The organism is Cupriavidus sp. SK-3 (assembly GCF_000611145.1).
Lineage (GTDB): Bacteria > Pseudomonadota > Gammaproteobacteria > Burkholderiales > Burkholderiaceae > Cupriavidus.
In genome coordinates this window covers 1-45493 of record NZ_JFJV02000243.1, presented here as the reverse complement: position 1 = coordinate 45493, position 45493 = coordinate 1, and the positions used below count along the sequence as shown (strand labels likewise).

Sequence of the window (45493 nt, the reverse complement as noted above, 5' to 3'; positions counted from 1 at the left end):
CCCTCGGCCATGGCAAGCGTTTTCTGAAATGAACCCTGCAGTAACAAATAAGATACTTATGAGCCACCTTTTCCACAGACAACTTCCATTGGTGCAATGCCACGCGCGGTCGACATGCAATCATTCCCCGCCCTTCCGATATGGCGCGACTGACTTAGTCCTGCTCGTACGCCCGCCTCAACACGGCGATGTCTAGCTTACGCATCTTGAGCATCGCCTCCATGACTCGGGCCGACTATCCCCGCGGCGGCAAATTCCTCGGCAGGACAATCTACATCCGTGGCGCGCTGTCCGATGTCAATCTCTTCGCGCCGATGCAATGCAGTCGTGACACCTCCATGCTAGAGCGCGGTGGAGTGCGAACAAAGCGCGTAGAACGCGCAGCGTCTCACCCCACCGCAGCCATACGCACCACCATGCGTCACACCTTGACTTAATTCTGACTTAGAAAAATCTCAGTTGGATTAGGTGCAGTTTGCGCTATTTTCACAACATCCTAGACATGTGCCCATGCGCCGTTCCATCAGGCGAAGGCGCTTTCAATCCAAGTGGAAAGAACCGCGATGCGGACCTCAAGCACCAAACTCACCCTTAAGCTGGTTGCCACGCTTTGCCTCGTCGTGCTGTTGCTCGGCAGCGCATATGGACTCTTCGGCCAGCCTGGTGGCAGCGAATTGCCGCAAGCCGCTAGTGGCGGCCAGCCCGACACCCTGTTGTCCTTGCTGATACATATCCTTGGCCCAGTGGCCGCGATCCCAGCCCTGATCGGCATGTGGTCACAGCGATTCCCGGCTCTGGGTGGCCTGGTCCTGGCCTGCCCCGCCATTGCCGCATTGCTGCTGCACAGATTTGTCGTAGGTTGAGCGAGGCGTCCTACCGTGCCAGGCCCACCCTTCTTCCAGCCTGCGCGTCACCCTCCCCCGCCGGCTTCTCCACGCGCCCTGCTCCTCGCCTGCCGACAACCGCAACAGGCTGCAAAGGAACCAAAACTGATGCCAGGCACCCAATAATGACCGCCGGTTCCACGGCCATATTGGAAGGGAGCATGAAGAAAACCTTGTGGGGACTACTGACAAGCTGCACGCTGCTGGCAATTCTGGGCGGATGCGCCAGTCAGAGCAATGAAGGCCGGGAATCAAGCATTACCGCCTACGGCGTCGTTGACGTCGGCATCTCACGCACCAGTGAGAAATAGCGCGACGCGCGCGACCGCTCCGGAGCGAGGGCGGACAGACAAAAAAAGAGCCCGCTGCGCGGGCTCTTAAATTAGCGATCTCAATTGCCCTGAAGGCCTCGGTAATCTATCTGTCATTTGCTATTCGTACTATCCGGGTAAACCGAAGCAAATCTACAAAATCAGGCTCTTGTACGCAGGGCGGCATACAAACCCGCGTCGCAGCCATGGTAAAAAAAAGCCCGCACAAGGCGGGCTTAACAATCAGTTGAAGAAAACCCTGTATTCGAGGGCAGGCACAGTGTAAGAAGTTGCGGCCGCTTGACTAATTAGGGGAATCCCTTTGCCATGGCGGGAAATCTGTCCGTTGCGGCGATCAAGTGCGCGTAGCGGCCCCTCTTAGTACACGAGCATAAAAAGGGGATTCGAAGTTAGAGGAATCGCTCCAATCTGCGCAGGGCCAGCCGCCCGAAAGCCGCATTACCCAGGGCATCCAGGCAACTGACCTGGATAGGCTGCGCAAACTCATGCCACTTCGCGGGATAGCTCGCTGCCCTTCCCCAGATGCGCGCGCGCCTCCTCAAACAACGCATCGACTGCAGCGCGCGTACGCACTGCATGCATGCGGCGAGCATCCGACAAGACCCGCCGCCAGCCACGGCCACCGTGGATACCCCTATGCAAGCCCAGCATATGACGCGTAACCGCTCCCATATAGCCGCCCTGTTCGACCAGATCGCCGATGTAGCGCTGCATTGCCAGCTCAACCTCCAGTCGTGACGGCACGGGCGTCTGTGCGCCGTAGAAACGGGTATCCATCTCTGCCAGTACATACGGCTGGTGGTAAGCCTCGCGCCCGATCATGACGCCGTCCACATGCGCCAGATGCTCGTCCATCTCATCATGCGTGACGATGCCGCCATTAATCAGGATTTCCAGTTGCGGGAACTCCCGCTTGAGCTGGTAAGCGACCTCATAACGCAGCGGCGGGATCTCGCGATTCTCCTTTGGGCTCAACCCTTTCAGGATCGCATTACGCGCATGCACGATAAAGGTCTGGCATCCCGCATCGGCCACGCTACCGACGAAGTCTCGGACGAAATCGTAGTGCTCGATCGTGTCAATACCAATACGATGCTTGACGGTCACCGGGATCGATACTGCGTCGCGCATCGCCTTCACGCAATCCGCCACCAGTTCCGGCTCCGCCATCAGGCACGCGCCGAACGCGCCCCTCTGGACGCGCTCGGAAGGGCATCCGCAGTTGAGATTGACTTCGACATAGCCCCACTGCTCGCCCAGCTTCGCCGCTGCGGCGAGATCGGCGGGCTCGCTACCCCCGAGTTGCAGCGCAACAGGCTGCTCGGTGGCGTTGAAGTCCAGGTGGCGAGCTACATCGCCATGCAGCAGCGCACCTGTGGTCACCATCTCCGTGTACAGCCAGGTACGGCGGCTCAGCTGCCGGTGAAACATGCGGCAGTGACGATCCGTCCAATCCATCATCGGTGCAACCGATATTCTGCGGCCCGTTGATTTTTCTGGGGATCCGCTTCCAGCTTCGGTTTGCGGGGAGTTCTGAACGTGTACCATTACCTGCCGTTACTGCCTATTTAGGCTCATTTTTGAGCTTGGGTGTTACAATGTTGCACCGAAAAAAACCATGTTGCACCGGGGATTATGGGCACAATTCTTCAGCGCGAACGCAAGGACAAGAGTATAGGTTACACCGCCGTGATCCGCCTGAAGCAAGGCGGCAAGGTGGTGCTCACCGAAACCAAGACGTTTGATCGCCGCCAAGCGGCCGCGACCTGGATGGAAAAGCGCGAGCGCGAACTGGCGCAGCCCGGCGCGCTCGAAACCGCGCAGCGGGATGACCCACTGCTGAGTGCCGTAATCGACCGCTATATAAGAGAGTCTCGCAAAGACATAGGCCGCACAAAGACACAGGTGCTCGGCGCCATCAAGGCGGCACCGATTGGCTCGATGCACTGCTCAAAGATCCGAAGCCAAGAGATCACACAGTTTGCGCAAAGCCTCGGCGTACTGCCGCAAACGGTCGGCAACTACCTCGCCCACCTCGCATCGATCTTTGCGATAGCCCGCCCGGCTTGGGGCTACCCGCTCGATCAAACGGCGATCGATGACGCTCGCAAGGTGGCGAAGAAGCTCGGCGTGACGAGCCGCTCCGTAGCCCGCAACCGCCGGCCGACCCTGGCCGAGCTCGACTTGCTCATGGAGCACTTTGGCAAAATCCGCGCAAAACGGGTGGACAGCACTCCTATGCAGGCGCTCACTGCCTTCGCCATCTTCTCCACGCGTCGACTGGAGGAAATGTGCCGAATCACATGGAACGATCTTGACCAGGCAGGCAGCCGTGTCATGGTGCATGACCTAAAGCACCCAGGAGAGAAGATCGGCAACAATGTCTGGTGTGATCTCCCGCCGGAGGCAATGCGCATAATCCTGGCCCAACCGAAGCGAGAGGCCAGAATATTTCCGGTCAGCAGTGATGCAGTAAGCGCTGCCTTCACCAGAGCGGCGAAGTTCCTTGAGATTGACGATCTGCACCTGCATGACATGCGGCACGAGGGCGCCAGCAGACTATTCGAGATGGGGCTGAGTATCCCGCGCGTGGCTGCTGTTACCGGGCATAGGAGCTGGCAGAGCCTGAAACGGTACACCCACCTGAGGCATGTCGGTGACCGCTTTGTCGGTTGGAAATGGCTCGATGTAATTGCCCCGCTGGAACTGTCGGCACAGAACTCGAACCCCCGCAACTCGGTATAAACACAGGCTTAGATGGAAGATGCTGGCAAAATGCTGGCAAATCGGGCCGCCGATGACTGGGCGCATGGAAGCCTTCGCGTGCACAGCTATACTGTACATCCATACAGGTATGCTTGACTGCCATGCTCCCACCCAACACCCCAGAGGCCTGGACCCGCGCCTTGCGTCATGCCGTGCGCGGCGGCACGCCGGACCTCTACGGCGACCCATTCCATATGGGCCTGTACATCCTGGATCCCAATGGCCAGCCGCGCCAGGAGATGGACTCCCGCGCTCACCATGAGTTTTTAAGAGGCTGGTTCAAGCGCTTCATCCTGCGCACTGACTTGCCAGAGCAGAACGCCCGTGTCTGGACATGCTTTTGCCCCTGGACGCAATCCACACAGGATCCCCCGGTATTCCTGACCCACCTTATCGCGCCCAGCGTCGACAAGATTTTCACCTCGACAACGTGGCAAGATGCGCAGGACAAGCACCGGCGCGTTGCCGAGAAGGCCCGTCGGGTGCTGCCACTCACACCCCTGCCAGGAGATGAGGATGTGCAATAACTACGCACCAGTCCAGCGCCAGCTTCTGCGCGACGTCTACGGCGTCGAGCCGCCACCGCTTGACTACCCGCCCGAGACCTGGCCGGACTATGCCGCGCCGATCATTGTGAGCAACGGAGGCGGCTGGGAGGCGCTGGTGGGCACGTTCGGCATGGTGCCAAAGACCCGGATCCCGCCCGGAGTGGCCAAATTCGACACCACCAACGCGCGATCGGAGACGGTCGGTGAGAAGCGGTCGTTCTCCGGCCCCTGGAAGAAAGGGCAACTCTGCCTAGTGCCGGCAACCGGTTTCTACGAGCCGAACTACGAGAGCGGCCCAAAGTCCGTGCGCTGGCGGATCTGGCTGAAGGACGAGCCCGAGTTCGCCATCGCGGGCCTGTGGCGAGATTGGTCGGATGGCGCCTTCTCGTTCACCATGCTGACCATCAACTCGGACAAGCATCAGCTGATGAACCGCTTCCACGCCCCGGGCAAAGAGAAGCGGATGATCGTGATCGTGCCGCGGGCGGAATGGGATGACTGGCTGACTTGCCGCAATCCCGAGCGAGCACGCAGCTTCATGCGGCCCTACCCGCCCGAGCTGATGGATGCTGAGCCGGCGCCGCACGCACCTCGAGCAAAGGCTGCCGAGTAGCGTCCCATGACAACCTGCGGTGATTCACTCTCGGCCATCATCGGCTGCTGAGCAGTCGCGCGCAAAGGTCCGCTACCAGTTGGCCGGTGTTCTCCGGCTAGCCGGACTCAGCTGGATTCGCAGTGACGACTTGCAGCTGATCGCACTGCCACCGGGCGCGCGGAACATCACTACTTAGGAGTGATGTCGACAACTCCTGCACCGATTCCACCGTCACCTGTCTGAGCTATTTGAACCGTTATTTTCGACAAAAACTTGGAGGGAGAAGCCATCCACTTCATTACTGCGATCTTTTCATCACCACCCTGGATTTCTTCGCCGGTCCGATTTGCTTGCAACAGATCTTGAACTACGCCTGCGGCGAGATCGGGAATGCTCAATAGATCGTCCAGATGACTCTTCGTATCAAAGGACTTTCCAAATCCAATGACATCAAATCCGTGCTGCATGTACATTGGGATAACACGCTGAAATATCGTCTGTGTATCCGAGAATTTTCGGTTCGAACCTTCGTCATTGATCGTATCTTTGTCGCTGTACCAAAGGAGCCTGTGCCTGTCGACCGTAAGGAGGGACATGAACGCGGCCAGTATATGGCAGACACGAAACACCTTTTCCGCTGCAGGGCCGTGCCAAGTCCCGAGGCCCTCAGTCATTAACTGTTCGACCATGACCGGATGCGCTTGTTTTTTCTTCACACCGAAAACCGTTTCTATTCTTTTTTCGATCGCTACCGTAATGATCGCGCCATGAATTAAGTTATCGACTAGTCGGAGATATTCGGGGAGTGCACGACTCCTAGGGCCGCTTTTTAGTTTCTTGTACGCGAATTCACTGTAGGGTGCGAGCAGGTCATGCTTTTCCCTCAGTTCCTGCACCTGCTTGGCAAAAGGTCCGACTTTGTCGTACGCGACAAATAAGAACGAGTAAGTGTAAAAGTGCGCTGTAGGATGCTCACCTCCAAAGTCGGACATCACCGCGATCTTCTTGTCATCCGAGAAGTCTGGCAGTTCCTTGATCTGCCGCACTAGATCGGCTAACAGATGTGAGAAGTATGGATACTCAGCAGTAACCATCGGCATATCAAACGGGCCGCTCTTCAGAATTTTTTGCGAGGGTGGACGCAACAAAACGATCTTTGGCGAATCGTGAAAAATACCCATGCCCTGCTCGCTCGCCGCGGCGACAATCGCCTTTTTAAATGGTGGTTTCATTGCTTTGTCGAGAGGTGCTGGTTAGGATCGGGCATCGATTGGCGGAGGCCCCCATGTGGTTCGAATTTCGCAAGCTCGTTAGTGTACAACCGGATCATTTCGGAGCCGCCGATGACGAATTGTTCAACGTTCTTGAGCGAGTGACGCTAATACCTTGAAAGCAGTCATAGAACCCACCTCAGCCGAACGGCTGAAGCGGGTCGGAAACGATTGGTCGCCCAAGCCCGGCGTTACGCCGGCTTTCCATCTCGACTGCCTGGCAGCTAGAACAGCCCGGCTGGCTCAGCCTGGCGATCCCAGCTGTAGATGATCACCTCCCGCCGCGCGGCCAGCTTGTCGCCGCCACCCACCTGGTAGTTGATGTCGAGCGTCTCCATCTGGAAGCCAGCAAAGATCCGCCGGATCTCCGGGTGGTCGTTCAAGCTCACAATCGCCTTGCCCTTGAGCCGGCGCATCACCTCCGCCATGCGCTCGTATTGCTCGAGCGGGAAGTCGACGCCATAGCCCTCGGTTTCCCAATAGGGCGGATCCAGGTAGAACAGCGTGTGCGGTCGGTCGTAGCGCGCGATGCACGCTGCCCAATCCAGCTGCTCGATGTAGGCGCTGGCCAGGCGCAGATGGGCGGCAGACAGGCTCTCCTCCAACCGCAGGAGATTCAATCCCGGCGGCGTGGTGGTGGCGGTGCCAAACGTCTGCCCCGCCACCTTTCCACCGAAACAGGCCTGCTGCAGGTAGTAGAAGCGCGCGGCTCGCTGAATGTCGGTCAATGTCTCCGGCCGCGTGTCCTTGAGCCACTGGAACACCGTGCGGCTGGTGAGCGCCCATTTGAATTGCCGCACGAACTCCTCCAGGTGGTGCTGCACGACGCGATAGAGATTGACCAGCTCGCCGTTGACGTCATTGATGACTTCCACCGCCGCCGGCGGCCGCATGAAGAACAGCGCGGCGCCGCCGGCGAACACCTCCACATAGCACTCATGGGCCGGGAAGCGGGAAAGCAGGGTATCGGCCAGGCGGCGCTTGCCACCGAGCCAGGGAATGATGGGTGTTGCCATTGTGTGGTGAGCCTTTCACATTTTGATATGATTTGCCCGCCTCCTAGGAAGGTGGCAGGGCCTTGGCTGGGCTCACTGGGTCGTTCAGTGTGTTCGGTGGCCACCGCCGGTGCTCCAACACCGACAGTGGCCGCCCTGTCTTTACTGCTGCGCCTGGTTCAACGTGTCGCGGACGGCGTTGTAGGCGTCGATACAGGCGTTGGCGTCGCGGATCCCGCGGTCGCCGTCTCTGGCGATGCCGTCGAGAGCTGCTGCAGTCTCCGGAGCAAGTTCGGCTCGCGCTTCACCAGCTCCGCCGGCAGCGCCGGGATCTGCGGTGGCGCCACCGGCGCCGGCCTGACAGGAACTGACGGCGAGGGACAGCCGGCGAGTGCCAGACAGGTACTCAGCGCGAGCAGTAGCTTTTGCGATGTCTTCACGATCTCTCTCCTCTTTGGCGTGTTTCACCACGGCCGCGATTGCCTCTCCGGCCGCGCGCTCCAGCCCGCGGTACTTCGTGACCTGGTCGGCCTCCGCTCGCGCGGCAGCCTCCCGCTCGCCGGCGATCTGCTCGCGCAGCTCGGCCAGCGCCCGCTCATAACGATTGCCCTGCAGCCACCAGGCGGCAGAGCCGCCCAGCGCCACGCCGGCGGCCACCATCAGAAAAGCCGCCAGCAGGCGGCTCTTCCAGGCGGCTAGAAACTCAAGCGCCGTTGCCATGCCGGCCCTCGCTCTGGCGCAGCCTGCGCTTGAAGTAGCCCTCCAGGGCCTGCGAGCCACCGATGCCCAGCATGCTCCCCATGCCGACAAGCGCCACCGGGTCTAGCCCAGGGAACTGGATCAGTGCCATGCCGGCCACCATGGACGTGGCCGCCCCCATCACCGTCCGCCCGATCGCCAGGCGCACGGTGAGCCTTTCGTCGCTGGCCAGCAGCTTGCCCAGGCCGATCATGGCGCCCAGCAGCGCCAACATAAACAGACTCTTCTCAGGTTCTTGCATGGGGCTCCTTTACCCTTGAATGCATTGCGTGGCGTGCACGTAGCGCTGCATGCGGTCGTCCAGCCCGTTGTAGCCGCCGTTGATGCGCTTGGTCAGTGCGCGCTGGTCGCCGGCGTCGGCCAGCTGGTTGCAGCCGTTGGCGAACCAGAACCACCCGGCCGAGCGCGCGGCCAGTCGGTCGTCGGTGGCGAGCAGCTCGGGCTGCCTGACCAGGTCGACGCCGAGGGCATGGCTGCAGGCCATGTAGTTGTCGTGGAACGTGATCTGCTTGAGACCGCGGCCGCGGTACCGCCAGCCATCCCCGGTGCTAGCATCGCCGTTGCCGTAGCGGCCGGCGTAGACGATGCTGGCGATGCGCTGCTGGTGCTCGAGCGGCACCATGCGCTCGCCGGCCTGGCGGCCGAGGGTCTTGGCCAGCGCCGGCGAGAGCCGCTTGTCGAAGGTATCCAGTAGCCCACCCACCGAGTAATCGAAGGACTCCGCCAAGGTGGAGAAGCCCTTCGATTCATGGCCGACCTGTGCAATCCAGGCCGCCACCCGGTGAGGGAGCAGGATGCCGAACTCGAACAGCGCGGCGTCGACGTGCGGCCACCAGCGATCGGCCAGCGCATCGTTGATGCCGGCCGCCTTCTGAAAGGTTGTTTTATCCATGACCTCGAATTGAAAAAGCCCGCACGCGGCGGGCAAGAAAAAGCCACCCCGCAGGGTGGCCGGTGGTGGTGCGGCTGGCGTGCTAGGCCGTGAGCAGGCGGTAGGCCTCCTCCTGCGTGATGTCCAGGTCGTACTTGCTGGACAGTGAGGCCGACAGCTGCAGCGCCGCCGGCGATCCGGCCACCGCCAGTTGCGCGCGATAGGCCTCCAGCTCGAGGCGCAAGCGCCAGCGGCGGCTGACCTGGTACAGCAGGCCATTGAAGCCCAGCCAGCGCCAGAATTGCCGCGCATGGGTCTGCTCATGCGCCAGCAGTGCGGCACTGGTACCGGGCCGCACCAGCACCACCGGACCGACCGTGTAGCCATCGAAGCGGGCCGGGATGAGGTGACGCGTCTGCACCACCAGGCAGAGAGGGCGCAGGCAGAGCTTCATTATGCAAACACCCGGAAAGGTGTTTCCGGTGGCGCAATCAGGTACGTCGACAGCTCACCCGGCTCCAGCTCGCGGGCAAGGCGCAGGTTGGCGAAGTACCCCGGCTGGTAGGTCAACGGCACGCCGTCCGCATCGTAGGTCTCCGGAATTTTGCCGATGTAGTCGAATGCCTCGCCGGGATTGGCAAAGTCATCGGCTAGCGTTTTCAACTCTGCTTCGTCGATTGAATGCAAGAAGTAGTCGTAGAAGTCCATTATTGCACCATCGAAAGGGGCGCCAATTCCGCATTGGCCTTGCGAACCGGAATGTAATTGAAGTGTTGAATCGAACCGTTGAAATAGTCGCCACCTGCGTGGATTGCTGCGCCCAAGCGGAAACGGTCGACAACCGGAACATTGCCCGCAAGCGAGTTGAAGACAGCTGCCGCGCCATTGACACTCATTGCCAAGTCGTCTTTGCCCCAAGCAAAAGCGGCACGTACCACAGTGCCAGGGGTTAGCGTCGGACCCGCAAGACTTCGGCTACCGGCGTTGTTAATCAAAAACGTAAGAGTACCAACGGTATTAACGTATGGCGTAATCCTGCTAGTCGTACCGCCGTCACTAAAGTTGAACAAACCAGCATTCATCCCAGGTTGAGGAACGACAAACTGTACAACTACCGTTCCACCATTCGGATTAAACGCCAGCTTGGTAAGGTCGGTAATCAAAGCCGAATCAGCCGAACGTGTAACTTGCGCCGCGCTTGTAATGATTGGGGAAGTCGGTACTAGGCCGGTTTCAATCTGATTATGTGAAACTAGAATACCGGACGTACCGTCGCCCGCATAGCTTGAACCATTGGCGTCATTGGCGACGAGATTTACAAGGGTCGCAGCTACGCCACCAAAAGCCGCTTGCCCGCCAACATAGCAGAGATACCAGCCGCCACCAAGATCAATCATCCCTCGCGTTTTAACAACTGCCGTTCCGGAGGCATAGTCGATAATGGTTTTATCAATTAGGTTGAATTTGCCCCCCATGTTATCGGCATTTACGCCGTATAGCCAAAAGTTCTTATATCCGTTGACTTTGACGATAGCCGATAAACAAACATCGGTATTGGCCGGAACCGAGTTGCCTCGCCCAAGATAATGGTTGCCGGTTGTGGTATCAGGCACGATGTTTTGCGCATTCCACCCGGATATTCTACCGACTCCGGCATCTAAATTGCTAACAAACGCCTTATTCCAAACACCAGCTTTTGTGTCGGTAGAATAGGTTAGCGTATTTGTAGCCGACCCGTTTGTCGTCAACCCAGACGGATTTCCCACAATGTCATACTGCATCGACGGAACATTAATCGCATCTTGGATGTACAAGCCATCGCTACCGCGTCGGTAGCGCGTAGTGGCTCGCGTAAAGCTCAGGATTTGATCGAGTGTTTTCTGTGCAAGCATTATGCTTTTACCTTGAAAATGCCGAGTAGCCCATAAGGCCAAGCCGGATCGTCGTCCCAGCTCAGATAGTCCTGCCCGACGAAATTGAGCTGCAGCGTCGGCTCATTGACGGCGACGAAGTTGAGCGACATCGTGCCTTGGGCCAAGTCCAACACGTCGTACCGCCCCCTGCCTGCCATCGTTACGCTGTAACTGATGCCGAGCCGCATCACAGCACCACAAAGTCGCTAGCCGTGGTCCCCGTTGCGTTGATGCGGATGCAACGAATCGGCAGGATGCCGCCGGGCCAGTTCTTGAAGGGCACTGCGACCCCGTCGTCTCGCACCGCCACCACATCGCCGGGTGTACCGACATAAACCGAACGGGAGAAAGTTGCGAAGTCGACGGTGTCACTCTTGATCGCCGTGTAGTAATCGCGAGACGGCGAATCGAGCCCCTGCTGGTGAAACTTGAATTTGTCCTCTGCGGGCATGCAGACCTCCAAAAATGAAAAAAGCCACCCGAAGGTGGCGAGATGGAAACGGTGCGCGAAGCGCTACAGCTTGATCAGGTCGAGTTGGAAGGACCCGGTGCCGGTGAATAGGGTGGCTGCCGGCGACCCGGCCGCAAGTTCTGGGGTACGCCAGTTTCCTGTGCCGGAGTAGTAGCTTAGGGTCACCTCACGGATGAACCCAAAATCGTTGTCGAGCAGCCGCGCCTTGATGTCATTGCGGAAGCCGGGGTCAGAGGCAAAGACCAAAGTCGTCTGTACCAGGCCACCGTACGTGGACGTCATGAACTGCCGGATCTGCACATTGCCGAGGTACGCGTCAATCTGTGGAACGAGGGCCCCGACGAACGCTACGCCGGAGAATCCATAGTCAGCGCCGAGGACTCCTGCATCCACAGCCCCCCAGTAGGGTCGCGTCTTGCCCAGCAGTTGCGACATCGACACCGAGGTGGCAAGCCGCGAGACTCCCGCCAGGCGCTTGACGCCTTCATAGGCCATATCAAGGCCGGCGCCGGCACGCAGCTCGGCGGCGACCTCCGAGAGCGAGAGTGGCGGGACGGAAGGCAAGGTCATACCCGCCCTCCTTCGAGCTGGCGCACCCGCAGCGACAGCGCCTTGACCGCCTCGATCAGCACCGGCCCCAACGTGCCGTAGTCGACCGACAGCAGGCCGCCTGCGCCTTCAATGACCGCTTCCGGCAGCACCTCCCGCAGCTCCTGCGCGATCACGCCCACGTGCATGCGCCCGTCGTCCAGGTCAGTGCGGGTGTATCGCACACCGCGCATTCGCTCCACCAGGCCCAGCCCGCCCTCGATCGTCACGATGTCCCGCTTCACCCGGGCATCCGAGGTCCAGGTCACGTTCGAGGAGGCTTTGAAGTAGCCGGTGACCATCAGGTCGCCCTGGAACTGGAACTTGTCGGCATTGTTGTCGACGCCCCCACCGAACAGGTGTCGGCCCGCACTGTTGACCATGTGCTCGGCGACATTCGTGCTGAAATCCCGCGCTGCCGCCGTGTTGCGCAGCAGGGAATAGGCACCGCCCTCGACTTGCGTCTGGAATACACCCACCGCGCCGGCCTGATCGGTTTCCATGTAGCGCACCAGCGGTTGCGTATGGCTCATCGTCAGGGTCGGGAGCGACTGCGACCAGGCCACGCCATTGGCCGCGGCATTGACCGCCAGGAACTTGTTCGCATTGCCGGCCAAGGCGGGGATGCCAGCCGATGCTTGCGCCGCTGCGGCATAGGTCTGCGCCTGGCCGGCCGAGGTGGCCGCCGCATCCCGATAGCCGAGCACCGTCTGCGCGGTGGCTTTGACCCAGACCACCACTTTCATCCATTGCGCCAGCGCGATCATGAAGCGCGTGCGGTGGCCACCGTTGCCGAGTCCGGTGGTGGCGCTGTCGCTGTCGTCAATGGTGATGTTGTCGCCGCCGACGTCCGGCGTAAAAGTCACGCTGGTCATTTAGAGTTCCTCGATTTCAAAAGCGTTGCTGTGATTGCCGACCATGACGCGCGCGATCGGGCTGAGTTGACGCAGGCGCCCCAGGTAGGACTGGCGCAGCAGGTTGATAGCATCATCCTTGTCCCAAACCAGCAGGAGCTCGCCATCGATGCCGGCCTTGCGCTGGATCTCGAAGACGCGCCCCAGGGCCTCATCCTTCGACAGGTAGCCCAGCTCGAAGCGCGTGACGCGCCGGCCGGCCTTGCGATCGAAGTACGGTGCGCCGGACATGGCCCGCTGCATGCCGGTATCGGTCTCCCAGCCGATCGAAGCGCCCCAGTTGGCGTTGTAGATCGGCTGCCAGGCACTCCCCACGAACATGCGTCCGAACTCGACATAGCCATCCGGATTGGTCTCGTCGTCGACCTCCACCCGGATGTAGCGGCCGGCCACTGGCTTCGGCAACACCGCCAGCAACAGAGACGGATATTCCTTGCGCTCCTCCTCGGTGATGCTGCCCGCCCAGAAGTTGTCATCCTCCCATTCCAGGACGCTGGTGGGGAACAGCGTCGGCCACGCCAGCTGCCAGTCCGGATCCCATGCCAGGTAGGTCTGCGTGGCGAAGTCCATCAGCACGGTGGGCCCGCCGTCCGGCGGTACCGTGACCGCGTTGTCGTAGACCGTGCTGGTGAAGCCCGGATTGTTGGCCACGCGCACCCGCCACTTTGCCGCGGTGGACAGGTTGTGTCGGACGACGGCCACCACCGACACCAGGCGACTGCGGCCGAGATCCAGCGTGAATTGCGTGTCGGCCTTGCTCGCCGTTGCCGTACGGGCCACGCGCGAGAGCTGGCGATCCTTGAGGTTGTCGCGCGAGATCTGCCAATTGCCACCGCTCAGCGTGCCGGTGTCGGTGATATTGGGATGCGCCAGGAGAACGTTCGCCACCCTACCCCCACAAAGTCAGTTTCACGGTGTCGGAATCGACACCGGCATCCAATCCGATCACCCGCAGCAGCCGGCCGGCGAGCCCATAGCGCGGATGGTCCAGGGCCACCACCACACCCAGGTCGACCTGGTCGCCCAGCTCGGACAGGGGCACCTCGACGTCGACCAGGATGCGCCGCACGCTGTACAGCGCGCTGCGCCGGGTCGCCTCCGCTGCGGCATCCGCCTCGGCGACCAGTGCCGCATCGAATGTCACGGCTTCCGAGGAAGGCCACGCCGTTTTGACCGCCACCACCTCGACGGCCGTCTGCCGGTACTCCTGCGCGAGAAAGGCCTTGCGCGCTTGCGCCACGCTGCCGGCTGGCTGTGCCTGCACCGTGTAGTTACGGCCAAAGCGCACCACCGCGCGCCAGTTCGGCACGCCGGCGGAACGCAACACCAGGCTGGTCACCGCGTCGACGGACCACTGCGCCACCGGCACGCCGGTCGGTGCCGTCAGCCGGCCCATGCGCAGGCGGTTGAGGCGATCGAAGCCGTACCATGCGCCGATGGCGTTGGCCAGCTCATCCATCACCGTCTGCGTGTTGGCCTCGCCGTCCACCCACACCCCCACCGGCGCACTGTTGGCGGCGTTGAGCGCTGTCACGTCGGCATCCACGATGTCGCCGGCCGGGATCTCCCCATCGAGCGCGAGCTGCTTGAGCAGCGCCCCGGCGCGCTGCTCCGCGGTGCCGGCATCCGCCGTCACCTGGCCGATCGGCATGGATCCCAACCGGAACAGGCCGAGCCAGCAACGGAAGGTGCCGGCCGCTGGCGCAGTGGCCAGCAGGTCGGCCTGGCTGGCATAGTCAGCACCACGCACCCAGGCGACGCCGTTGTCATAGACCACAGTCACGGTGCAGGCCTGGTCGGACACCTGGTAGACCAGCTTGGAGGTGTTGACGGCCTTAGCCGGCACATTGAACACGCCGCCATAGACGCGCGGCTTGTACTGGTCCTTGAGATCGTCCTTGGTGCCCTCCACGCCATCCGGGAGCATGTTGCTGCCGGCATACTTGGGCCGCGCCAAGGGCCGCCCCAGGAAGGCCAGGCGATCGCGCACCTGCAGGCTCATGGCGCCGTCATCCGCGCTCACGTCATCGAGCAGCCCCGACATCACCGTCGCCCAGCCGGACACCGGCGTGCCCGGCTGCCCCACCTTGACGGTGAAGGGCCGGCCATCGAACGCATAGTCGGCGACCAGGTTGTCCAGGCCACCATCGGTATTCAGCAGCCGGATCTTGCCCGCCGACGCGCGCGAGGCGCCGTAGGTGGTGGCCCGGTCGAACAGCGTGCGCGACAGCCGCGGCTGCTCCTGCAGGCGCCCCTCGAAATACGCATTGGCCGGCGTATCGGTCGGCTGCGTGGTGAAGCCTGCGCTGGCGAAGCGCAGCACCTCCACCGCCGCAGCCGAGATCCGCCAGGCGCTTACCTCTATCGCTATCGTCATGGTTTGATGTTGTTGGCAATGTCATCGAGCAGCAGGCGTTGTCGGCCGGCGGCATCGATCGTCTCTTGGTGGTTTTCCTCGGCCTGCTGCATCCGCGCAGCGGCCTGCCGGCGGCCATCGTCACGCAGCGCCCGCACCTCGGCCCGTAGCGCCTTGACCTCCGCCGCCAGCGCCGCGCTGCCGCCCCGGCCAAACTCTGACCAGTTCGGAGCCTGCCGATACCTAGCGTTTTCAGCCCGGGTCAGCACCCCCTCCCCTTCGTGAAGCTCGGCGAGGTAGCCGTCGAACGGCACATAGTCTTTGCCGTTGGCGTGCGAGCCGTCCGGCTTGAAGCCCTTGACGCTGTTGTAGTCGGCGGCATACTGCCCACCGCTGGCGTAGTAGGCGCGGGAGGCCTCCAGGAAGGCCTGCGCGATCTGGGTCCACTTCGACTGGGCATCGGCATCGCCGCCCAGCGCCGCGGATGAGGTCTCCTCATAGCGCCGCCTGGCCTCCGCATACTGCTGCTCGGGTGTCAGCGTCGACAGGTTGCCCAGATCCAGCGAGGCCTGGAACTCCCGCACCTGCTTACCGAAGGCATCAAACGCCTCGGTCAGCTGCGCGAAGGCTGGCGCGATGCCCAGCAGCGTGGCGTACAGCTTGCGGCCGCTCTCGTCGTTAAGGTTGATCCCATCCATCAAGGCGCGGAATGCCGCCTTGCTCTCCGGCATCGCCAGGTTCAGTGCGGCGAACTGGGCGGCCAGTTGCTTCCTGGCAAAGGCTTGCTGCTCGCCCGCGCTGTAGTACGCCTGGAAATAGCTGTTGAGCCCAGAGGTCAGCGCCTCCATGCCGCCGGAGACCTTGGCCAGCTCCAGTGCAGCCGATGCCGACAGGTCCGCAAAGCCCTTGAACGGCAGCTTCTTGACCGCGTCAGCAAACTGGTAAAGGCTGTCGAGCGTGGCCAGCACCGCCTGGACATCATCCGCACTGAGCTTGGAGGCGTCGATGCTGTCGATGTACTCCTTGAACGGCCGATCCAGGTTCGCGCTCTGCAGGCCCTGGATGATGGAGCGCTGCAGCTGCACGTTCAGGGCATCGAGCACCTTGCCGGCATCCTTCTCGCCGGACAGGTCGACGCGGTTATCCTGCCCCAAGCCGGCGAACACAAAGCTGCGGCCCTTCTTGGGGCTGACTTCCCAGCCAGCCCGATAGCCGCCGGTGCCGTCGAGCGAACCGCCATAGCGCTCGGTGAGCGACTGCAGCGAGCCATAGGTGGTCTCGATCGCCTTGGTCACCTGGTCGGCCGCCGGATCGCCGCCGGACGGCCCACCGCCCTTGCTGGCCTTGCCGCCATTCACGTTATAGCCAGCGCCGTAGCGGGTTTCCCCGCCGCCTCCAATCAACGAGCCGATGGCGGCACCCAACACCGCGCCGGCGATCGTGCCCACCACAGGTAACGCCGATCCCAGGCTGGCCCCCATGGCGCTGGCGGCAGCCGCACTCGACCCTGCCACTGCCAGCCCGCCCACAGCCCCCAAGGACCCACCCAGCGAGGAGTAGCCCTTGTTATTGAACAGGGCACCGCCCACCAGCCCCCCGGCAATCCCAGCACCGGCACCCCACAAGCCGGAGGCGCCATTGACCCAGGCGCCCATGCCACCACTGGCGCCGGAGGCAAAGCCGCCCGAGCTGGCCGTCGCGCTCAAGCCGGCGAAACCGAACTCGCCCGTTTGCGCAGCCAGCATGGCGGCCTGCTGGCTGCCCACGGTCAGGCCGGGCACCATGGCGCCATAGGCAGCCGAGTTGCCCACCAGCAGACCACCCAGCATGCCGTTGACGCCGTAGGCATCGCCGACCAGGTTGGACATCTGCATCAGGTTGGAAGTGCCACCCATGCCCCCACCGCTGCCGTAGCCGCCGGCGACACTGCCCGGGCCGCCACTGAAGCCCAGCGCCCCATTCACCCCCGCCTGGACATACTGGAAGGGGATGCGCAGCACCGTGGTCTTGAACAGGTTTTTGAGCCCGTCCACGAAGGTCTGCCCCATGTCCTTGCCAGCCTCAAAAGCCCGGAAAAAGGAATCGGTGAGCCCCTGCCCGATCTCGTCATAGACGCGCTTCCATTCCTCCGCCGTTTTCTTCGCCTGGTCATAGCGCGATTCGGTGGCCTCCTTGGTGTAGAGCGCATCCCGCAGGCGCTGGCGTGCCTCGATCTCCGCGTCAATCGCCTTGAGCTGCTCGCTCATGGGATCCAGCATGGCGATCGCTTCCCGCCGCTCCTGCAGGCGCGCCACGGTCACCGCCTCGATCGCCGAAGGCAGACGCCCATACAGCTCCGTTTCCTGCGTCACGGCCACAATGCGCTGCTCCAGCCCCAGCAGCGTCTTCTGGTCGAGATCGGTCTGCTGGCGGTACAGCAGATCGGTCTGGTCCTGCAGCGCGTTGGCGCGCTCCTGACCGAGGCTCTTGAGCTCGGCCTCAATGCGCACGCGCTCGCCGCGGTATTTCTCGCGCGCCGCCAGTTCCTTCTTGCCGGCGGCCAGGTCCTCCAGCTGCTTCGACTGCTCCAGCTCGCCCTCCAGGGCGGTCTGCCGCGCGTCATAGCTGCGCGTGAGCGCCTCGGTTTCCGTGATCTGCCCGGTACGGCGCAGGCGCTCGACATTGGCAAGCTCACGCTTGAGCGCATCTTCGCGCAGCTTGCTCTGCTGCTCGATCGCGGCCATCTGCCCGCCCAGCGCGTTCTGGAAGGCCTTGTTGGCCTCTTCCGCGTCCTTGGCCCCGCCAGCCCACTTGTCATAGGCCACCTTGACGCGCGCGGTGTAGGTCGTCAGGTTGATGGCGCCCTCGGCCAGCAGCGCCTTCTGCGTGGTGACGTACTTCTCGTAGTTCTCGTTGACCCCCTTGAGCTGGTTCTCGAACTTCTGGTTTTCCGCTTCCAGCTTGCGCACGCGATCGGCGCGCATGGCGGCCTCGGCGGCGACCAGGGCGTTTTCGAGCCGCGCCTCATCCAGCAGGTTCGGGTTGTACGGATTGGCCGCCCGCTGCTCCGGCGTGAGGGCGGCATTCCTGGCCTTCAGGTCTGCCAGCGCCTTCTTCTGGTCGACCAGCCTGGCGCCGTCGCCCGCCGGCGTGCCGTCGCGGATCTCGTTGCGCTCCCGGTACTTGGCAATCTGCTTGTTCAGGTCGTCAATGATCTGCTGCGTCGACTGCCCGCTGACCGCGACCTGCTTGCCCGACGAATCGACCGCCTCGCGCGCCGCATCCCGCTGCCGCGCCGAGTAGATCTCCCAGGCCGTGACGCCCAGGCCCAGCACCGTGACCACCGCGCCCAGGGGGCCGCCCAGCAGGCCTAGCGCCCGGGTCGCCAGCCCGGCGCCCGCGCCGGCGGCGGTCTGCGCCGTCGCCAGCGCCCGCTGTGCCACCGCGTTGGCTTCGGTGGCTGCCGCAATCTCCAGGTTGACCCGGACTTGCTGCTGGCCGAGTACCGCCAGCTCGGCGATCGCGGCCGAGCGGGCCGCCGTCGCCGCGGTCGCCTGCAGCTCGGCCTCGCGCACCAGGCGCAGCGAACCGGACAGCGCGCCGGTGGCCGTCGCCGCCGCGATGGTCGCCTCCGCGCTCTGCAGCGAGGCATTGGCGCTGGCCAGGCGGGCCATCTGTTCCGCGCGTGCCACCCCGAGCGCCGCCGTGGTGGCGCCGGTGTCGGCCACGACGCTAGCGGTATGCGCCGCCTTGGCCTCGGCGTCCAGCAGGGTCGCGGTGGTGTCCTGCCGCGTGGCATTGGCGGACAGGAGCGCGGCATCGGCTTTGCGGGCGAACGACGAGGCCGCATTGAGCGCCCAATCGGCCGCCTTGGCCGCTACCAGGCCAGTCAGGGCCGCCGTGACATAGTCCAGGTTGGTCGCCAGGAACGACACGCCGTCCGCCAGCTGGCGGAACACACCCGAAGCCTCGTTCATGTCCGAGATGCGTTTCATCAGCGCATTCTGCAGCTGGGTGAACGACTGCTCGACCGTCATCGGCATCTGCGCAAACTCGGCGCTGAGTTGCTTGCCCGCCTTGTCCAGCGCGTCGAGCAGCTGCGCCGGCACCAGCTGGCCGGCTTCGCCGAGCTTGCGCAGCTCACCGATCGAGACGCCCAGGCCATCGGCCAGCGCCTGTGCCAGGCGTGGCGCCTGCTCCAGCACCGAGTTCAGTTCTTCGCCGCGCAGCGTGCCGCTGGCCAGGCCCTGCGAGAACTGCACCAGGGCGGCCTGCGTCGATTCCGCGGAACTGCCGCTCAGCGCGATCGCCTTCGACACGTTTTCCGTGACGCGCAGGATCTTGTCCTGGCTGGCGCCCATCTCCTGCCCGGCCTTGGCCAGGTAGGAGTACGTCTGCGCCACCCCGGCCCATTGCTGGCGCGTGCGCTGCGCCACGTCGTACAGCGCGCTTTGCGTCTGCGCCGCACCCTGCGCCGACGACGACACCAGGCCGATCCGCGCCGACAGGTTGGTCGCCGCATCCGACATGCTGACCATCTCCGCAATGGTGAGCCCCAGGCCGATGCCGCCAATCGTGCGCATGAGGCCGTCGAACCGGCGGTTCAGCGCGTCGGTGGACTCCACCACCCGCCCCATCGAGCCCGCCATCCGGTCCGCACTGCGGGCGACGGCGACCGCGCTTTGATCGGCCCGGGTCGCCGCGCCCTGCAGGGAACTCTCGACGTCCCGGCCGAACTTCTTGGCGGTCGCGGCGCCGGCCGCCATCCCCTGGTTGTATGGGGCTAGATCGGCGGTGTACCTGACCACCATGTTTCCGAGCTCGGACACAGGCTTCCTCCCCTCAAATGAATGCACCCGCCGCAGCGGGTGCGAAAGCTATTGGCGACGCGACTCCGCCTCGTCAAGAAACACCTGCAGCGCCGCCCCCTCCATCAGCTGCAGGTCGGCGAGCAGGGCCGCACAGCGCTTGCGGCGGATGCCCTTTAAGCGCATGAAACTCTCCACCCCCGGGTAGTTGAGGCCGGTACGCACCACGCCAGCCATCGTGCCGACGTAGTTCCACTGCCGATCGATATCAAAGAAAAAGAACAGGGATTCCTTGTTGTCGGCGTAGTAGAAAAAATCCTCGCCGGTCGGCCGCGCGCGCACTGCATCGAGCACCTCCTCGGGTGCGCCGAATGCCGCCAGTGCGTCAGCGACATCGGCGGCAGCCTCGAAGTCATCCTCCCGGAAGCCAGCCCAATGGCGCGCGGCCGCAATCAGTTTTTTGCGCGCGCCGTGACGATGTTGTCCCAGAAGGCCTGCTGCACCGCTGCAGCCGCCGGCGGGATGCTCAGCAGGAATGCCTTGTTCTCCTCGTTGAACTCGGCGACCGTGCCATCGTCGGCCACCAGTTCTTTCCAGCCCACCAGCACCTCGCGCGCGATCCAGACCGGATCATTCGACCCCTCGACAATCCAGCGGGCTTTGAGCGCTTCCAGCTCATCCACGGTGTAGCGGGTGAAGCTGGCCAGGAACTGCGATTTTTCGAGAATGCCTTTCTCGTTGAGGACCTCGACGTTGACGCGCGCGCCGAAGGTGGGTTTCATTGCCAGGCGGAATGCCATGGGGATCTCCTGAAAAGGCAAAAGGCCCGCACTGCGGCGGGCCTTGTCGGGTTTTGGTTGGTGCGACCAGGTCGCTTACTTGACGGTGATCACCAGCTCGTCGTTGCCGGCCGACGGGGCGACGATCAGGTTGGCGGTCATCATCGCCACCCCATCCTGGTCGGTATAGGCCGGATTCGACAGCTGCACCTGCGGCGCATCGAACTTGACGATGTTGCCGGCCACGATGCCGTGCGTGATCGACAGCGCGCCGGTCAGGGCGCTGCCTACCGTCGACCACCAGTCTTTCGCGGCGACGGTACCGAGCTCCATGTTGACGCTGCCCGCCACCTGGCGATCGGTCTGGGCCACGCCTTCGTAGCCGATCAGCGAGCGCCAGACCAGGGTGTTGGCCAGGTCCAGCTGCAGCGCCTGCAGCGGACCGCTGTAGGCATGCATCGACCAGGCGGCCGTGTTGGTCTTGTTGACCAGCACCGGGCGCTTGAACTTGGTGTAATCGACGCCCGCCGGGTTGCCCGCATCGGTCACCGGATTGAAGGCGCCCAGGAACTTGTAACGCATCACCGGAATGCCCTTGCTGGTGATGTCGAACGCCACCGTGCCCATGCAGCCGAGCAGCTTGTGCATCAACCCGTCGATGTAGGCATAGATCGACACCGTCTCGTTGCTGCCGGTGATCGGCGCATATTTGACGTCGGTGGCCGCGGTCACCGTCTCCGACATGCCGCAGGCACGCATCAGCGGGCCCCAGGCGGGGGCGGTACCGGCCGCGCCGGAACCGGCGAGCTCCACCTCGAAATCCATCTCGCTGTGGATGCCGGCCGGCAGCTGGTCGCTGTTGCCGAAATAGGCGCGGATCAGGTTGCGCGGCACATTCTCGGCCACCAGCGGCTGGATGTTGACCGACCGCACCAGGATGGCATTGGCGGCACCGGTGGGAATCGCATCCGTACCGGACACGGTCTCGATTTTCGCCAGAATGACGGTCCGTCGATTGAGCTTTGGCATGGCTTACTCCTTGGAAGGGTTGTCGGGCCGCGTGGCGATTTCCAGCGCGGGGCCAGCGGTCGGGGTGCGCCGGCCCGTGGCGGGATCGAACACGAACGAGCCACCGACGCCGGCATATTCATCGGTGCCGATGGCGATTTCCGAATCGAGCGGCACACCGGCCTGCGCGGCCGGCAGGCCCTCATCCGCCGACGCATCATCGCCGGCCGTGGTTGTCATCATGGGGATCTCCTAGGCACTCAGGCTGTCGCGACTGGTGCGGTAAAACAGGTCGTAGTGGACGGTGCGGGCGCCGACGATGCCGCCGAGGTTGTCGTAACTCGGGGTATCCGTGCCGAGCTCGGCGATATCGATCAGGGCGGGATCCGTGAAGGCCATCACCACCGGATGGACCAGCGCCAGCGTGGCCTCGGAAATCGCATCCGGGTCAGCATCACGCGATACCACCGTAATGAGCAGCTCGGCGTGGCGATCGATCTCCGCGGTGGACTCGGCGCCCATCTGTTCCTGGCCGTGGTGGACCACCAGGACCCGCTTGGTGGTGCGCATGTCCAGCGCGGCGAACAGGGAGCGCGAGAACACCAGGCCGAGCTGCTGCAGCGTGGGCGCAGCCTGCAGCGCTTGCAGCACGCCTTGCGCCATTGCCTCTCGTTTGGTTGTCATGTCGGTACCGGATTAAGGTCGATCCGCACAAACGCGCCATCGCCATGCTTGGCGGGCGGGCCGACTGGGTTATAGGAGCCGGCGCTGTTGCCCTCGGTCACGACCACCACGTCCGCGGCGGTCAGGACGCCAAACACGTCCGCGCGGCCGAGCAGCTGCACGCCGGCGCCACGCGAGAGGCCGTTTAGCGTCTCGCCGGGCACCTGGCTGAGCAGCGCCAGCTGGGAAATGCCCCGGCTGGCCACCGTCACCAGGTCGCCGAAGTCCTCGACAAAGCCGTCGAGATCCTCGCCGGGCAGCATCAGGCCGGCGGGCCGGAGCCATCGCCGCCCTGGCCGTCCTCATCCTCCTCATCGCCATCCTCGTTGCCGTCCTGGCCATCGTCACCCTGACCGCCTGCCTTGGTGCCGGCACCCGTGGGTTCGGCCGCCTTCTTGCGCTCCACGATCTCGACGGCGCCGGCTGCCTCGAGCGCCTTGGCATCGACCGGCGAGACATCGAACACCGCGCCGGCGGAATGCACCTTCTTGCCGGTGTCGACCGGCCAGTTTGCTTTGACTTTCATGCTGCTCCTGAAAATGGGAACGGCCCGCGCGTGGCGGACCGTTGTGGCAAATTTCCCTTCGGCGCGAGAGCGCTTAGGCGATCGCGTTCTGGAAGAAGTACGACAGGTCCGGAGCCGTCACCAGCTCCTTGACGCTCTCGCCGGCACGGACCCGGTAGCCGCCCTTCAGGCCACCGTGGTCCTTGCCGAAATCGGAATCGGCGACGCGCTCGCCCTGCTGCGCGGTGAAGCCCCAGGTGGTCGAGCGGCTGGTGTCCGAGGGCACCTCGCGGTAGGTGAAGGCCGCGTGCTTGCCCCAGGTGCGCTGCAGGGCCATGGGCTGCCCGCGGCGTGCGGTGTTGACGAAGGCATCGCCCACCAGGATCTCCTCGAGCTCCAGCGCATTGGCCAGCTGCTCGCGCGAGACGCCGCCCGAGGTGCCACCCTTGCCGTTGACGTAGTCGATCACCTTGGGGTGCAGCGCCAACTTGGTCCAGACGGCACGACCGAGGGTCAGGACGTTAGGGCGCATCACCGGCGAATCGAGTGCCGTCATGATCGCGCTGATCGGGTCGGAACTGGTGTAGTCCGACCACTGCGAGGTGCCGCTGAGCGTCACCTTGTTGACGTGGTTGGCCGGGTTGAACACCGTGTTAGCCACGCGCACCTCGCGGTCGAGCAGCACGAGTTTCATGACAAACTCGGCCGCCGTGGCCAGCGGGTCGACCCCCTCCGGCGCGTTGGCGATGTCTTCGAGCGGCACGATCTCGTCCAGTCCGTAGTCGACCACCGACGCGGTCAGCATGTCGCCCACGCTTTCGACCTGGTTGGGCTTGGCCTTGCGGCCGACCTTGGTGTCGGGCACGGTGAACTGATCCACCATGTTCTGCACCAGGTATTTGAAATCGGACTTGCCAACGGGAACGCGCGGCATGATCGCGTCGGCGATCAGACTGCGGTTGCTGTAGGCGATGACCACGGCCTGGATGAGCGGCACATTGATCGGGTACGGTGCGGCGGGTGTCGTCATGTATGACTCCTGGAACTGCGAATGAAAGAGAGGAACGGCAGGCGCTGGCGCCGGTTAGCCCTGGATCTGGTCGACCGCGATAAACACCAGGCCGATGTCGCCCAAAACGCCCGAGACCTCGGCAAAGCCGATGATGCGGGCATTCACGCCAACCGCCGGGGCGGCCACGATGGCACGGCCGCTGGCGTCGGAGGTCAGCGGCGCGCCGCGGGTGACAGCGCCGCCATACTCGACATCGGCGATGCCGCTGCGCACGATGCTGGCGCGGTCGCCGGCGGCGTAGGCGAAGCCTTCGGTCACGCCGCACAGAGCGTCGGTGGTGCCGGTGCCCTGCTTGACGGCGCCATCCGAGGCGCCATGCGCCACGAGGCGATACTTGCCGAGCGCGGTATCGGCGACATGCGATTTGATGAGGCCAGGATTGCTCATGGTGGTTTCCTGTAATGGAGGGAGGAGTTTGCGGCGCGATCAGGCCTGCGCCAGCGCTGTTAGGCCTGTGCCAACAGCTCGTTTTGCGCCTTGGTGGCGGCCGCCGTGTAGTTCATACGCTGACCGCTTGCCATGGCTGCCTGCATCAGCTCGGTCGCGCGGGCGCTGATTTCCTGCTGGGTCGGCGCCTTCTTTTCGCCGCCGGCATCCGCGTTGTTCGGCTTGACCGGGAGCGCTGCGGGCGCCTCGGTCACCAGTGCCGTGGCCTGCGCAGCGAGCGCACCGCGGTGGGCGGCCAGGACCTGTGCAGCCGCCTGGTCCGGCGTGGTCTTGCCATCGGCCTTCAGCGTGGCGATCAGCTTTTCATGGCCGGCCATCGCATGGGACTCGATGCCCAGGATGCGCTCGCGCTCGGCGGTGGCGCCGGCGGCGCTGGCCTCGGACTGGATTTGCTGCAGCAGCTCGGGCGATTGCGCCGCCAGCTCTTCGCGGGTCATGCTCATGGAGGTTCCTTTCGGAGAGGTGGGCAGGTCTGCCCGGGGTTTAGAAGGGGGCACGGTGCGCGCCCCGGTCGTGCTGAACTCGCCGGCGGCGAGCCGTGCTACCAACTGGTCGAGCGTGGCAATGCCGTCGACCAGGCCGGCATCGATGGCCTGCTGGCCGACGAAAATGCGCCCATCGGCCATGTCAGCTAGCACCTGGTCGACGCTGGCGCCGCGGTTGTCGGCCACGGCCTGGACAAACTGGCTGTACAGGTAATCCACGTAGCCCTGCACCGACGCCTTGCCCTCTTCGGAGAGCGGGGCATAGCTGCTGGCAATGCGCTTGAACTTGCCGGAATAGATCTCGGTGGTCTTCACGCCGCGCTGGGCTTCTGCGCCGGACACATCGCGGTGGCTGGTCACGACGCCGATCGAGCCCACCTCGGTGGTGCCATCGGCGATGTACACGGCTTTTGCCGCGCTGCCGATCCAGTACGCCGCCGACGCCATGGTGCCGTCGCCTAGTGTCACCAGTGGCTTGGCCGTGCCGACCTCGCGCACCACATCGGCCAGCTGCTGGGTGCCGGCCACAGTGCCGCCTGGCGAGTCGACATGCAGCAGGATCGACTGCACGCGGCTGTTGGCTGCCGCGGCCCGCAGATCTCGCGCCACCAGGTCGCTCGAGGCGCCGCCGGAGATGTCGCTGAACAGGTTGGCGCGGCGCCCGAGGGTGCCCATGATCGGAATCACGGCCACACCGTTGACGATCTCGTAATCCTGCGGCTCACTGCCCAGCGGCCGGCCAAGGCTTGCCGCTACCGCCTGCAGGTCGACCTGCTCGCCCAACATGCGCGCGTCGTAGGCGGCGACGATCTCGATGAGCTTGCCCGGCAGGATGGCCCAGGGTGCGGTAACAACGTCGAGTAATCGATTCATCATCGTTCCTGAAATGCAAAACCCGCCTTGGCAGGCGGGTTCGCGTTATTGGTTGGCTGGCGGATCCACGTTCGGATCGGGCGGCGGCGCCGGGGGCTTGATCTCGGGCAGCAGTCCATCGCGTTTGCGCGCTTCCCTTTCACGAGTCTGTTGCGCGTGGTTATCAGCCCAATTGCTGCCGTCATACGCCATGGTTTCCTTGGTCAGCGTGGTGCGCCCGATCTCCAGATTTTTCTCGGAAGCCAGCGCTTCCTTAAGCGGATCCACCGCACCAGGTGCGTCGCCCACCCACTGGCAGCCCAACCAGGCGCGCCGGATCAGCGGATTCTCGAAGTAGCCAGGCGCCGACAATCGCCCGTTGGCGACCGCCTCATCCATCACCAGCTCGTAGACCGGCTGGCAGAAGTTGGTAGCCAGCCAGAAGCGCCGCATCTTGAAGAAGCGCCAGGCGTCCAGGATGGCAGCCCGGGCCGCCGTATAGCTGGAGGTGTAGTGCTTGATGAGCAATTCGAACGGCAGCTCCAGCGCCACACCGATCTGCCGCAGGATGGACTGCACGAACGGGTCGAACAGGGCATTGGGCCGCCCCGGGTTGATCACCTCCACGCTGTCGCCCGGTGCGCCCTGGATGATGGCGCCCTTGCCCAGCCGGTAATCAGGCGCTTGCTCGTCTGTCTCTGCCGGCAACACGCCCTGCTGGTCGTCGCTCTTGATGAAGACGGTGAACATCCCAGATACCACCGCTGCGGCCAGCTCGGCCTCGGTGTAGACGCCGAGCTGGCGCAGCGGATCAATCACCGGCGCCAGGTAGGGTTGGCCGCGGGTCTGCCCCACCCGGCGCCGCTCGAACAGGTGCAGGACATTGCGCCGGCCGGTGCTGGTGCCGAACGCCTCGCGCCGGTCCCACTGTTTGACGGAAATCCCGAGGCCGCCCGGGTGATTACGCAGAAAGTGGTACGCGACTGGTGCCCCGAAATCGTCCATTTCCACGCCGCCGGCTTGCTTATCGGTGTCGCGCACGGCCTGCGGATTGCAGCAGCGGTCTCCCTCGATCAGCTGCAGCCGCGTGCGGTAGGCCGTTTTGTGCCGCTCGAGCACCGGCGTGACGACGAAGACGTCGCCATTCTCCAGCGTGGAGCGGAACGCCAGCGCCTGCATCTCGTAGAAGGTCTGCGCCAGCGAGATGTCGCATTCCTTGCTGTCGGCAAACAGCGAGAACTCAAGCTGCGCCTGCTGCTGCCAGGCCGCCGCCTGTTCTTCGGTCAGCCCCAGCACCTTGGCATCGATGGTCGGCTGCGGCGCTAGGCCGGTACCGACCACGTTGGTCACAACCGTATTGATGGCACCGACCGCCAGCGGATTGTTGCGCGACAGGTCGCGACTGCGATTGCGCAGCTCACCCAGCGCCGGCAGCAGATCCGCGTCGGCCGAGCCACCGAAGGCAAACCAGTTGCGCAGCGAGCGCTTGGTGCGCGATGCGCCGTCATAGGCGCCCGAGTAGGCCTGCGCCGTGCGGGCCTGCGCGCGCCGATTGCCCGCGGCCGGGTTGAAGTAGTTCACGAAGCGATCGGGCAGCGTCAGCTTGCTGGCCAGCAAGGCGCCGAGCTTGGCGTTCTTCATTCCGCTACCCCGTAGCCGATCCGCATCCGGCGGCCGCCGTTGCGCGCCGCAGCCAGCTTGCCCTCCCAAAACGTGATCTGCTGCCGAATCTCCGCCGCGTCAGCGCGTGTGAGCTTGCGGCCCTCGATCTCGTAGGACTGGCTCTTTGCCACCGCCAGGCTGGCGGCATACCAGGCAGCGAGCGCTGCCTGTGCTTGCTCCACGGTAATCATGGATTAGATCTCCACGCCACGCGAGACGGTGCCGTATCGGCGCCGGCGTCGCGGTGGCAAATTGGGTGAATCGTTGGTAATGACCGGCGCCGGCGCTTGCCGATGCCGCGCTGGCGGGATGTCCTGGTCGCCTTCTTCGTCTTCCGCGTCGACCTCGCGCGGTGCAGCCGCCGGTTCCGGTGTCGGGACCGGCTCGGGCGGCGCCGGCTCGTCGAAAAGCCCGGCCTGCGACAGCCGCGCCTCCAGGGCGGCCCAGTCGCGCTCCTGCATCAAGTGGACCTTGGCAGCGCGTGATGCATGCAGGTTGTAGACCTCCAGATCCAGCACCTCATTGCGTTTGCCGACCTTCTTTTGCCAAACGCGAATGACGTGGCCGTTTTGCTGACGTACCGGCGCCTTGACCTCGGCCAGCAACTGCTCGAAGTAGTCCGCGATCACGTTTTTGTAGACGTGGAAGCGGCCGGGCCCTTTGCCCTCCATGCCAACGCGGCCGCGCTCGCCGATCAGCAGATCCTTGGCACGACCGACGCCAACCATGAACACCGAAACGCCGTACTTGGCCGCCTTGGTGTTCTTCTTGTTGGTATCGATCACGGCGCTCGGCTTGCGGAAGATCTCCGCATCCGGGCTGCGCGCGCCCTTGATGGCCATCACATGCGGCACGCCGCGGCCCTGGCGGGTGCGCACGTACTTGTAGACCGCATCGGAGGTGTTGCCGTCCGAGCTATCGATCGAGGCCGCGCTGATGCTGAGACCAAAGCCGCGCTCATGCCGATACTTGCCGAACAGCAGCTTGTCGAGCTGATTCCACACGTCATCGGTGATGAGCGCGGTCTGGCCATACAGGCGGTCATAGCGCACCAGCCAGGTCTCTTCGCCGCGGCCGTAAGCGCGCACGATCACCTCCAGGCGATCGGGCTGCACGTCGACGGACAGCATCAACATCAGGCCACCCGCCGGCACCGTGCCTGCGTCATAGGGCAGCGCGCGCTCGGCCAGCTCCTCGGCCTTGGGCTGGTCGCCCTTGAACGAATAGGCCACGCCCATCGAGCTATTGGTGAAGGCCACCAGCTTGCTCTCGTCACCCATCGCCAGGTGGTGGAGCGCCGTGAGCCAGTTCTCCATCAGCTTGGGCATCACCGAGCCAGGAAACGGGCTATACAACTCGTTGATGAAATAGCCGGCGATGCCATTGAATGGCGCAGTGGCCATCCAGCGGCCGGCCTTCACGTTGCGGCGCTTCTCCGCATCGTTCCAGATGCCGCCGCAATGCGGGCAGACGTAGTACGCCTTCTCCGGCACCTTCTTGCCGAAGATGGGATGCGAGGCGCCCTCCTCCTCGGGGCATTTGAGGTAGTCGAAGCTCAGCGCGTGTTCTTCGCCGCAATGATGGCAAGGCACCATGCCCACGCGCTTGTCGGAGAGCTCCATCTCGGCCGCGATGGTCGACGTGCCCTCGACCGTGGGTGTGCCGCCAATGACGATCTTGACGCGCGAGCGCCGAAACGTCTTGGTCCGCTCCTTGGCCAGCTTGATCGAGTCGCCCTGGCCGCGCAGGTTCAGATTGCAGTCGTCCGGCTCTTCGATAAAGATGCGCGGGATCGGGCTGGACTTGACGCTGGAGGGCGAGTTCGAGCCGACCAGCTTGAGAAAGCCGCCACGGAAGCGCTTGAACAACATGCGCTGCTGCGACTTCCGGCTGCGCAGGTCCACTGCCCTGCGCAGCCGCGGCGTGGCGCTGACCATCGGCTCGAACTTCTCGGCCATGTATTCCTTGGCCGCGCCCTCTTTCGGGAACAGGCCCAGGATCGGCGACGGATCCAGGTCAATCCACTTGCACAGGATGTTGCCCAACACGCCCGAGGTCCACGCAACCTGCGCCGATTTCTGGCAGCACACCTCGATCACGGTCGGATCATCGAGCGCCTCGAGCGGATTGCCTGGCCAGCAGAGGTATGGCGTCACCTCCGGGTCATACTTGCCGGCGCGATCGGCCTCGACGCTCGACAGGAAACGGTACTTGCGCGCCCATTCCAGGGCATTCATGCGGGGCGGCAGGGCCCAGCGCGAAACGGCCATACGCAGCGTGCGCTTAGCCGTCTTCGTCATCCTCCTCACTGTCTCCGGCATCGTCAAGATGCTCAGAGTCGGGATCTCCATCATCGTCTTCGTCCAGGTTCTGGAGCTTTGCCAGGCACTCCTCTACGTAAGGCAGCACGAGCTGCTCATCGATCTCGATGTCGTGGGCCTCGAACACAGCATCGGCCACCTTGCCAGGCAGCAGCAGCATCTCGGTCTTGGCCGCCTCAACGTGGTCGGTCCACAGGCGCTCGAAGGTGGCCGCCGGCGCCAGCATTTCCAGCTTTTCGCCGATGCGCAGCTCGACCTCGATTTTTCGTGCGCGGTCCAGCTCATCCTTCGGACTGGACAGGCCTGCGCGGTGCAGCTCGCGCTGCGTGAACCAGGCGAGCACTGCCGCGGTGTCGTATTCGTTGCCGCGGCCACGCTGGCCAGCCAAAACGACCGGCATGCCCTCGTCTTTCTGCCAGCGGATCAGCGACTGCACCGTGAAGCCGGTGATTTCGGCCAGCTCCTGCAGGTTCACCTTCTTGCCCATGACACCCCCAAAACTAACTAACCCTAGAGCCCCTTTCATCTAGGAAAAGAACGCGGTGCGAATGACCCCCGTGAGACGGGAGGCCGGAAGGACCCGCGTGCGCCCGGCTGCACCCCACCGGGCGCCCAGCCCTGCCCGCTGGCCGGCTAGCGCGCCGTGGCCAGCGCCTGTTCCCAGGCCTGCAGCATCTCGCGCGCGAAGCTCTCCGCCGCTGTGACCCGCGCGACTTCCACGAACCGGAAGCGCGGCTCGTAGCTGGCCTGGCCGGCGAAGATCAGCACCGGCCGCAACTTCCTGCCTTTGCCACGCCCACGGTCGTAGATGCCAGCCGGGAGATTGGTGCCTTTGGGCTGGCCCATGAAGTAGCGCGCCGACGTGCTGCCTCGCTGAAGCTCCGCCGCGATCTTCTTGATGGCATCCCGCGTGACGTTGCCGTACTGGTTCAACCGCGCGCCAATGCTCGGCAGGGCAATGCCCTTGCCGAACAGCTGCTCAAACTTCTTCAACTCGCGCTTGCCGCCCTCGACCTCGGTGCGCAGGTAGCGCGCCTGGCGATCCTTGATGAAGACCGAGGATTCCAGCGAGGTCTTGTTGGCCGGCGTGGTGGCCACCGCATTACGCGTGAATGGCACAGGGTTGTCGAACACCCGCATGATCTCGCTGGTCTCAGCCCCCTGCGCCAGCTTGGCCAACCGCGTGAGCGCCACGGCCGCGGCGAACGGCATCTGCCGCTGTTGCCTGCCGAATGCCTGCACCACGCCATCCACATCAACGCTGACGGTTGCCACGCTAACCCCCTGCAGCGCTGGCTGGCTCTTCTTCGTGGGCCGTAGTGCACAGGCATTGCGTCAGAACGATCACCAGCAGAAGCATCGACGCCAGCCATTGATGCTCAGTCCAAGCCAGGTAGGCCACAGAACTGAGCGACCAAATCCAGCGCGCGACCGGGTATCGCGGCCAGTTCGCCCTCTTGCTGCGAAGCGCTGCGCGCCCAGATTCAGACAGGCACATTGCGACAAGAAGGAGGGACAGCGTTAGCCCGAGTGTCGCCATAACGCTGTAGACGACGACCGCGGCCCGGCCAGCCCCAGCGCTACCCGCGATATGCAGCCAGGCGAGCGCCGCTGCAGCGATGCGCAGAATCCAATCAAGAGCCGCCTTCATGACTCATCTCCGGCGACGCTGCCGACCAGGTGCAGCCCGCAGTCATCCGGATTCTCTGCAAAGATCTGAGCGATAGGCTGCGACTTGAGGCTATCCGGCGCACTACTGCCGCGCAGCCACAGGAAGCCGCCAGGAAACTTCGGGCCGCGCTGACGCGGCGGACGTGCGGGCAACTCTACGCCACCAACGATGATGCGTACTGCCATGTCAGACCCCCAAAAAGAAGCGGGCCGGCTCCCTACGGCGCCGGCCCGTATGAACTCGCCCCACCAGGAGCGAGAGGAGACACCGAAGTTACGCCTTCACTTCCACGTGGATCGCGGTCTCGCCATCCTGATCCAGCGGGGCGGATAGTCCTTTGAAGACCATCGCTTGAATCGCCTCGACCTTTTTCTGCGCAGTCTGGTACGGCATCCACTCCGCATAGCGGCCGCCCTCGGGAACCTCATCGCCCTCTTGCACCAACGTGCAGGACAGCACCGGGAAATTGCGGCCGACCGTGTCGGTCACCAGCAGATTGACGCAACGGTCGCCCCACACAGCAATGACCGTTGCATCGAGCGGTTGGCCCTGCGTGGCCACCATGGGCACCGGGCCAGTTTGATCAGACTCGCTCGGGCGATACCAGACCTTGCGGCCAACGGTAGGTTTGATCATGGAAACTCCAAGGGAATGCCAGATCCCGTCTGGCGCGGGCAGAAGCAGCGGCGCGCAGAATGCAAAAAGCCCGACCAGGTATGAACCGGATCGGGCTTTCGTTTTGCTGCACGCACTGAAACCACAGCGTAGCCGAAATCTACCCCTACCCAGTCAGGATTTCAATAGCACACGCTCGCCCCCCCCACTAAGCGCATGATTCATAAAAGAAAAAAGCGGGTCGTTTGAAAAATGGATTTGCAGTTGTCAGGGCTTAAGCAGCAGATGCATCGGCAGCACCTTGGCGCGCGGATTCTTGAGGCAGTACTCAAGCGCGACCAGCAGCGAGTTATGCAGCCGGCGGACATGGCTCTCGCTCACGCCCAGCCGCTGCCCGATCTTCTGGCGCGTCAGTTCCTCGACGTACCAGGCCATGGCCAGCTTGCGCAGATCCAGCGGCAGCCTCCACAGCGCTTCGTGCAACTGCTCGCACTCCGGCGGCGACATCGGAATGAACGACCGCAACGGCATCGAGCGGATCTCCTCGAGCGTGAGACAGCTCTCGCCGTAGCCATTGGGCGCGCCGCCGGACTTGGCCCATTTTCCCCACGACTGTAGGCGATCGACCGCCCACTCCAGCCGCTCCCGCTCGCGCTTGTCTAACCGGCTCCCGATCGTCATCGCTTCCCCTTTCCCCCAACGATAGCGCGCATCCGCGCGAATTCGAGCTCTGCCGCAGTGGCGTCCGAAGGCATGTTCTCGGCCTCGGGAATGCCCGGAATCGGCGGCAGGTGTTCACGCACCGCCACCGACCACAGCCACTCCCAGCGCGATCGCGCCTCCGGCCAAGCCACGGCCAGCACCTGATCGACGCCGAAGCGCACGGCCGTCCAGAACACGGCCCGCGAACTCCATCGATCGCGCTTGACGGCACGCATCTGCAGCTGCTCCACCGCCTCGGCATAGGCGAGCTCGGCGCTAAATGCCGTGGCTTTCATTTGTGCCGCCCCCGACCGCGCACCTTGGCCATCGCCATCGCCAACGCCGTCGACGGGCCAGCTTGCTTCGGAAGCGTCGCCGCAAACGCCGCATCACGCGCGGCCTGCTCCGCGAGGGTCTGTCGATGCTTGATGCGAGCCAGGGCGATTTTGTCCGCATAGACCGTCTTCCACGCGTCACCCTGCTCTTGCGCATTCCGCAATAATGCGTAGAAGTAGGCCCACTGGTCCTTGACGATACTGGCCTGCATAGCGCCCCGCAGTTCGTCCAAAACGCGCTGCCCCTGCGTTTTACTCACCGCCTTGAGATCGATCGCCATGGAGGCTCTCAGCGCCTTGCTGATCGACACGGGCCAGTCCAGACCATCCCTCCACTCGAACCCCTGCCCCCCTGCAAGCCGGGCCGAAGGCCCATCCCCACCGCACTGGATGTTCTGCTGCCGTTCCTCTGAGAGCCGCTGCGCTTCTGTGGGAGCCGTTGGGGGTGCCTGCTCGCCTCCCGCGCCATCGGCGTGGGGGGCTAGATCAATGCCTGTCTCATCTGCTCCGGCTTCGGGGTTGTCGTCCGCCGCCAGCTGCTGCACTGGCAGGGGAGGCAGTTCGGGGGATTGCTCTCCCCCCGCGCCATCGGCGTGGGGGGGTGGATTGAGGTGTTCCCCACCGGCCTCGGATCCGCGGGAAGGGTTGGGTAGGGTATAGGTTTTACCCGACCCCTGATGTGTGTCGGCTTTCGGCTCGTTATTACCCTGTGCATAACCCCTGGAACGCTTACCCGGCTTAGCTTTGCGGTCACCCTTGGGGCCTATTGCGCCCCTGTCGGCTTTATTTTGGACATGCGTATCCGTGTAGGCGAGCAGCAAACGGAACTTGAGCCGCAGCTTGCCGCTGATCGCGCGGACGAGGCCGAACTGCTCCAGCTGCTGGGCACGCCGGCGCAACTGCTGCTCGGACGGCTTGATGCCCTTGAACCCGGGCCGGCCAGGGACTTCGGTGTCTTCGCGCAGCGATTGCCACGAGATGCCCTTCTCAGGGCCACCCACGATGCCTGTTTTGAAGTTCATATCGCGCCGCAGCGACAGGTAGAGATCGCGCGCCAGGTGGTCGACGTAACGCAGCGCGCGCCACTCCTGGTCAGTGGTGAGGAAACCCGCGCTCATGCCGCGGCTCCACGACGTACCCGGACGACTTCGTCGCTCATAGCTTTTAGCTCGCTGCAATAGCCCTCCTCCCAGGCGCAGCCATGGTCGCTCTCGGGCGCGTAGGGATTCACGGCGTGCACACCGTGCTTGCGCGCAGCGGCTTTGCCACGCGCGACGATTGAGGTGATAGGTTGAATTGGATAGTCCATAGGTCTACGACCGCACTGAGGCGGTCTCGCATAGAAAGTCAAAGGTCAACATGAAGGCGAGCGAGTTGTACGGCCCGGTTTCGATGCGATCGGTAGCGATGGCCACCTCGGCGCGATAGGCAACGCGGCCGCTGTCCGGCAGCTGCAGCCATCGCTCTTTGCAGATCAAGGCCAGCGTCGACATCTGGCCGGCGCCGGCAAAGACGTAGAACACGTCACGCAGCGACCAGAAAGTCAGCAAGTGCCGCGCAAACGCATCGAGGCTGCTGGCACCCTTCAACGCGATTTCCTGGGCGCGGCGGCGTGCACAGCACAAATGGCCCGAGTGCTGACACACTAGGTCAACGGAGACGCGCGTGGACTTGCAGCACGTCATGTCGGGCTGGAAGCGGATCTCCATCTTCACGCTGGCTGCTCCCGGTCGAAATCGCACAGTCGCTTCCACACGGCCATCAGGTCCGAGTCTTTGTCACAGGTGATGATGTAATGCCGCTGCAGTTCCATCGCGCGCAGTTGCCGCCGGTAGTTGGGATCCTGAACGCTCAGGAGCGTCACTCGTCGCCCACGGCCGTGCTTCAGGACGAAAACGCCGAAAGGCTCCCCGCCACTGAATATCCGCGCCTTGATCTTTGCGATGGCATCCTCAAGCTCACGCCTGGTCAGCGGCTTCGGCCGACGAAGATGACGATAGGATCGGCGTGCGCTGCGATATGGCGTCAGCGCCGCTGCCGTCATACCTTGCGCTTCCGCTTGGTGAGCAGCTTGCCGAGCGTGCGCATGAGCCGGCGCTTAAAGCCAACCGCCTCGCGCAACTCGCGGTGAGCCTCCTGCACGGCTTCGTCGGAGGTGTCGGTGGCCAGGCGAAGCACCGCCTGCTGCCCCTTGGCGTCCTCACTCATGAGCCTGCCCAGGGCAGCGTGCACACACAGCTCCGGGTCGCCCTCACCGACTTCGGCCCGAACCACCAGGCCGAACGGCGCCAGAAGGCTATCGAGCACGTCGAGCCGGAGATCCGCCGGCAACGCGGCCAGGATCGACGGGATGAAGTTGGTCGGCAGCAAGGTGCTGTCTTTGGTCTCGTCATCGAGCCAACGGAATACACGCTCGCCGTTGACCTTCATGCGCTCGAAGGCATCCCGCGTATTGGGCTCGAAGCGAATGCCCGTTACATCGTCATAGCCGAGGCGCTCATGGACGCTGACAACTAAGTCCACCACGGTCGCCTGGCCCAAGCGATCGCGCGTGCGCCACGTATTGACCGCCCCGCGGAGGAGGCCGATAAACGTCTGAGATTGATGCCGCATGATTTGGAATCCCCCGGTAGATACACTGCCGTCTAGACTTAAAAGGCGCCGTAGCGCGAGAACTCATCGGGATGAAATCTGTGTTCCAACCCAAGTCAAAATTGCGCCGACTGACCCCGCTGGAGCGCCGCCGCATTGCCGCGTTGCTGCGCGCAACGACACGCAGAACCGGCCTCATTCAGATGGCACAAACGGACGTTAAACAGCTCCCGACTCGGACCGCGACGCGGCCGCCCTCCCCAGTCCGCGAGCAAGATCTGTGAAATCGAATCCAGACGGCGCTGGGGAACGAGAGCGCAGCTCCGGCCAAATCACCCACCAATCGGTGGGCCGGAGGCATTCCCGGGTAACGTGACCGGCCGACCAGCCCTCAATCAACGAGGCCCAGCGTGCGTCCACAGCCTTTTTCTGCGCAGCCCACTCCCCGACGGTCACTGCTGACACGCCGAGGTATTCGGCCAAGCGAGCCGCGCGCCCACGCTCGGCCCTGAGATAGATCTTTAGGTCCATAGCGCGAATATTAGCCGTGGGCTATCACTAAGGCAATAGCCCTAGGCGAATTTCATTTATGAGCCCAGGGCTATCTAATCCGAGGGTGACACGCTGTCACAGCCACAAGAAGCAACGCCATGAAGACCATCGATGAGATCCGCCACGAGAACTTGCTGCGCTTGATAGCGCGGATGGGATCAATCCAGGCTCTGGCGACGCGAGTGGGTAAGTCACACTCCCAAATCAGTCAACTGAAGACGAGGGCCGCTCACAGCTCTGGCGGCAAGAAGCGCTCTATTGGCGATGCGCTTGCCAGGGATATCGAGTCCCAATGTGAACTCCCGGTCGGCTGGTTCGACGCCGACCACAGCAGAGAGATTGCTGAATCCGTCGAACCAGCAACCGCATCTGCCCATGTTCCACGCCTTACCAAGCAAAGCGCGCCACATCCGGACTCACACATCCGCACCGCGATAGAGTTACTTGAGAGCCTGGATCGCGACGGACGAGCTGAGGCGGTAGGAGCAATCAGGGTTATTGTCGCGGCTCACCACAAAAGCTCCACGCGGTCCGCCAGCAACGGTAACTAGCATGGCGGAGTGGAAACATCGGCGACGACAGACGTTGCCCGATGGAGAATCAGCATAAGAATTAGAGAACGACCAGGGTCACCTTCACACCTGCAGTGAACCTGCAGTTGCGATCCAGCCAAGGCCAAGACCTGGCGGACGAAAGCTGGGAACGTTGAACGGGAAAGCAAGATAAGTCGGAAGGGCCTGCGTCTGCAGGCCCTTTTTCATTGATACTCGCTCCGCGCAAATATTAGCCGCAGGCTATTGCACAAATGCAAGCCCGTGGCTAATATTCACTCCACACCCACTTGTGGAGGTCTTCGTGAACCAGCTCTTCAAATCCTGGATGGCATACCTCGCCTTGGTAGCCGCCGTCTTCGCAGCCCACGCCTGCGCCGTTGAGCGCGACGAACAGGCCACGCCCCGCGTCACCACAACCCGCAGCGCGTGAGGCCGGCCATGCACCTCGAATATCACGACTACTACACAGCCCCCGCGCACTGGATCGTCATTGACGACTACGGCACGGAGCACAGTTCGCTCTGGGGAACAGGCGATTTCGGCGGATGCACGGATGCGGCGCATCGGAACCGCTGGCACTTCGAGTACAGCGGCTACCAGGACCCGGACTACTGCCGTGCGCACTACGCCTCGCCGACGCCCTATTACCTCCGGGAAGACACCGCGTTCGCGAGCCAATTCGGCTTCAGCATCGAGGTCAGACTCTGCATCGATCTTCTCCTCCGCCCTGCGTGGGATGCCGACGCTGGAGAACCCCGCGAGACGCGCGATCACGGGGCGCGGATAGAAATCCTCTCGATGCATGTCGACGCAGGCAACGGATTTATCGACCCGGTCACGGTTGATCATGCCGCTATCGAAGAGTTTTGCTGGGCATACATCGACATGTACGAGGCCAGGCAGGAAGCGGAGCGCCAGCAGCGCCAGGCGCGCCGTGCCTCGGAGGCCTCGCAATGATCCGCTTCCGCATCACCGTCGATGGCCGGCTCACCTATTCCGGCCTGTTCCGCAGCACCTGCGACGCGATCATTGACGCCCTCGATCGCGGCGCACGCACCGTGTCGGCGGTGCGAGCATGACCGCCCGCCGGATCTCGAAGGCCGAGCTAATCGCTGAATTCATCCGCGTGCGCGGTAGCGGCCGGCCCGAAGAACAGGTCGAGATTCCGGCGATCCGCAAAAAGCTGGCGCGCTCGCGCCGCGCCTTTCTCAAGACTCAAGCGCGTATCCCGCGTCCGCGCCGCCGCTTCGATCCCACGGTCATCGACCACAAACGCCGTCAGGCAAACGACCTCGACTGAGGAGCAATCATGCTGATAGGACTCACCGGCCCGGCAGGCGCCGGCAAGGACACTGCCGCCGATTACATTGTTTCCGCCCACAAATTCGTTGCGGTCGCATTCGCGCCGACGCAATGCCCCGCGTGGGATCAGACGCTTAACGGCCTGCAGGAAGCAGGCATCGACGTGGTCGTGAAGGAGATCCGCTCGAATGTTGAGGCGGCCATCATCCGTGACCACGGCGGCTTCATCGTCCGCCTAGTCCGTACGTCCGACGAACCCGGATCACTGATAAGCGCCGCCAGCGTGCGCCTGCGGGAAGCCGACCGTGAGATCCACAACGACGGTACGCCCTTTGATCTGTACGACAAGCTCGACGCCATCATCGGCGAGGAGTCTTTCGTGGGGGCCGTGTCGTGAGCCAAGCCATCTCTCTGCGCCAACCGCGCCGCGCGCACCTGACCTCGCTGCCGTTTCTACGCAGCACCCGGCCCCTGACCTTCTCCGCCAGCCTGGTCGCATTCATCAGCGACCCCACGCCCAGTGCCTACATCAAGCTAGAGCGGACCCTCGACCTGGTCGCTATCGCGATGCAGGTCCAGCGCGGCACCGCGTACCTGGTGCAAATCCAGTCGGCGCGGCGGGTGATGGTCGCCATCCTGGATCGCGTCGAGCGAATCGGCGTGCTCGCCGTGTCGACGCACGATGCGCAGACCTTGCGCGCCGCCGCTCCGCTTATCGAGGCCGCAATCGGCTGCATTCGCCTCGACGCCTTTTGCTTCGCCAACGCCATCGTCCAGCACAAGATGCAGCTGCAGGGCGCGGTGCTAGCTGACTGATCGTATTGCCCAACCCAAGATCCCGCCATGACCACCCCTCAAATTCTGCTCGCCATCCTCGCCGTTTCCTTGTTCGCCGGCTGCGCCATTTTCTTTTACCTCATCTGGGTCACACCCGAACCCGAATGCGCTGAGATCTGCCCGGCTGAGACCTATGCGGCCGTCGCACAGGCCGCAGCAGGTATCCCAAGCCTGCCGGCAGAGTCCACCCCACGCCGCCCCTGGTTTGCCTTTCGCGACCTGGAAAACCTTGCCGCGGACCTCATGCAACCCACCGGCCTACGCGGTGAATACGGCTACTGCAGCCACCCCGCCCTCCCCGCTTTCCCAGAGAACACGAACCACCACATGCTGCTTGAGGCCATCGGCCTTGCAGCAGCTTTCGTCTGCATGGAATCCGATTGCAAGAACGAAGCCCTAATGGACCAAGTGTGGGACGGTGGCAGTTGCCTCGAGTGGATCCCTACCACCCCTGCCGGCGAGGGTTGGAATCTCTTGGAAATCTACTCGACGGAGGACGGACCCTACGCACTGTTCGCGCGCCCACTAAGCCGGGCTGAGCAACAAGAGCGCATGCAAATGGGCCAGTTCAACGCGTCCACAGTTGCCGGCTATCGGAATGTCCTCACTGCCCTCGCCAAGGACCTGGACGCACTTGCAGCCTTCGCTGAAGACGCCACACACCCGCCGGCAAGCTTTGCTGATCGCGCCGCACGCCGGGCCGTGAGAGCCATTACACACCTGCACAAGGAAATCGAGCTACTCAAGTCCGAGGCCTCGCAGCGCGCCGCATAACCCATTGAGAGACCCCCACCATGACCGCAACCACCACCGCCGGCACGCATAGCCTCATCTCGCTTTCGCGGCTCTTCCTTTCCTCGGATAACGCCCGCAAGACGCCACCCAAACGCGCTGCCATTGAAGCCCTCGCCGCATCCATCGCAGCGCACGGCCTACTGCAGAACCTGGTCGTCATGCCCGAGCTGAAGAACGGCGAGGAAACAGGCCGCTACGAAGTCATCGCCGGCCAGCGCCGCTGGCTCGCCATGCAACACCTCGTGTCATCGGAAAAGATGGATGCCCATTACTCGGTGGACTGCACGGTGCGCCACGCAGACATCGCGACCGAGGCGAGCGTGGCCGAGAACACTATGCGCGAGCCCATGCACCCAGCAGATGAGTTCGAGGCGTTCAAAGCCATGATCGACCAAGGCGCAAAGATCGAGGACATAGCCGCGAACTTTGGCGTCACGCCGCTGGTGGTCCAACGCCGCCTCAAGCTCGCCAACGTGTCGCCCAAGATGATCCAGATCTATCGGGACGGCGATGCCTCGCTCGACCAGCTGATGGCCCTTGCCATCACCGACGATCACGATGCACAGGAGCGCACCTGGAACGAGAGCGACAACTGGGACCGCCAGGCAACCCGCTTGCGCGCCAAGCTGGCCAAGGGCGCCGTGGAAGTGCGCAGCAACAAGCTCGCGCGCTTTGTCGGAATGGATGCGTATGAAGCTGCCGGCGGTCATGTGGAGCGTGACCTGTTCAGCGACAACGGCGACGGCTTCATGGCTGACGCTGAACTGCTTGAGCGCCTGGCCAGCGACAAGCTGGATGCCGAGCTCGAACGCGTGCGCGCAGAGGGCTGGTCATGGGCCGAGGTCCGCGCCGACTTTTTCGAGACATGGAAGTTTGATGAGGCAATCTGCACGACCCGCAAACCAACCACCAAGGAGCGTTCGCGGATCGAATCACTCAAGGCGGATCTGGAAAAACACCAGATTGCTCTGGATAAGCTCGAAGACGCCGACGACTACGGCACCGAGCATGACACGCACCAGGAGCGCATCGAAGAGATCGAGGAGCAGCTGGCAACCATCAACCTCGCACTCAACGACTGGGCCACCGAAGCCAAGGCCACCGCCGGCGCAATCATCGCTGTTACCAGCGCCGGTGAGCTGAAGGTCCATCGCGGCCTGATCGCGCGTGGCCGTGGCTCAGTCACCGGCGCCGGGGATGCCTCTTCTGGCCGCACCATCCCCGGCGACAAGCCGAAGAAGCCCGCTCTGTCGGAGAGCCTGGCCAAGCGTCTCACAGCCCACCGCACGGCCGCCCTGCAGCTGCAGATGGTCGAGCAGCCGCACATCGCCCTCGCGGTCCTGGCGCACGCACTGGTCGGCCGCCTGTTCCGTAAGGCCCAGTCCCTCACTACGAACAAGACGGCCCTGCACTTCTCGATCGAGAACGGGATGGATCCACTCCCCAACTATGCTGACGACATCGAGACCAGTCCGGCCTGGACAAAGCTGCAGGCAATACGGAAGGAGATCCTGGCCACGCTGCCCAAGTCCGATAAGGACCAGCTGCAGCAGCTGATCGCCATGCCACAACAGGATCTGCTGCAGCTGCTGGCGCTGTGCACCGCCGCCGGCGTGAATGCAGTGACCGGCATCGAGGGCCCGAACGCGGCCGATGCGATCGCCGAGGCTGTCGAACTGGACATGGCGCAATGGTGGACCGCCACGCCTGCCAGCTTCCTCAACCACTTGCCCAAGGCTCGCGCGATCGAGGCCGTCGCAGAGGCCACCAGCAAGAAGGACGCCGAGGCGCTGGCCACGATGAAGAAGGACAAGCTGGCCCAGGCCGCCGAGCAGAAGCTGGCTGGTACCGGCTGGCTGCCCAAGATCCTCCGCGGCCCGAAGAAGGCAACCCCAAAGAAGGCCGCACCCGAAAAGAAGAAGACGGCCGCAAAGCCGGCTGCACCTGCGAAGACAGCAGCGCCGGCAGACCTAGCCAAACCGACCCTAAAGAAGCTGAGCCATCCCGCTGTGCGGTACCGCGACTCTGCAGGCAACACTTGGACCGGTCGCGGCAAGCGGCCCGGCTGGCTTGCCCAGGCGCTGGCTGACGGCAAGACGCTCGATGCATTCCTTACTCGGTGAGACACCACATGAAGAAAATTCAGAAAACAAAGCACGCCGAGCCCGGCCTCTCGATGAACAGCCTTGCCGTGCAACTGAAGGATAAGGGCCTGCGCCTAGCTGCCACATCGCGCGCCAGGATCACCGCTCCCCCAAAACCCCACATTGACGACATCGCCGTCGACCAGTTGGCCATAGCGCAGAAGGCCAAGCTCACCAAGTGTCGAGATAAGGGGCGAGGCGGATGGGACAACCCACTGGAATGCTCGGTCGAGAAACTTGCGCAGATGATGGCCGAGGCCGTCTGCAAGGGCGACCCGGTCGACGTGGCCAACTTCGCCGCAATGCTCCAGGCCCGCGGGGCTTCGCACCAAGCGATAGCTGAGCACGCCACGCGCGCCCTGTTGCGCGGCAGCCGCGAACAAAACGAATCAGACCTGCGAAACGCTGCACGATACCTGAAACTGCGCGATGTACCTGATCGAAAGCTGGGGGTCCCCGGTATCCCTTGCATTTCCATACCAACCAGCGCAAGCAGCGGAAATCATATTAATGGCGGTGAAGCAGACCACGCCATCGACTCCATCTCCGACTGGACTAAATAAATCAAATGACAACCATATTTTTGTTATTGGCGCAATATGGCGCCACTGCCGTGGTCCCTATCGACATAGTGGCGAGAGACTACTTCGCGCATCTAAGCCCGGAAAAATTGCTGCGGAAAATTGGTTTGGGCGAGATTCGCCTACCGGTTGTTCGAATTGAGGGATCGAACAAGAGTGCCAAAGGAATACACGTCCAGGACCTCGCCACCTATATTGATTGCCGCCGAGCTGCAGCGCAAAAGGAGTGCGATCAGCTTTGCGGATAAGCTTCCTCCGGCAAAGCCAGCGACCGGCCAGACGGCTGCTCGCCGGCCGGATCCGGTGCGGCGGCTATGAGAATTAGATAGCCGAACCCTTGGGCATGAAAAAAAACCTGCACTTACGCCGCCCGCACTAGCGAATTGCAATTCGCAGGAGGCAACTTCTTCAGCCTCGAATCGATATATGGCAGCACAGACTTTCTCGGGACTACCAAGTCGTCAGAAAAAACAAAAACTTCACAGCCCTTATAAACACGAGAGGCATTGTATTGCAGGTCATAGAGGAAATACCGTCGCTCCTTATAGCATTCCAAAATTTCCTGAGCACCATCGTAGGAGACAATCCACTTGTGTGGAATTGACTCTTGGATTACCTGAGCAATCCGCGCATGATCATCTTTTTGATATCGATCGAGATACAATCGACTCGATTTTTCATAATATGGTGGATCGCAGTAAACAAATGTCTTCTTACCCAAACGGCGAACGCGACTTTTAATAAATCTCTCCGCATCGAGATTGGTTAAAACGATACTGGAAGCACGCTCAGAAATCGCCTCCACTCGATTTATCAATTCGTTACGGGGAAATCTGGCATCGATTTTCCACCGCCCCTGCTGAGCAAGCCCGCCAATAACACCTCCGGACAAGACCCCCGAGCGATTACAACGATTCAGATAGAAAGCCGCAAAACCAACATCCAACTCCGCATTATCCTCCGCATTCCGGATTATCTCCTGCTGACGCCGCCACTCTTCGATCGTGAGCGACGCTGTCGAAATCCGTCGACAAAATTCCTCGCCTTGCGTCACCACACTGCGCCAGAATGCATAAATCGGAAAAGAGGAATCGTTTAAATGAACACGCTTCACGTGTCCATTTAAAAGCAACTCCATCGCAACGCCTGCACCACCCGCATAAGGCTCTACGTAATTACCACCCACTAGATCGTTTGCCTCAAGTAACTCCAGAACAAATGGAGTAAGGCGCTGCTTCCCTCCGGGGTACCTCAACGGCGTCTTATGGCGGCTCATAGGGTGCTCTCAAAAATAAGTTGCGGATTATACCACAGCCTATGAATTCATTGCTTCAAGCAACGGGAAAATATTTCCAAACAGCAGCGCAATATCGGCAGGGGAAATCATAAAACTCGGATTATGCACAAGCTGATTCATCGAAGTAACCGAAAGAAATCCGTCGGACCTACCAAGCTCCGCCATTGCCCCGTGCAGCACCTTGACCATCGCCTTGTCGCTATTATTTTGCGTCAAATGACCAGCAATATCCCGTAATAACTGCGCAAGAGCCTTATCATCGCCATTTGATTTCTTTGTCGACGGCCCGCCACTCGATTTATGGTCGTCGCAATAGGCCTTTGCTGATATCTCGAACATACTTCTCAAAAGGAAGCAAAATGCGATGGGATTTTTATCGAGTTTCAGCCTCCTTGCTTCATCACGGAGAGCGACGACCTTATTCCGATTGTGCCCAGCCGGCTTCATTTGCTTCAACAGTCGCATCACCGCCCTTGGGTCTGCAACACCGACTGCTGCCGGTGGCTTTGGCGTAGCACCGGCGGGCGACGCCTGAGGTCCTGCCGAAGCGGGTGATGGGCTTGGTTGATTGGGTTGAGCTTGGCCTCCAGGTCCAACGCCACCCGCAGCCCCGGCAGCGGCCCCACTACCCGGCGAATTATTCGGAGCGTTCGTCGGCCCACCCCCTGGAGTAGCAGGAGGAGGATTTGCACCGGCTGCTACTCCCGAACCAGGTTGATTCAAAGGCGAAGCCCCATACTTCCCAGCCAAATCACTTGCCGATCTTAATTCCTTGAATCCGATGAGCTCATAACCAATATCCCGCACAATATCTTCAAGGGCACTCCTATTCTGCACAGCAGGATATATCCGAGCGAGATCTGGACTGTTAACCGCTCCAAATCGAGAGGAATACTTTTTTATGAACTCATCCAACACCGAAAGCGGAAAATCGCCCGACCATCGCTTGGATTGATTTTTATTGAGATTCTGGCCGATTACTAAGTATTTCTCCAAAAGGTCCAGACCCGGTTCTTGCGTACCACTCGCATCACGATTATGACGAGCGCGTGCAACCGTATTCCACCCATCCCGACCGGCTTTCTCCCCTTTCCCATGTGTCAGCGTGACAATCCTATCGACCACAGCGGACTCCGCTTTTGAATAGATAGAACAGGGAACCTCTAAATTGGCGGTCTTCCAATCATTCGAAATGTTCTCCATTTTCCCCCGAAGCTCATCCGGAATCGTAAAGTCAGATAATTTCAAATATCCATGAAGTAGCTTCATCGCTCCCACCCGGCGATTTCCTTCTTTCACTACGAGGGTGGAAGATTCATCCAATACAATAACGTTTTCAGTAGGCAAATACCCGTCATCAAGGAGACTTTCGGTCAATGCCCAAAATCGATCTGGGCTAACCGAGATCATCGCCTGTACTGCAGCAACCTCATCTGCCTGGGCGATTGTTCTGTAGTTCCGCAAATCTAGTCGCAGCTTCTGTACGGGTGTAGAAACCGTCTTCGCCATGGCCCACCTACTTGAAAATTGTTATACGTAAAGGAGTCGGCAAGCATCGCACCTCAAAGACGATGGCCAACTGTTACGTCCCGCCGAATTTAAGGTTTAGG

Annotated in this window: 59 protein-coding genes; 16 read left to right on the top strand and 43 right to left on the bottom strand. The window is 62.6% G+C overall.

Annotation, left to right across the window (positions count from 1 at the left end):
• Positions 1-563: 563 nt before the first annotated feature.
• Positions 564-863, top strand: a complete 300-nt coding sequence (locus tag CF70_RS25735) for a hypothetical protein (protein ID WP_035871389.1) — start codon at positions 564-566, stop codon at positions 861-863.
• 182 nt (positions 864-1045) lie between these two features.
• Positions 1046-1195: a hypothetical protein gene (locus tag CF70_RS37075; protein WP_200876810.1), complete on the top strand. Its 150-nt coding sequence runs from the start codon at positions 1046-1048 to the stop codon at positions 1193-1195.
• A 504-nt stretch (positions 1196-1699) separates the two neighbouring features.
• Here the strand turns inward: CF70_RS37075 and dusA are convergent.
• Positions 1700-2764: a tRNA dihydrouridine(20/20a) synthase DusA gene (gene dusA, locus CF70_RS25730; RefSeq protein WP_081862354.1), complete on the bottom strand. Its 1065-nt coding sequence runs from the start codon at positions 2762-2764 to the stop codon at positions 1700-1702.
• 141 nt (positions 2765-2905) lie between these two features.
• On the opposite strand from dusA, the gene CF70_RS25725 reads away from it, so the two are divergent.
• From CF70_RS25725 to CF70_RS25715, 3 genes are all read left to right on the top strand, one after another.
• Complete coding sequence (locus CF70_RS25725) at positions 2906-3961, top strand: tyrosine-type recombinase/integrase (RefSeq protein ID WP_235185211.1); 1056 nt, start codon at positions 2906-2908, stop codon at positions 3959-3961.
• 122 nt (positions 3962-4083) lie between these two features.
• The gene (locus CF70_RS25720) at positions 4084-4509 is read left to right on the top strand and encodes a hypothetical protein (protein WP_035871380.1); all 426 of its coding nucleotides are present in this window, start codon (positions 4084-4086) and stop codon (positions 4507-4509) included.
• Positions 4499-5143, top strand: coding sequence for an SOS response-associated peptidase (locus CF70_RS25715; RefSeq protein ID WP_035871372.1), 645 nt, complete (start codon positions 4499-4501; stop codon positions 5141-5143). The genes CF70_RS25720 and CF70_RS25715 overlap by 11 nt, the downstream gene beginning before the upstream one ends.
• Before the next feature lie 170 nt (positions 5144-5313).
• Here CF70_RS25715 and CF70_RS25710 read toward each other — a convergent pair whose 3' ends face one another.
• The 39 genes from CF70_RS25710 to CF70_RS39080 all read right to left on the bottom strand — a co-directional run bounded on the left by CF70_RS25710 (position 5314) and on the right by CF70_RS39080 (position 36352).
• Positions 5314-6357, bottom strand: a complete 1044-nt coding sequence (locus CF70_RS25710; protein ID WP_051648984.1) for a hypothetical protein — start codon at positions 6355-6357, stop codon at positions 5314-5316.
• A gap of 263 nt (positions 6358-6620) precedes the next feature.
• Positions 6621-7412, bottom strand: coding sequence for a DNA adenine methylase (locus CF70_RS25705; RefSeq protein ID WP_035871369.1), 792 nt, complete (start codon positions 7410-7412; stop codon positions 6621-6623).
• A gap of 141 nt (positions 7413-7553) precedes the next feature.
• A complete protein-coding gene (locus CF70_RS25700) occupies positions 7554-8111 on the bottom strand; it encodes a hypothetical protein (RefSeq protein ID WP_051648982.1) in 558 nt (185 codons plus the stop codon).
• Positions 8095-8391 (bottom strand): phage holin family protein, encoded by a 297-nt coding sequence (locus CF70_RS25695; protein WP_035871366.1) that lies wholly within the window; start codon positions 8389-8391, stop codon positions 8095-8097. Before CF70_RS25695 ends, CF70_RS25700 begins: the two co-directional genes overlap by 17 nt.
• A gap of 9 nt (positions 8392-8400) precedes the next feature.
• Positions 8401-9042, bottom strand: coding sequence for a glycoside hydrolase family 19 protein (locus CF70_RS25690; RefSeq protein ID WP_035871363.1), 642 nt, complete (start codon positions 9040-9042; stop codon positions 8401-8403).
• An 82-nt stretch (positions 9043-9124) separates the two neighbouring features.
• On the bottom strand, positions 9125-9475 hold the full coding sequence (locus CF70_RS25685; protein WP_349675122.1) for a hypothetical protein: 351 nt from the start codon (positions 9473-9475) through the stop codon (positions 9125-9127).
• Complete coding sequence (locus CF70_RS25680) at positions 9475-9729, bottom strand: hypothetical protein (RefSeq protein WP_035871358.1); 255 nt, start codon at positions 9727-9729, stop codon at positions 9475-9477. The genes CF70_RS25685 and CF70_RS25680 overlap by 1 nt, the downstream gene beginning before the upstream one ends.
• Positions 9729-10913, bottom strand: a complete 1185-nt coding sequence (locus CF70_RS36280) for a phage head spike fiber domain-containing protein (RefSeq protein WP_152561920.1) — start codon at positions 10911-10913, stop codon at positions 9729-9731. Before CF70_RS36280 ends, CF70_RS25680 begins: the two co-directional genes overlap by 1 nt.
• Positions 10913-11122 (bottom strand): hypothetical protein, encoded by a 210-nt coding sequence (locus CF70_RS25670; protein WP_035871348.1) that lies wholly within the window; start codon positions 11120-11122, stop codon positions 10913-10915. The genes CF70_RS36280 and CF70_RS25670 overlap by 1 nt, the downstream gene beginning before the upstream one ends.
• Positions 11122-11385, bottom strand: coding sequence for a spike base protein, RCAP_Rcc01079 family (locus CF70_RS25665; protein WP_035871345.1), 264 nt, complete (start codon positions 11383-11385; stop codon positions 11122-11124). The genes CF70_RS25670 and CF70_RS25665 overlap by 1 nt, the downstream gene beginning before the upstream one ends.
• Before the next feature lie 63 nt (positions 11386-11448).
• Positions 11449-11976, bottom strand: a complete 528-nt coding sequence (locus CF70_RS25660) for a hypothetical protein (RefSeq protein ID WP_035871340.1) — start codon at positions 11974-11976, stop codon at positions 11449-11451.
• On the bottom strand, positions 11973-12869 hold the full coding sequence (locus CF70_RS34010; RefSeq protein WP_051648980.1) for a tail fiber domain-containing protein: 897 nt from the start codon (positions 12867-12869) through the stop codon (positions 11973-11975). The genes CF70_RS25660 and CF70_RS34010 overlap by 4 nt, the downstream gene beginning before the upstream one ends.
• Complete coding sequence (locus CF70_RS25650; RefSeq protein ID WP_051648978.1) at positions 12870-13796, bottom strand: hypothetical protein; 927 nt, start codon at positions 13794-13796, stop codon at positions 12870-12872.
• A gap of 1 nt (position 13797) precedes the next feature.
• A complete protein-coding gene (locus CF70_RS25645) occupies positions 13798-15285 on the bottom strand; it encodes a hypothetical protein (protein WP_035871330.1) in 1488 nt (495 codons plus the stop codon).
• On the bottom strand, positions 15282-20072 hold the full coding sequence (locus CF70_RS34005) for a tape measure protein (RefSeq protein WP_152561919.1): 4791 nt from the start codon (positions 20070-20072) through the stop codon (positions 15282-15284). Before CF70_RS34005 ends, CF70_RS25645 begins: the two co-directional genes overlap by 4 nt.
• Before the next feature lie 48 nt (positions 20073-20120).
• Positions 20121-20405, bottom strand: coding sequence for a DUF1799 domain-containing protein (locus tag CF70_RS36760; RefSeq protein ID WP_160172294.1), 285 nt, complete (start codon positions 20403-20405; stop codon positions 20121-20123).
• Between the two features lie 98 nt (positions 20406-20503).
• Positions 20504-20851: a hypothetical protein gene (locus tag CF70_RS36755; RefSeq protein ID WP_035871322.1), complete on the bottom strand. Its 348-nt coding sequence runs from the start codon at positions 20849-20851 to the stop codon at positions 20504-20506.
• Between the two features lie 75 nt (positions 20852-20926).
• Positions 20927-21859, bottom strand: coding sequence for a phage tail tube protein (locus CF70_RS25625; RefSeq protein ID WP_035871317.1), 933 nt, complete (start codon positions 21857-21859; stop codon positions 20927-20929).
• Positions 21860-21862: 3 nt separating this feature from the next.
• Positions 21863-22081 carry a hypothetical protein gene (locus CF70_RS25620; RefSeq protein WP_035871309.1) on the bottom strand — a complete coding sequence of 73 codons (219 nt, stop codon included), beginning with the start codon at positions 22079-22081 and terminating at the stop codon, positions 21863-21865.
• Positions 22082-22090: 9 nt separating this feature from the next.
• Positions 22091-22522, bottom strand: a complete 432-nt coding sequence (locus tag CF70_RS25615) for a hypothetical protein (protein WP_035871302.1) — start codon at positions 22520-22522, stop codon at positions 22091-22093.
• On the bottom strand, positions 22519-22824 hold the full coding sequence (locus tag CF70_RS25610; protein WP_035871299.1) for a hypothetical protein: 306 nt from the start codon (positions 22822-22824) through the stop codon (positions 22519-22521). Before CF70_RS25610 ends, CF70_RS25615 begins: the two co-directional genes overlap by 4 nt.
• The gene (locus tag CF70_RS25605; protein ID WP_035871291.1) at positions 22824-23087 is read right to left on the bottom strand and encodes a hypothetical protein; all 264 of its coding nucleotides are present in this window, start codon (positions 23085-23087) and stop codon (positions 22824-22826) included. The genes CF70_RS25610 and CF70_RS25605 overlap by 1 nt, the downstream gene beginning before the upstream one ends.
• Positions 23088-23160: 73 nt before the next feature.
• Positions 23161-24096 carry a hypothetical protein gene (locus CF70_RS25600; protein ID WP_035871288.1) on the bottom strand — a complete coding sequence of 312 codons (936 nt, stop codon included), beginning with the start codon at positions 24094-24096 and terminating at the stop codon, positions 23161-23163.
• A 54-nt stretch (positions 24097-24150) separates the two neighbouring features.
• Complete coding sequence (locus tag CF70_RS25595; protein ID WP_035871286.1) at positions 24151-24525, bottom strand: capsid cement protein; 375 nt, start codon at positions 24523-24525, stop codon at positions 24151-24153.
• A gap of 59 nt (positions 24526-24584) precedes the next feature.
• Positions 24585-25946, bottom strand: coding sequence for a S49 family peptidase (locus tag CF70_RS34000; protein ID WP_081862352.1), 1362 nt, complete (start codon positions 25944-25946; stop codon positions 24585-24587).
• A 42-nt stretch (positions 25947-25988) separates the two neighbouring features.
• Positions 25989-27563, bottom strand: coding sequence for a phage portal protein (locus CF70_RS25585; RefSeq protein WP_051648970.1), 1575 nt, complete (start codon positions 27561-27563; stop codon positions 25989-25991).
• Positions 27560-27775, bottom strand: a complete 216-nt coding sequence (locus tag CF70_RS34245; RefSeq protein WP_035871276.1) for a DUF6148 family protein — start codon at positions 27773-27775, stop codon at positions 27560-27562. The genes CF70_RS25585 and CF70_RS34245 overlap by 4 nt, the downstream gene beginning before the upstream one ends.
• Positions 27776-27778: 3 nt before the next feature.
• On the bottom strand, positions 27779-29884 hold the full coding sequence (locus tag CF70_RS25575) for a phage terminase large subunit family protein (protein WP_063830501.1): 2106 nt from the start codon (positions 29882-29884) through the stop codon (positions 27779-27781).
• Positions 29868-30392, bottom strand: a complete 525-nt coding sequence (locus CF70_RS25570; RefSeq protein ID WP_051648968.1) for a terminase small subunit — start codon at positions 30390-30392, stop codon at positions 29868-29870. The genes CF70_RS25575 and CF70_RS25570 overlap by 17 nt, the downstream gene beginning before the upstream one ends.
• Before the next feature lie 146 nt (positions 30393-30538).
• A complete protein-coding gene (locus CF70_RS33995; RefSeq protein WP_051648967.1) occupies positions 30539-31180 on the bottom strand; it encodes a hypothetical protein in 642 nt (213 codons plus the stop codon).
• 372 nt (positions 31181-31552) lie between these two features.
• Positions 31553-31762 carry a hypothetical protein gene (locus tag CF70_RS36275; protein ID WP_152561917.1) on the bottom strand — a complete coding sequence of 70 codons (210 nt, stop codon included), beginning with the start codon at positions 31760-31762 and terminating at the stop codon, positions 31553-31555.
• Between the two features lie 88 nt (positions 31763-31850).
• Positions 31851-32213 carry a hypothetical protein gene (locus CF70_RS25555; RefSeq protein WP_051648965.1) on the bottom strand — a complete coding sequence of 121 codons (363 nt, stop codon included), beginning with the start codon at positions 32211-32213 and terminating at the stop codon, positions 31851-31853.
• A gap of 246 nt (positions 32214-32459) precedes the next feature.
• Positions 32460-32873 (bottom strand): sigma factor-like helix-turn-helix DNA-binding protein, encoded by a 414-nt coding sequence (locus CF70_RS25550; RefSeq protein WP_035871271.1) that lies wholly within the window; start codon positions 32871-32873, stop codon positions 32460-32462.
• Positions 32870-33190 carry a hypothetical protein gene (locus CF70_RS25545; RefSeq protein ID WP_035871267.1) on the bottom strand — a complete coding sequence of 107 codons (321 nt, stop codon included), beginning with the start codon at positions 33188-33190 and terminating at the stop codon, positions 32870-32872. The genes CF70_RS25550 and CF70_RS25545 overlap by 4 nt, the downstream gene beginning before the upstream one ends.
• Positions 33187-34347: a hypothetical protein gene (locus CF70_RS33990; RefSeq protein ID WP_051648964.1), complete on the bottom strand. Its 1161-nt coding sequence runs from the start codon at positions 34345-34347 to the stop codon at positions 33187-33189. Before CF70_RS33990 ends, CF70_RS25545 begins: the two co-directional genes overlap by 4 nt.
• A 195-nt stretch (positions 34348-34542) precedes the next feature.
• Positions 34543-34944 (bottom strand): hypothetical protein, encoded by a 402-nt coding sequence (locus CF70_RS25535; protein ID WP_152561916.1) that lies wholly within the window; start codon positions 34942-34944, stop codon positions 34543-34545.
• The gene (locus CF70_RS25530) at positions 34941-35273 is read right to left on the bottom strand and encodes a hypothetical protein (RefSeq protein ID WP_035871257.1); all 333 of its coding nucleotides are present in this window, start codon (positions 35271-35273) and stop codon (positions 34941-34943) included. The genes CF70_RS25535 and CF70_RS25530 overlap by 4 nt, the downstream gene beginning before the upstream one ends.
• Positions 35270-35842 (bottom strand): hypothetical protein, encoded by a 573-nt coding sequence (locus CF70_RS25525; RefSeq protein WP_035871249.1) that lies wholly within the window; start codon positions 35840-35842, stop codon positions 35270-35272. Before CF70_RS25525 ends, CF70_RS25530 begins: the two co-directional genes overlap by 4 nt.
• A gap of 198 nt (positions 35843-36040) precedes the next feature.
• A complete protein-coding gene (locus tag CF70_RS39080; protein WP_081862350.1) occupies positions 36041-36352 on the bottom strand; it encodes a transcriptional regulator in 312 nt (103 codons plus the stop codon).
• Positions 36353-36471: 119 nt separating this feature from the next.
• On the opposite strand from CF70_RS39080, the gene CF70_RS25520 reads away from it, so the two are divergent.
• Positions 36472-36924: a hypothetical protein gene (locus tag CF70_RS25520; RefSeq protein ID WP_051648960.1), complete on the top strand. Its 453-nt coding sequence runs from the start codon at positions 36472-36474 to the stop codon at positions 36922-36924.
• 84 nt (positions 36925-37008) lie between these two features.
• Here the strand turns inward: CF70_RS25520 and CF70_RS38630 are convergent, their stop codons facing one another.
• Complete coding sequence (locus CF70_RS38630; RefSeq protein ID WP_255350698.1) at positions 37009-37134, bottom strand: hypothetical protein; 126 nt, start codon at positions 37132-37134, stop codon at positions 37009-37011.
• Between the two features lie 94 nt (positions 37135-37228).
• Here CF70_RS38630 and CF70_RS38625 point away from each other — a divergent pair, with 94 nt between their 5' ends.
• The 10 genes from CF70_RS38625 to CF70_RS35270 are packed head-to-tail and all read left to right on the top strand — an operon-like array spanning position 37229 to position 42834.
• The gene (locus tag CF70_RS38625; protein ID WP_255350697.1) at positions 37229-37357 is read left to right on the top strand and encodes a hypothetical protein; all 129 of its coding nucleotides are present in this window, start codon (positions 37229-37231) and stop codon (positions 37355-37357) included.
• Between the two features lie 8 nt (positions 37358-37365).
• Positions 37366-37884 (top strand): hypothetical protein, encoded by a 519-nt coding sequence (locus CF70_RS25515; protein ID WP_035871242.1) that lies wholly within the window; start codon positions 37366-37368, stop codon positions 37882-37884.
• Positions 37881-38006 (top strand): hypothetical protein, encoded by a 126-nt coding sequence (locus CF70_RS38620; protein WP_255350696.1) that lies wholly within the window; start codon positions 37881-37883, stop codon positions 38004-38006. Before CF70_RS25515 ends, CF70_RS38620 begins: the two co-directional genes overlap by 4 nt.
• A complete protein-coding gene (locus tag CF70_RS25510; protein ID WP_035871238.1) occupies positions 38003-38227 on the top strand; it encodes a hypothetical protein in 225 nt (74 codons plus the stop codon). The genes CF70_RS38620 and CF70_RS25510 overlap by 4 nt, the downstream gene beginning before the upstream one ends.
• 9 nt (positions 38228-38236) lie before the next feature.
• Positions 38237-38626, top strand: coding sequence for a hypothetical protein (locus tag CF70_RS25505; RefSeq protein ID WP_035871235.1), 390 nt, complete (start codon positions 38237-38239; stop codon positions 38624-38626).
• Positions 38623-39045, top strand: a complete 423-nt coding sequence (locus CF70_RS25500) for a hypothetical protein (protein ID WP_035871232.1) — start codon at positions 38623-38625, stop codon at positions 39043-39045. Before CF70_RS25505 ends, CF70_RS25500 begins: the two co-directional genes overlap by 4 nt.
• Positions 39046-39072: 27 nt before the next feature.
• Positions 39073-39840 (top strand): hypothetical protein, encoded by a 768-nt coding sequence (locus tag CF70_RS33985; RefSeq protein ID WP_051648958.1) that lies wholly within the window; start codon positions 39073-39075, stop codon positions 39838-39840.
• 20 nt (positions 39841-39860) lie between these two features.
• Positions 39861-41984 (top strand): H-NS family nucleoid-associated regulatory protein, encoded by a 2124-nt coding sequence (locus CF70_RS25490; RefSeq protein WP_035871228.1) that lies wholly within the window; start codon positions 39861-39863, stop codon positions 41982-41984.
• 8 nt (positions 41985-41992) lie between these two features.
• Positions 41993-42568 carry a hypothetical protein gene (locus CF70_RS37070; protein WP_051648957.1) on the top strand — a complete coding sequence of 192 codons (576 nt, stop codon included), beginning with the start codon at positions 41993-41995 and terminating at the stop codon, positions 42566-42568.
• 5 nt (positions 42569-42573) lie between these two features.
• Positions 42574-42834: a pyocin activator PrtN family protein gene (locus CF70_RS35270; RefSeq protein ID WP_081862349.1), complete on the top strand. Its 261-nt coding sequence runs from the start codon at positions 42574-42576 to the stop codon at positions 42832-42834.
• 113 nt (positions 42835-42947) lie between these two features.
• On the opposite strand, the gene CF70_RS35265 is transcribed toward CF70_RS35270, so the two are convergent.
• Positions 42948-43862, bottom strand: a complete 915-nt coding sequence (locus CF70_RS35265) for a DNA adenine methylase (RefSeq protein WP_081862348.1) — start codon at positions 43860-43862, stop codon at positions 42948-42950.
• A gap of 39 nt (positions 43863-43901) precedes the next feature.
• On the bottom strand, positions 43902-45392 hold the full coding sequence (locus CF70_RS36270) for a hypothetical protein (RefSeq protein ID WP_152561915.1): 1491 nt from the start codon (positions 45390-45392) through the stop codon (positions 43902-43904).
• Positions 45393-45493: the final 101 nt, after the last annotated feature.

Excerpts from the sequence above, each read along its gene's own strand:
- CF70_RS33985 (WP_051648958.1), top strand. The coding sequence starts at position 39,073 with ATGACCACCCCTCAAATTCTGCTCGCCATCCTCGCCGTTTCCTTGTTC.
- CF70_RS35265 (WP_081862348.1), bottom strand. The coding sequence starts at position 43,862 with ATGAGCCGCCATAAGACGCCGTTGAGGTACCCCGGAGGGAAGCAGCGC.
- CF70_RS38620 (WP_255350696.1), top strand. The coding sequence starts at position 37,881 with ATGATCCGCTTCCGCATCACCGTCGATGGCCGGCTCACCTATTCCGGC.
- CF70_RS38630 (WP_255350698.1), bottom strand. The coding sequence starts at position 37,134 with ATGAAAAAGGGCCTGCAGACGCAGGCCCTTCCGACTTATCTTGCTTTC.
- CF70_RS25700 (WP_051648982.1), bottom strand. The coding sequence starts at position 8,111 with ATGGCAACGGCGCTTGAGTTTCTAGCCGCCTGGAAGAGCCGCCTGCTG.
- CF70_RS25705 (WP_035871369.1), bottom strand. The coding sequence starts at position 7,412 with ATGGCAACACCCATCATTCCCTGGCTCGGTGGCAAGCGCCGCCTGGCC.
- CF70_RS36270 (WP_152561915.1), bottom strand. The coding sequence starts at position 45,392 with ATGGCGAAGACGGTTTCTACACCCGTACAGAAGCTGCGACTAGATTTG.
- CF70_RS39080 (WP_081862350.1), bottom strand. The coding sequence starts at position 36,352 with ATGGACCTAAAGATCTATCTCAGGGCCGAGCGTGGGCGCGCGGCTCGC.
- CF70_RS25575 (WP_063830501.1), bottom strand. The coding sequence starts at position 29,884 with ATGACGAAGACGGCTAAGCGCACGCTGCGTATGGCCGTTTCGCGCTGG.
- CF70_RS25690 (WP_035871363.1), bottom strand. The coding sequence starts at position 9,042 with ATGGATAAAACAACCTTTCAGAAGGCGGCCGGCATCAACGATGCGCTG.
- CF70_RS25710 (WP_051648984.1), bottom strand. The coding sequence starts at position 6,357 with ATGAAACCACCATTTAAAAAGGCGATTGTCGCCGCGGCGAGCGAGCAG.
- CF70_RS25735 (WP_035871389.1), top strand. The coding sequence starts at position 564 with ATGCGGACCTCAAGCACCAAACTCACCCTTAAGCTGGTTGCCACGCTT.
- CF70_RS25510 (WP_035871238.1), top strand. The coding sequence starts at position 38,003 with ATGACCGCCCGCCGGATCTCGAAGGCCGAGCTAATCGCTGAATTCATC.
- CF70_RS25615 (WP_035871302.1), bottom strand. The coding sequence starts at position 22,522 with ATGACAACCAAACGAGAGGCAATGGCGCAAGGCGTGCTGCAAGCGCTG.
- CF70_RS25645 (WP_035871330.1), bottom strand. The coding sequence starts at position 15,285 with ATGACGATAGCGATAGAGGTAAGCGCCTGGCGGATCTCGGCTGCGGCG.
- CF70_RS25545 (WP_035871267.1), bottom strand. The coding sequence starts at position 33,190 with ATGAAAGCCACGGCATTTAGCGCCGAGCTCGCCTATGCCGAGGCGGTG.
- CF70_RS25685 (WP_349675122.1), bottom strand. The coding sequence starts at position 9,475 with ATGAAGCTCTGCCTGCGCCCTCTCTGCCTGGTGGTGCAGACGCGTCAC.
- CF70_RS25670 (WP_035871348.1), bottom strand. The coding sequence starts at position 11,122 with ATGCGGCTCGGCATCAGTTACAGCGTAACGATGGCAGGCAGGGGGCGG.
- CF70_RS25600 (WP_035871288.1), bottom strand. The coding sequence starts at position 24,096 with ATGACGACACCCGCCGCACCGTACCCGATCAATGTGCCGCTCATCCAG.
- CF70_RS25555 (WP_051648965.1), bottom strand. The coding sequence starts at position 32,213 with ATGATCAAACCTACCGTTGGCCGCAAGGTCTGGTATCGCCCGAGCGAG.
- CF70_RS36280 (WP_152561920.1), bottom strand. The coding sequence starts at position 10,913 with ATGCTTGCACAGAAAACACTCGATCAAATCCTGAGCTTTACGCGAGCC.
- CF70_RS25520 (WP_051648960.1), top strand. The coding sequence starts at position 36,472 with ATGAAGACCATCGATGAGATCCGCCACGAGAACTTGCTGCGCTTGATA.
- CF70_RS25605 (WP_035871291.1), bottom strand. The coding sequence starts at position 23,087 with ATGAAAGTCAAAGCAAACTGGCCGGTCGACACCGGCAAGAAGGTGCAT.
- CF70_RS37075 (WP_200876810.1), top strand. The coding sequence starts at position 1,046 with ATGAAGAAAACCTTGTGGGGACTACTGACAAGCTGCACGCTGCTGGCA.
- CF70_RS25490 (WP_035871228.1), top strand. The coding sequence starts at position 39,861 with ATGACCGCAACCACCACCGCCGGCACGCATAGCCTCATCTCGCTTTCG.
- CF70_RS36755 (WP_035871322.1), bottom strand. The coding sequence starts at position 20,851 with ATGGCATTCCGCCTGGCAATGAAACCCACCTTCGGCGCGCGCGTCAAC.
- dusA (WP_081862354.1), bottom strand. The coding sequence starts at position 2,764 with ATGGTACACGTTCAGAACTCCCCGCAAACCGAAGCTGGAAGCGGATCC.
- CF70_RS25715 (WP_035871372.1), top strand. The coding sequence starts at position 4,499 with ATGTGCAATAACTACGCACCAGTCCAGCGCCAGCTTCTGCGCGACGTC.
- CF70_RS25515 (WP_035871242.1), top strand. The coding sequence starts at position 37,366 with ATGCACCTCGAATATCACGACTACTACACAGCCCCCGCGCACTGGATC.
- CF70_RS35270 (WP_081862349.1), top strand. The coding sequence starts at position 42,574 with ATGACAACCATATTTTTGTTATTGGCGCAATATGGCGCCACTGCCGTG.
- CF70_RS25625 (WP_035871317.1), bottom strand. The coding sequence starts at position 21,859 with ATGCCAAAGCTCAATCGACGGACCGTCATTCTGGCGAAAATCGAGACC.
- CF70_RS25530 (WP_035871257.1), bottom strand. The coding sequence starts at position 35,273 with ATGACGGCAGCGGCGCTGACGCCATATCGCAGCGCACGCCGATCCTAT.
- CF70_RS33990 (WP_051648964.1), bottom strand. The coding sequence starts at position 34,347 with ATGAGCGCGGGTTTCCTCACCACTGACCAGGAGTGGCGCGCGCTGCGT.
- CF70_RS25620 (WP_035871309.1), bottom strand. The coding sequence starts at position 22,081 with ATGATGACAACCACGGCCGGCGATGATGCGTCGGCGGATGAGGGCCTG.
- CF70_RS25570 (WP_051648968.1), bottom strand. The coding sequence starts at position 30,392 with ATGGGCAAGAAGGTGAACCTGCAGGAGCTGGCCGAAATCACCGGCTTC.
- CF70_RS25585 (WP_051648970.1), bottom strand. The coding sequence starts at position 27,563 with ATGAAGAACGCCAAGCTCGGCGCCTTGCTGGCCAGCAAGCTGACGCTG.
- CF70_RS34245 (WP_035871276.1), bottom strand. The coding sequence starts at position 27,775 with ATGATTACCGTGGAGCAAGCACAGGCAGCGCTCGCTGCCTGGTATGCC.
- CF70_RS25680 (WP_035871358.1), bottom strand. The coding sequence starts at position 9,729 with ATGGACTTCTACGACTACTTCTTGCATTCAATCGACGAAGCAGAGTTG.
- CF70_RS25550 (WP_035871271.1), bottom strand. The coding sequence starts at position 32,873 with ATGACGATCGGGAGCCGGTTAGACAAGCGCGAGCGGGAGCGGCTGGAG.
- CF70_RS34010 (WP_051648980.1), bottom strand. The coding sequence starts at position 12,869 with ATGACCAGCGTGACTTTTACGCCGGACGTCGGCGGCGACAACATCACC.
- CF70_RS25610 (WP_035871299.1), bottom strand. The coding sequence starts at position 22,824 with ATGCTGCCCGGCGAGGATCTCGACGGCTTTGTCGAGGACTTCGGCGAC.
- CF70_RS25720 (WP_035871380.1), top strand. The coding sequence starts at position 4,084 with ATGCTCCCACCCAACACCCCAGAGGCCTGGACCCGCGCCTTGCGTCAT.
- CF70_RS36275 (WP_152561917.1), bottom strand. The coding sequence starts at position 31,762 with ATGGCAGTACGCATCATCGTTGGTGGCGTAGAGTTGCCCGCACGTCCG.
- CF70_RS25695 (WP_035871366.1), bottom strand. The coding sequence starts at position 8,391 with ATGCAAGAACCTGAGAAGAGTCTGTTTATGTTGGCGCTGCTGGGCGCC.
- CF70_RS25505 (WP_035871235.1), top strand. The coding sequence starts at position 38,237 with ATGCTGATAGGACTCACCGGCCCGGCAGGCGCCGGCAAGGACACTGCC.
- CF70_RS25525 (WP_035871249.1), bottom strand. The coding sequence starts at position 35,842 with ATGCGGCATCAATCTCAGACGTTTATCGGCCTCCTCCGCGGGGCGGTC.
- CF70_RS25665 (WP_035871345.1), bottom strand. The coding sequence starts at position 11,385 with ATGCCCGCAGAGGACAAATTCAAGTTTCACCAGCAGGGGCTCGATTCG.
- CF70_RS25660 (WP_035871340.1), bottom strand. The coding sequence starts at position 11,976 with ATGACCTTGCCTTCCGTCCCGCCACTCTCGCTCTCGGAGGTCGCCGCC.
- CF70_RS34000 (WP_081862352.1), bottom strand. The coding sequence starts at position 25,946 with ATGATGAATCGATTACTCGACGTTGTTACCGCACCCTGGGCCATCCTG.
- CF70_RS37070 (WP_051648957.1), top strand. The coding sequence starts at position 41,993 with ATGAAGAAAATTCAGAAAACAAAGCACGCCGAGCCCGGCCTCTCGATG.
- CF70_RS25595 (WP_035871286.1), bottom strand. The coding sequence starts at position 24,525 with ATGAGCAATCCTGGCCTCATCAAATCGCATGTCGCCGATACCGCGCTC.